At 70.5% G+C, this 57,671-nt stretch carries 43 protein-coding genes (2 of these 43 running past the window's edge); 21 read left to right on the top strand and 22 right to left on the bottom strand.

Annotated features, from left to right (window positions below):
• Both AC3A5K_RS12585 and AC3A5K_RS12580 read right to left on the bottom strand, forming a co-directional pair.
• On the bottom strand, positions 1 to 754 hold the 5' portion of the coding sequence (locus AC3A5K_RS12585) for a hypothetical protein (RefSeq protein WP_487617888.1). 944 nt of this gene lie to the left of the window's left edge; the window shows 754 of its 1,698 coding nt (coding positions 1-754); its start codon is at positions 752 to 754; its stop codon lies off the left edge, out of view.
• A gap of 132 nt (positions 755 to 886) precedes the next feature.
• A complete protein-coding gene (locus AC3A5K_RS12580; protein WP_487617887.1) occupies positions 887 to 2,854 on the bottom strand; it encodes a lytic transglycosylase domain-containing protein in 1,968 nt (655 codons plus the stop codon).
• A gap of 190 nt (positions 2,855 to 3,044) precedes the next feature.
• Between AC3A5K_RS12580 and AC3A5K_RS12575 the strand changes: the two genes are divergently transcribed.
• From AC3A5K_RS12575 to AC3A5K_RS12560, 4 genes are all read left to right on the top strand, one after another.
• Positions 3,045 to 3,842: a sulfite exporter TauE/SafE family protein gene (locus AC3A5K_RS12575; protein WP_487617886.1), complete on the top strand. Its 798-nt coding sequence runs from the start codon at positions 3,045 to 3,047 to the stop codon at positions 3,840 to 3,842.
• A 59-nt stretch (positions 3,843 to 3,901) separates the two neighbouring features.
• Positions 3,902 to 5,068 carry an amidohydrolase gene (locus AC3A5K_RS12570; protein WP_487617885.1) on the top strand — a complete coding sequence of 389 codons (1,167 nt, stop codon included), beginning with the start codon at positions 3,902 to 3,904 and terminating at the stop codon, positions 5,066 to 5,068.
• 254 nt (positions 5,069 to 5,322) lie between these two features.
• On the top strand, positions 5,323 to 6,441 hold the full coding sequence (locus AC3A5K_RS12565) for a PLP-dependent cysteine synthase family protein (RefSeq protein ID WP_487617884.1): 1,119 nt from the start codon (positions 5,323 to 5,325) through the stop codon (positions 6,439 to 6,441).
• Between the two features lie 112 nt (positions 6,442 to 6,553).
• The gene (locus AC3A5K_RS12560; protein ID WP_487617883.1) at positions 6,554 to 9,478 is read left to right on the top strand and encodes a TonB-dependent receptor; all 2,925 of its coding nucleotides are present in this window, start codon (positions 6,554 to 6,556) and stop codon (positions 9,476 to 9,478) included.
• A 48-nt stretch (positions 9,479 to 9,526) separates the two neighbouring features.
• On the opposite strand, the gene AC3A5K_RS12555 is transcribed toward AC3A5K_RS12560, so the two are convergent.
• The 4 genes from AC3A5K_RS12555 to AC3A5K_RS12540 all read right to left on the bottom strand — a co-directional run bounded on the left by AC3A5K_RS12555 (position 9,527) and on the right by AC3A5K_RS12540 (position 12,807).
• Positions 9,527 to 10,309 (bottom strand): endonuclease/exonuclease/phosphatase family protein, encoded by a 783-nt coding sequence (locus AC3A5K_RS12555; protein WP_487617882.1) that lies wholly within the window; start codon positions 10,307 to 10,309, stop codon positions 9,527 to 9,529.
• Positions 10,310 to 10,326: 17 nt separating this feature from the next.
• The gene (locus tag AC3A5K_RS12550; RefSeq protein WP_487617881.1) at positions 10,327 to 11,142 is read right to left on the bottom strand and encodes a thiol:disulfide interchange protein DsbA/DsbL; all 816 of its coding nucleotides are present in this window, start codon (positions 11,140 to 11,142) and stop codon (positions 10,327 to 10,329) included.
• Between the two features lie 41 nt (positions 11,143 to 11,183).
• Positions 11,184 to 11,834: a thiol:disulfide interchange protein DsbA/DsbL gene (locus tag AC3A5K_RS12545; protein ID WP_487617880.1), complete on the bottom strand. Its 651-nt coding sequence runs from the start codon at positions 11,832 to 11,834 to the stop codon at positions 11,184 to 11,186.
• Between the two features lie 70 nt (positions 11,835 to 11,904).
• Complete coding sequence (locus tag AC3A5K_RS12540; RefSeq protein WP_487617879.1) at positions 11,905 to 12,807, bottom strand: c-type cytochrome; 903 nt, start codon at positions 12,805 to 12,807, stop codon at positions 11,905 to 11,907.
• A gap of 132 nt (positions 12,808 to 12,939) precedes the next feature.
• Here AC3A5K_RS12540 and yihA point away from each other — a divergent pair, with 132 nt between their 5' ends.
• Together yihA and AC3A5K_RS12530 are read left to right on the top strand one after the other, a co-directional pair.
• Complete coding sequence (gene yihA, locus AC3A5K_RS12535) at positions 12,940 to 13,620, top strand: ribosome biogenesis GTP-binding protein YihA/YsxC (protein ID WP_487617878.1); 681 nt, start codon at positions 12,940 to 12,942, stop codon at positions 13,618 to 13,620.
• A 178-nt stretch (positions 13,621 to 13,798) separates the two neighbouring features.
• Entirely contained in the window at positions 13,799 to 15,163 is a 1,365-nt protein-coding gene (locus tag AC3A5K_RS12530) for a glutamate--cysteine ligase (RefSeq protein ID WP_487617877.1), read from the top strand.
• Between the two features lie 63 nt (positions 15,164 to 15,226).
• On the opposite strand, the gene AC3A5K_RS12525 is transcribed toward AC3A5K_RS12530, so the two are convergent.
• On the bottom strand, positions 15,227 to 15,688 hold the full coding sequence (locus AC3A5K_RS12525; protein ID WP_487617876.1) for a hypothetical protein: 462 nt from the start codon (positions 15,686 to 15,688) through the stop codon (positions 15,227 to 15,229).
• 173 nt (positions 15,689 to 15,861) lie between these two features.
• On the opposite strand from AC3A5K_RS12525, the gene ppc reads away from it, so the two are divergent.
• From ppc to AC3A5K_RS12485, 8 genes are all read left to right on the top strand, one after another.
• Entirely contained in the window at positions 15,862 to 18,582 is a 2,721-nt protein-coding gene (gene ppc / locus AC3A5K_RS12520) for a phosphoenolpyruvate carboxylase (RefSeq protein WP_487617875.1), read from the top strand.
• Positions 18,583 to 18,649: 67 nt separating this feature from the next.
• Positions 18,650 to 19,285 (top strand): glutathione S-transferase family protein, encoded by a 636-nt coding sequence (locus tag AC3A5K_RS12515; protein ID WP_487617874.1) that lies wholly within the window; start codon positions 18,650 to 18,652, stop codon positions 19,283 to 19,285.
• Positions 19,286 to 19,414: 129 nt separating this feature from the next.
• Positions 19,415 to 19,690, top strand: coding sequence for a formaldehyde-responsive transcriptional repressor FrmR (gene frmR, locus AC3A5K_RS12510; protein ID WP_487617873.1), 276 nt, complete (start codon positions 19,415 to 19,417; stop codon positions 19,688 to 19,690).
• A 25-nt stretch (positions 19,691 to 19,715) separates the two neighbouring features.
• A complete protein-coding gene (locus AC3A5K_RS12505) occupies positions 19,716 to 20,825 on the top strand; it encodes an S-(hydroxymethyl)glutathione dehydrogenase/class III alcohol dehydrogenase (protein WP_487617872.1) in 1,110 nt (369 codons plus the stop codon).
• Between the two features lies 1 nt (position 20,826).
• Positions 20,827 to 21,159: a DUF3658 domain-containing protein gene (locus tag AC3A5K_RS12500; RefSeq protein ID WP_487617871.1), complete on the top strand. Its 333-nt coding sequence runs from the start codon at positions 20,827 to 20,829 to the stop codon at positions 21,157 to 21,159.
• Between the two features lie 7 nt (positions 21,160 to 21,166).
• Positions 21,167 to 21,997, top strand: a complete 831-nt coding sequence (fghA, locus tag AC3A5K_RS12495) for an S-formylglutathione hydrolase (protein ID WP_487618204.1) — start codon at positions 21,167 to 21,169, stop codon at positions 21,995 to 21,997.
• A gap of 2 nt (positions 21,998 to 21,999) precedes the next feature.
• The gene (locus tag AC3A5K_RS12490) at positions 22,000 to 22,545 is read left to right on the top strand and encodes a GNAT family N-acetyltransferase (RefSeq protein WP_487617870.1); all 546 of its coding nucleotides are present in this window, start codon (positions 22,000 to 22,002) and stop codon (positions 22,543 to 22,545) included.
• A 68-nt stretch (positions 22,546 to 22,613) separates the two neighbouring features.
• The gene (locus AC3A5K_RS12485; RefSeq protein WP_487617869.1) at positions 22,614 to 23,672 is read left to right on the top strand and encodes a L,D-transpeptidase; all 1,059 of its coding nucleotides are present in this window, start codon (positions 22,614 to 22,616) and stop codon (positions 23,670 to 23,672) included.
• A 10-nt stretch (positions 23,673 to 23,682) separates the two neighbouring features.
• On the opposite strand, the gene AC3A5K_RS12480 is transcribed toward AC3A5K_RS12485, so the two are convergent.
• The 7 genes from AC3A5K_RS12480 to grxD form a co-directional block, all read right to left on the bottom strand.
• Entirely contained in the window at positions 23,683 to 24,366 is a 684-nt protein-coding gene (locus AC3A5K_RS12480) for a Dph6-related ATP pyrophosphatase (protein ID WP_487617868.1), read from the bottom strand.
• A 10-nt stretch (positions 24,367 to 24,376) separates the two neighbouring features.
• Complete coding sequence (locus tag AC3A5K_RS12475; protein WP_487617867.1) at positions 24,377 to 24,718, bottom strand: hypothetical protein; 342 nt, start codon at positions 24,716 to 24,718, stop codon at positions 24,377 to 24,379.
• A gap of 184 nt (positions 24,719 to 24,902) precedes the next feature.
• A complete protein-coding gene (locus AC3A5K_RS12470; protein WP_487617866.1) occupies positions 24,903 to 25,844 on the bottom strand; it encodes a DegV family protein in 942 nt (313 codons plus the stop codon).
• A 149-nt stretch (positions 25,845 to 25,993) separates the two neighbouring features.
• Positions 25,994 to 29,452: a hybrid sensor histidine kinase/response regulator gene (locus tag AC3A5K_RS12465; RefSeq protein WP_487617865.1), complete on the bottom strand. Its 3,459-nt coding sequence runs from the start codon at positions 29,450 to 29,452 to the stop codon at positions 25,994 to 25,996.
• A 112-nt stretch (positions 29,453 to 29,564) separates the two neighbouring features.
• Positions 29,565 to 31,073 (bottom strand): GGDEF domain-containing protein, encoded by a 1,509-nt coding sequence (locus tag AC3A5K_RS12460; RefSeq protein WP_487617864.1) that lies wholly within the window; start codon positions 31,071 to 31,073, stop codon positions 29,565 to 29,567.
• A 432-nt stretch (positions 31,074 to 31,505) separates the two neighbouring features.
• On the bottom strand, positions 31,506 to 32,534 hold the full coding sequence (locus AC3A5K_RS12455) for an isopenicillin N synthase family dioxygenase (RefSeq protein WP_487617863.1): 1,029 nt from the start codon (positions 32,532 to 32,534) through the stop codon (positions 31,506 to 31,508).
• A gap of 133 nt (positions 32,535 to 32,667) precedes the next feature.
• On the bottom strand, positions 32,668 to 33,597 hold the full coding sequence (gene grxD, locus AC3A5K_RS12450) for a Grx4 family monothiol glutaredoxin (RefSeq protein ID WP_487617862.1): 930 nt from the start codon (positions 33,595 to 33,597) through the stop codon (positions 32,668 to 32,670).
• Between the two features lie 1,544 nt (positions 33,598 to 35,141).
• Here grxD and AC3A5K_RS12445 point away from each other — a divergent pair.
• Entirely contained in the window at positions 35,142 to 35,921 is a 780-nt protein-coding gene (locus AC3A5K_RS12445) for a polysaccharide deacetylase family protein (RefSeq protein WP_487617861.1), read from the top strand.
• A 151-nt stretch (positions 35,922 to 36,072) separates the two neighbouring features.
• Here AC3A5K_RS12445 and AC3A5K_RS12440 read toward each other — a convergent pair whose 3' ends face one another.
• From AC3A5K_RS12440 to AC3A5K_RS12425, 4 genes are read right to left on the bottom strand one after another with little or no spacing between them, the layout of a single operon-like run.
• Positions 36,073 to 36,609: a hypothetical protein gene (locus tag AC3A5K_RS12440; RefSeq protein ID WP_487617860.1), complete on the bottom strand. Its 537-nt coding sequence runs from the start codon at positions 36,607 to 36,609 to the stop codon at positions 36,073 to 36,075.
• A complete protein-coding gene (locus tag AC3A5K_RS12435) occupies positions 36,606 to 37,322 on the bottom strand; it encodes a methyltransferase domain-containing protein (RefSeq protein ID WP_487617859.1) in 717 nt (238 codons plus the stop codon). Before AC3A5K_RS12435 ends, AC3A5K_RS12440 begins: the two co-directional genes overlap by 4 nt.
• Positions 37,319 to 37,933: an SGNH/GDSL hydrolase family protein gene (locus tag AC3A5K_RS12430; protein ID WP_487617858.1), complete on the bottom strand. Its 615-nt coding sequence runs from the start codon at positions 37,931 to 37,933 to the stop codon at positions 37,319 to 37,321. The genes AC3A5K_RS12435 and AC3A5K_RS12430 overlap by 4 nt, the downstream gene beginning before the upstream one ends.
• Positions 37,930 to 39,210 (bottom strand): aminotransferase class I/II-fold pyridoxal phosphate-dependent enzyme, encoded by a 1,281-nt coding sequence (locus AC3A5K_RS12425; protein WP_487617857.1) that lies wholly within the window; start codon positions 39,208 to 39,210, stop codon positions 37,930 to 37,932. Before AC3A5K_RS12425 ends, AC3A5K_RS12430 begins: the two co-directional genes overlap by 4 nt.
• A gap of 147 nt (positions 39,211 to 39,357) precedes the next feature.
• On the opposite strand from AC3A5K_RS12425, the gene rsgA reads away from it, so the two are divergent.
• Both rsgA and AC3A5K_RS12415 read left to right on the top strand, forming a co-directional pair.
• On the top strand, positions 39,358 to 40,512 hold the full coding sequence (rsgA, locus tag AC3A5K_RS12420) for a ribosome small subunit-dependent GTPase A (RefSeq protein ID WP_487617856.1): 1,155 nt from the start codon (positions 39,358 to 39,360) through the stop codon (positions 40,510 to 40,512).
• A 652-nt stretch (positions 40,513 to 41,164) separates the two neighbouring features.
• Positions 41,165 to 42,388 (top strand): peptidase MATCAP family protein, encoded by a 1,224-nt coding sequence (locus tag AC3A5K_RS12415; RefSeq protein ID WP_487617855.1) that lies wholly within the window; start codon positions 41,165 to 41,167, stop codon positions 42,386 to 42,388.
• A gap of 7 nt (positions 42,389 to 42,395) precedes the next feature.
• On the opposite strand, the gene AC3A5K_RS12410 is transcribed toward AC3A5K_RS12415, so the two are convergent.
• Positions 42,396 to 45,506, bottom strand: a complete 3,111-nt coding sequence (locus AC3A5K_RS12410) for a diguanylate cyclase domain-containing protein (RefSeq protein ID WP_487617854.1) — start codon at positions 45,504 to 45,506, stop codon at positions 42,396 to 42,398.
• A 156-nt stretch (positions 45,507 to 45,662) separates the two neighbouring features.
• On the opposite strand from AC3A5K_RS12410, the gene AC3A5K_RS12405 reads away from it, so the two are divergent.
• On the top strand, positions 45,663 to 46,301 hold the full coding sequence (locus AC3A5K_RS12405) for a response regulator (RefSeq protein WP_487617853.1): 639 nt from the start codon (positions 45,663 to 45,665) through the stop codon (positions 46,299 to 46,301).
• A gap of 251 nt (positions 46,302 to 46,552) precedes the next feature.
• On the opposite strand, the gene AC3A5K_RS12400 is transcribed toward AC3A5K_RS12405, so the two are convergent.
• The 3 genes from AC3A5K_RS12400 to AC3A5K_RS12390 form a co-directional block, all read right to left on the bottom strand.
• On the bottom strand, positions 46,553 to 49,198 hold the full coding sequence (locus AC3A5K_RS12400; protein ID WP_487617852.1) for a hybrid sensor histidine kinase/response regulator: 2,646 nt from the start codon (positions 49,196 to 49,198) through the stop codon (positions 46,553 to 46,555).
• 163 nt (positions 49,199 to 49,361) lie between these two features.
• On the bottom strand, positions 49,362 to 51,500 hold the full coding sequence (locus tag AC3A5K_RS12395; protein ID WP_487617851.1) for a methyl-accepting chemotaxis protein: 2,139 nt from the start codon (positions 51,498 to 51,500) through the stop codon (positions 49,362 to 49,364).
• Positions 51,501 to 51,847: 347 nt separating this feature from the next.
• Complete coding sequence (locus AC3A5K_RS12390) at positions 51,848 to 53,017, bottom strand: OprO/OprP family phosphate-selective porin (protein WP_487617850.1); 1,170 nt, start codon at positions 53,015 to 53,017, stop codon at positions 51,848 to 51,850.
• Positions 53,018 to 53,445: 428 nt separating this feature from the next.
• Here AC3A5K_RS12390 and AC3A5K_RS12385 point away from each other — a divergent pair, with 428 nt between their 5' ends.
• The 3 genes from AC3A5K_RS12385 to AC3A5K_RS12375 form a co-directional block, all read left to right on the top strand.
• A complete protein-coding gene (locus AC3A5K_RS12385; protein ID WP_487617849.1) occupies positions 53,446 to 54,477 on the top strand; it encodes an alpha/beta hydrolase in 1,032 nt (343 codons plus the stop codon).
• A 37-nt stretch (positions 54,478 to 54,514) separates the two neighbouring features.
• Positions 54,515 to 55,999 (top strand): OprO/OprP family phosphate-selective porin, encoded by a 1,485-nt coding sequence (locus AC3A5K_RS12380; RefSeq protein ID WP_487617848.1) that lies wholly within the window; start codon positions 54,515 to 54,517, stop codon positions 55,997 to 55,999.
• 143 nt (positions 56,000 to 56,142) lie between these two features.
• On the top strand, positions 56,143 to 57,671 hold the 5' portion of the coding sequence (locus AC3A5K_RS12375) for an NADP-dependent malic enzyme (RefSeq protein WP_487617847.1). The gene runs 754 nt beyond the window's last position; the window shows 1,529 of its 2,283 coding nt (coding positions 1-1,529); the start codon lies at positions 56,143 to 56,145; the stop codon falls past the right edge of the window.

The raw sequence follows: 57,671 nt of genomic DNA, 5'->3' as shown, positions 1-57,671 counted from the left end.
CCGGCTCGATCGACATGTCCACCAGGTGCAGCCGGTGCGTGGTGGCGGGCTGCGCGGGGTCGCTGCCGCGCAGGAGATACAGACGCGTCTCGAGGGGCTGCCCGTCGTGCCGGCGCACTGCCTGTCGGCCGTGGCCCTGCAGGCGGTCGCCGTCGAAGGTCAGATCGAGCAGGACGACCGCGTCGTCGATCGCGCGCACCTGCAGGCGCGTCTCGATCGGCGCGAAGTCGCCCGTGCGGTCGCGGCGTACGAGCTGTTGGCCCAGGGCCAGCATGGCGGGCAAGTCCACCGGGCGCCAGCCGAGCGCTTCGAGCTGCGCCGCCGCCAGCGTGTCGTAGCGGGCGCCGCGCGCGGACAGGGCCTGCGCTGCGGCGGGGTCTGCGGCCTGCAGGGTCGCGCCCTGTCCGTCGGCCGGCAGCACCAGGTCGAAGCCGCCGACGAGAACGTCGCGCAATGCGCGGTCGTCCGCGTACCCCGGATCGAGCGCATGCGAACCGCGGCCGCCGCGCCAGCGCGGCTGCGTCCACAGCGGGCGGATCTGCAGGCGCGTGCCGCCGTCGGCAGTGGCCTGCGATGTGATGCGGTTGTAGGCCCAGTGGCGCAGCCGCGGCGCGCCGTCCTCTCCGATGGTGACGTCGTGCGCGACGAAGACCACGGCCGTGTCGGCAGGCGCAGAGGCCCCGACGGACAGTGCGGGCCATGCCGCCATCAAGGCCAGGCACACGCCCGGCCACACCTCACGCCACCTCGTCATCCAACGCCGTCCTTCTGCACCACGGGATCCACGCCGTCCGGCACCTGGCGTGCGCGATCCGTCGCGAAGAGCCGGGCATTATCGCCGCCCGACGCTGCGCGCGCAGGCGCGGTGCACCGTCGACGTGCGGACTCAGCCCGCCGGGCAGGCAAAGCGCCTGGTGCGCTGCGCCTCGGCCCCGCGCATGCGCGGTTCCAGCGGCGCGGCCTGACCGTACATGCGCCAGTCGTAGATCACGCTGAAGGCCAGCACGCGCGCGACGTACTCGCGCGTCTCGCGATAGCTGATCGTCTCGATCCACATGTCGGGATCCATGTCCGGCCGCTGCGCCAGCCAGCGGCCGGTCGGCGTGGGCCCAGCGTTATAGGCGGCGATGGCCACGTAGGGCAGGCCGTACATGTCCTTCTTCTCGCGCAGGTAGGCGGTGCCGATGGCGACGTTGGTCGACGGGTCGTAGAGGCTGTCCGGTCCGCTCCAGCTCAGGCCCAGGCGACGGGCGACGGCAGCGCCGGTGGCCGGCATCACCTGCATCAGGCCACGGGCGTCCGCGGGCGAACGCGCGTTCGGATTGAACGTGCTTTCGGCGCGGATCTCGGCCGCGACCCAGGCCGGATCCAGGTTCTGGCGGCGCGACTCGCGTTCGATCAGCGCCTGCTGCGTCAGCGGGAACCGCAGCGTGTACAGACGCGTTTCCTCCGGCTGGCGGCCGAGGCCGAACACGCCGCGGTCGTACCAGCCGCTCTCCTGCGCGACCTGCACCGCGATCCGGCGCTGGGTGTCGTCGAATCCCTGCAGCGCCGCCGTCCATTCGCGCGTCGCCCAGCCCGGGCGGTCGATGCGGTACAGCGCCAGTGCACGCGTCAGTCCAGGATCGGCGGCGACCTTCGCACGCGCCTCGCTCGACGGCGAGAAATCCAGCGGGCACAGCGCGTAGGGCTGATCGACGCGGTCGGCGGCGAGGAAACCGTGGAAGTCGGGCTGCGTCGCCGCCGCGCGGTACAGCGGCTGCGCGCCGGCGCGGTCGCCGGTGAGTTCGGTCGTGCGCGCCTGGAACCAGGTCCAGCGCGACTGGCTGCGCTGGCTGTCGCCCATCTTCCGGATCGCGGTCAGCGCGGCGGCCCAGTCCTTGCGTGCGAGGGCCTCGCGCACGCGCCATTCGTGCAGGCGCTCGTCGTAGGCGCTCTCGGGCACGCGGCCCAGCAGGCGCGCTGAATCCGGCAGATAGGACGCGACGGTCCACAGCGCGGCCTGGTACAGCACACGGCCGGTGTCGGCTTCGGTGAAGCCGAGCGCCGTGGCGATCGCCGGCAGTTGCGCCTCGGCGGCCAGCGGGTCGTCCTTGGCGAAGCGCGCCAGCCCGTGCGAGGCGACGAGGCGACTGCGCGCGGTCTTCGGCCACTGCGCGGCGCGCGCGTGCGGCGCCTGCATGAAGGCGGCGTAATCCTCGGCCAGCGCCTGTTCGGAGGCCGAGAGGTTGCGGCCGATGGCGCGCATCATCGCCGCGTCCTGCTCGGCGGTCGCCAGTTCGAACCGTTCCCAGCGCAGCGCGTCGCCGAGTTCGCCGCGCTGGGCCAGCGTCTGCAGCGGCGCGTTGCAGGCGTCGGGCAGCGATGCACCGCTGCTGCGCCAGATCGCCTGCGTGTCACGGGTCCACTGCGCGTCGAGGGCGCCGGTCTTCGCGCGCGCGTCCAGCTCGATGCAGCGCAGCGTGGTGTTGGTGATCGACGGCGACCACGCCGCGCGGACGCCCTGCCACTCCTGCCGGGTGGCCAGTGCACGCAGCCAGCCTTCGCGGAACACCTCGGCCACCGGCTGCCCGGCGTAGCGGGTCATGAAGGTCTGGCCGTCGGCCAGCGGCAGGGTGTCGAAGTTGCGGCGCAGCGCGGCCAGTTCGAGCCAGGCCGCGGCCGGATGGTCGCGCATCGCCGGCGGCGACGGTTGGCCGCGCTCGGCAGCCTGCATCGCCGTCCGGAACGCGGCATCGTCGCTGCCCGATTGCGCCATCACCGGCAGTGCGCAGGCGAACGTGGCCGCGATGGCGACGGCGCAGACGCGGCGGCGATGGACGGCGCGGGCGGTGGCGGCGGTTCGGCTCGGCATCGGCGACGGGTCCTGCATTCCGGGGCTGGCGACTATAGCGAAGCCTGTCTGAAGCCCCTGTGGCAGCGGTTCGCCGCGCGGCGGGCGTGCTTCGACAAGCACCGTTGCATGTGGCCGGCCGGGCCTCGCGAGGCGCGCGCCTTAGAATTGTCGGGCTGCGCATTCCGTTCCGCGCAGGAAAGGTGTCTGGATGTTGACGTGGTGGATGTTGCTGTTCCCGGCGCTGGGCGCGGTGGCCGGACTGCTGGCCGGCCTGCTCGGCATCGGCGGTGGGCTGGTGCTGGTCACCGGCCTGGTCTGGGTGCTGCCGCTGTTCGGCATCTCGAAAGAGGCGGCGATGCACGCGTCGCTCGCGACCGCGCTGGCGAGCATCATCCTGACCGGCGCGTCCTCGGCCCGCGCGCATCACCTGCGCGGCAGCGTGGTCTGGCGCACGGTGGCGTGGATGGTGCCGGGCGTGCTGGTCGGCGCCTGGCTGGGCAGCAAGTTCGCGATCCTGCTCGACGGCGACGTGCTGCGCTATTGCGTGGTCGCGTACTGCGCGGTCGCCGGCACCCAGCTGCTGCTGTCGCGCACGCCGGCGACCGGCGGCAACACGATCGTGCCCAAGGGCCCGGGCATGACCGGCGCCGGCGCGGGTATCGGCGCGCTGTCGTCGGTGGTGGGCATCGGCGGCGGCAGCATGACCGTGCCGCTGCTGGTGTGGCTGGGCGTCTCGCCAGTGCGCGCGGTGGGCACGTCGTCGGCGCTGGGCATCTTCATCGCGCTGTCGGCGGCCGCGGGTTACGCGTTGCAGGCGCCTGCCGGCGTGCTGCCGCCGCCGTCGTGGGGCTACGTCTATCTGCCCGGTGCGATCGGCATCGCGCTGGCGTCGGTGCTGGCCGCGCCCTACGGCACGCGGCTGGCGCATGCGATCAGCGGACGCGCGCTGACCCGCGTGTTCGCGGTGTTCCTGTACTGCATCGGCGCCAGCCTGCTGCTGTGGTGAGGTTTGACCCGGCGGGCGCTGGACACAATCATGCCGACCCCGATGTCGCAGGACCTGCCATGACCACCGCCCTTCCGAACGTGCCCGATGCGCTGCAGGCGCTCGCCCCGACGATGACCGGCTGGCGACGCACGATCCACGCCTGGCCGGAACTCGGCTTCGAGGAACAGCGCACCTCGGCGCTGGTCGCCGACACGCTGCGCGCGCTGGGGCTGGAGGTTCACACCGGCCTCGGCGGTACCGGCGTGGTGGCGATCATCGACAGCGGCGCGCCCGGCCTGTCGATCGGTCTGCGCGCGGACATGGACGCGCTGCCGATGCAGGAACAGAACGACGTCGCCTACCGCTCGCAGCGCGACGGCACCGCGCATACCTGCGGCCACGACGGCCACACCTCCGCGCTGCTGGGCACGGCCCAGCACCTGGTCGCGCATCCGCCGGCCACGGGCCGCGTGGTGCTGATCTTCCAGCCGGCCGAAGAGGGCGGGCGCGGCGCGATCCGCATGGCCGAGGACGGCCTGTTCGCGCGCTTCCCCTGCGACGAGGTCTACGCCTTCCACAACATGCCGCTGCTCGGCACCGGTCGCGCCAGCGTGCGCAGCGGCGCGACGCTGCAGTCGCTGGCGGTGTTCGAGATCACCGTCGACGGCGTCGGCGGTCACGCCGCGGCGCCGCACAAGGCCACCGATCCGCTGCAGGTCGCCGCGCGCCTGGCGGTGGAGATTCCCGCGATCGTCGGCCGCCACATCGATCCGATGGAAGCGGCGCTGATCAACGTCGGCTCGCTGCAGGCCGGCAGCACGCACAACATCATCCCGTCGCAGGCCACGCTGTCGGGCACCGTGCGCGCGCTGTCGAAGGACGTGCACGAGGCGCTGCTGGCGCGCCTGCGCGCGCTGTGCGACGGCTACGCCGCGATGTCGGGCTGCACGGTCGCGCTGACCGTGCCGCATTCCTGCCCGCCCTGCGTCAATGCGGAGGCCCAGGCCGCGCTCGCCGCGCAGGCCTGCGCCGATGTGCTGGGCGCGGACAACGTCGCCACCGACCTGCGCGCGTATCCGTTCTCGGACGACTTCTCCTACATGCTCGAACAGTGGCCGGGCGCCTACCTGTTCCTCGGCCAGGAGAGCGCGATGTGCCACCACCCGACCTTCGATTTCGACGACCGCCTGCTGCCGGTCGCGGCGGCCGTGTTCGACCGCATCGTGCGTCGCCGGCTGGGCTGAGCGGGCGCAGACCGGGCCCGTCCCTGCCCCGATGCGGGCGGGTTTCTGATTCGATGCGCGCACACCTCGGGTCCGATGTGGGAACGCGCTTGCGTGCGACGGGGGCTGCTCCTGAATCACCCGATCGCGCGCAAGCGCGCTCCCACAGCGTTTGCGTTGCGCTGCCGGGGTGCCGGAGGCGTGTCCGCGCGGCGTAAGCTGTGCGCCGCGCCGCAGGCACACGTCGGCGCGCCGTCGTCTTTCGTGAGTGCCCCATGTCCCAGCGCGACTGGGTGGCCCAGGCCATCCGCAAGATCGAAGCCGATTTCAACCGGTCGGCCGACACCCATCTGATCCCACTGTCGCTGCCGGGCTTCCCCGACATCGACGTGTATTTCAAGGACGAATCCAGCCATCCGACCGGCAGCCTCAAGCACCGGCTGGCGCGCTCGCTGTTCCTCTATGCGCTGGCCAACGGCTGGCTGCACGCGGGCAGCACGGTGGTCGAGGCGTCGAGCGGTTCGACCGCGGTGTCGGAGGCCTACTTCGCGCGCCTGCTCGGCCTGCCGTTCGTTGCGGTGATGCCGGCGTCGACGTCGCCGGAGAAGATCGCCGCGATCGAATTCCAGGGCGGCCGCTGCCATCTGGTGCCCAGCGCCTGCGGCATCGGCGACGCCTCCGTGCAGCTGGCGCGCGAGACCGGCGGCCACTTCATGGACCAGTTCACCTACGCCGAGCGCGCCACCGACTGGCGCGCGAACAACAACATCGCCGAGTCGATCTTCAAGCAGATGTCGCAGGAAGCGCATCCGATCCCGGCGTGGATCGTGTGCAGCGCCGGGACCGGCGGCACCAGCGCGACGATCGGCCGCTACGCGCGCTATCGCGGCTTCGAGACCCGGGTGCTGTGCGCCGATCCCGAGCACTCGGCGTTCTTCGACCATTACGTGCGCAGCCTCGACGGCGCGACCGCCGACGCCGCGATCGCGCCTGCGCCGCCGTCGCGCATCGAGGGCATCGGCCGGCCGCGCGCCGAACCCAGCTTCATCCCGGGCTGCGTCGAGGCGATGGTCAAGGTGCCCGATGCGCTGAGTCTGGCCGCCATGCGCTACGTCAACGCGCGGCTCGGGCGCCGGGTCGGCGGTTCCACCGGCACCAATGTCGTCGGCGTGCTGCAGGTCGCCGAAGCGATGCGCGAGGCCCGGCAGGCGGGGTCGATCGTGACCATCCTCTGCGACGGCGGCGAGCGCTATGCGCACAGCTACTACAACCCGGACTGGCTGCAGGCGCAGGGCTTCGACATGGCCGATGCAGACGCCCGCGTGTGGGCCACGGCCGAGACCGGGGCGCCGCTGCCGGCGCTGCCGGTGGCGCGGCGGACGCCGACGGCCTGACGCGTCAAGCTGGGGTTGACCCCAGGTGCGGACAGGTTAAGGATTCGTTACAACGCAAGGGTCGGCGATACGGGGACGCCGACGGCCCACATCCCCAGGACGGAGCGCCCGCATGACCCTGATTCCCCATCGCCACCGGCTGACCGCCGCGGTCCAGCTGTCCCTGCTGCTGCTCGTCGCACCTGCCGCTGCGGCTCAGGATGCCGCGCCCACGGCGCAGGAAGCGCGCACGCTCGACACCGTCCAGGTCACGGGCACGCGCATCCGCAAGGCCGAGATGGAAACCGCGGTGCCGGTCCAGGTGCTCACGCGCGAGGACATCCAGCGCAGCGGCTTCAGTTCGGTCGCCGACATCGTGCAGAACCTCACGGCCTCGGGCGCGGCGCTCAATACCAAGTTCAATTCCAGCGGCAACTTCGGCTTTCCGCCCGATGGCGGCGGTGTCGGCGCCGGCGCGGCCACGGTCGACCTGCGGCATCTGGGCGCCAAACGCGTGCTGGTGCTGGTCGACGGCATCCGCTGGGTCAACGAATCCTCGGCGTCCGGCGTGGGCTCGGCGGTCGACCTCAATACGATTCCGCTCGCGCTGATCGAACGCATCGAAGTGCTGGAGGACGGCGCCTCGTCGATCTACGGCTCCGACGCGATCGCCGGCGTGGTCAACATCATCACCCGGCGCGACGCGCAGGGCGGCAGCCTCGACCTGCACTACGGCGAGTACGACGACCTCGGCGGCGCGACCTCGGGCGCGGATCTCGGCTGGGGCGGCAGTACCGACCGCGCGCAGTGGTTCGTCGGTGCGTCGTACTTCAAGCAGCGCGAGATCGCGTCGTCGCGCTTCGCCAATGCCAGCGTGCCGGTCCCGGGCACGGGCCTGGCGAACGGCAGTTCGGCGACGCCGGGTGGGCGGTTCGTGTTCGCATCGCCCGATGGCGACAATGCCTTCGGCGGTCGATGTCCGCTCGACCGCACCGAGGCCGGCGTGCCGATTCCGGGCAGCGCGACCTGCAACATCACGATTCCCAACGGCGAGACGCGGACGCCGGATGCGACGCTCGAGGACTTCATTCCGTTCACCGGCGCCAACCGCTACAACTTCGCGCCCAACAACCTGCTGCTGACACCGTCGGAGCGCAAGTCGGTGTTCGGCCAGGTGCGTTTCGAGTTCACGCCGCAGGCCTCGGCCTATGCCCGTGTGCTCTACAACACCCGCACCTCGTCCAACCAGGCCGCGCCCGAGCCGATCTTCCTCGGCACCGATGCCGGTGTGTACAACCCCTACGCCGAAAGCACACTGGTGATCTCGGCGCGCAATCCGTTCAATCCCTTCGGCTTCGACCTGACCACGGTCGGCGACGACGCCAACCTGTTCCTGCTGGCGCGGCGTCCGGTCGAAGGCGGTCCGCGTCGCTACACCCAGGACGTCAAGACCTGGTACGCCGCCGGTGGACTGGAAGGCACGTTCGGCGTGGGCATGCGCACCTGGAACTGGGACGTCAACCTGATGCGCAGCGAGAGCCGCGCCGAGCAGGTCAACACCGGCAGTTACAACATCCGCCGCATCAACGAGGCGCTGGGCGATCCCGACGCCTGTGCGGCGATCGCCGGCTGCACGCCGCTGAACCTGTTCGGCGGGCCGGGCACGATCACGTCGCAGATGCTGGCCTTCATCCAGCCGGTGGTGCGCGACGAAAGCCGCAATACGCTGAGCCTGGTGTCGGCCAACGTTACCGGCGACCTGTTCCAGCTGCCGGCCGGCGCGTTTTCGTTCGCCGCCGGCTACGAGTACCGCAAGTACGAGGGCAGCTACACGCCGGACGCGATCACCATCGCCGGCGAGTACAACGGCGTGCCCTCGGGCGCGACCCGCGGCGAGTACGACGTCAACGAGGTCTACGCCGAATTCAACCTGCCGCTGCTGCGCGATTCCGCGCTCGGCGACAGCCTCGATTTCAGCTTCGCCGGCCGCTATTCGGATTACTCGACCTTCGGCGGCGAGACCACCGGCAAGGTCGGCCTGCGCTGGCAGCCGGCGGACGAACTGCTGCTGCGCATGAGCTATGCGGAGGGCTTCCGCGCGCCGTCGATCGGCGAGCTCTACGGCACGCTGAGCCGCTTCGACGCGACCCTGGTCGATCCGTGCTCGGGCGCTGCCGTGGTCTCGCCTGCCTGCGCCGCGGACGGCGTGCCGGCCGGGTACGAGCAGACCAATTCGCAGATCTCGGTGGTGACGTCGGGCAACGCCGCGCTCGAGCCCGAGCACAGCCGCAGCCTGATGGTCGGTGCGGTGTGGAGCCCGTCGTTCGCCGACGAGGTCTCGTGGTCGGATCGTCTGGATCTCGGCGTGACCTTCTACCGGCACCACATCACCGATGCGATCCAGGCGCCGGATGCGCAGGCGATCCTCGAGCGCTGCATCGCCACCCGTGACGCCGACGCCTGCGCCTCGTACGACCGCAGCGCCCGCGGCCAGATCATCCGCTTCGACGACATCCTGGCCAATCTGGGCACCATCAAGACTGACGGCTGGGATTTCACCGCCGGCTGGACGCTGCCCACCCGTGACTGGGGCCGCCTGCGCTTCGATGCCAAGACCACCTGGGTCACACGCTACGAGCTGGTCAACGAATCGGGCAATCCCGAGCCGCGCCGGCCGGGCGTGGAGGTCAACAACAGCGCGATTCCGGAGTGGACCGGCACCGTGGTCACCGACTGGACGCGGGGCCCGTGGTCGCTGGCGTGGACGCTGCGCTACATCGACCGGTTGACCGAATCCTGCGGCAGCGCGCGCGACTTCGCGATCTGCGAAGACCCCGCCAACGACATCAACGGCATCGGGTCGACCACGTACCACGACCTGCAGGTGGCCTGGCACAACACGGCGTGGTTCAAGGGCACCCGGCTGAGCCTGGGCGTCAACAATCTCTCCGGCAAGGAACCGCCGGTGTGCCTGAGCTGCAGCCTCAACGGCTATGACGCCTCGACCTACGACCTGCCGGGCCGCTACTGGTACGCGCGCGTGGGCTTCGACTTCTGATCCGGCTGCGCAGCGCGCCGGTGGCCGTCCAGGGCTGCCGGCGTGGCGTCAGCGCTGCAGGGCGTGTTCGGGAACGACGAGTTCCGTCGACAGCGCCAGGTGATCCGAGAACGCGGCAGGCAGCGCCTGCATGTTGGCGCACTGCAGGCCGCTGGTGACCAGGATGTGGTCGATGGCGCGCTGCGGACGCCAGCTGGGGAAGGTGTGCACCGCGCAGCTCGGCGGCTGCAGGCCCGTGCCGCGGTAGAGCACGTCCATCTCCGCGCAGTCGGAGGTGCAGTTGAAGTCGCCCATCAGCACCGCGTTCGGGTGGTCCGACAGCACTTCGGCAATGAACGACAGCTGCGAGCGCCGCGACTGCGCGCCCAGCGACAGGTGCGCGACGGCGACGGTGAGACCCGCATCGCCCTCGCCGAAGCGGCTGATCAGCACGCCACGACCGCCGATGCGGCCGGGCAGAGCGTGGTTGATGACCTCGATCGGCTCCAGCCGGCTCAGCAGGCCGTTGGCGCTCGACGCGACCGCGCCGACACGCCGGTTGGGCTGGTGGCTCCAGTATTCGAAGCCGCCGCGTTCGGCCAGATAGTGGGTCTGGTTGGTGAAGCCCGACCGCAGGCTGCCGGGGTCGGCTTCCTGCAGGCCCACGATGTCGTGGCGTCCGGCCAGCGTGGCGATCGCGTCGAGCGCGGTGCGCTTGCCGGTGGGCAGCACGTGCGACCAGCTGCGCGTGGCGTAATCGCTGTAGCGCCGGGTGCTGGAACCCGCCTGGATGTTCGCGCTGAGCAGCTTCAGCCGGCGCGACGCGTCGGGCGCCGGCGTGGGGGTGGGCATGTCCAAGACCGGGGCGCTTACTGCGCGCCGCGCTCCATCGCGACCAGGTGCTCGGTGATGCGCAGGACGTTCTCCAGCGAGCCGCTGTTGATCACGCGGTACTTGCCGTTGACGATGATCGTCGGCGTCGAATCGACACCGCTGCGCGTCGCGAACTGGCGGGCACGGCCGAGGTTCGCGTTGACCGCGAAGCTCTGCATCGTGCTGCGGAAGCGCGCGGCATCGATGCCCAGACCGCTGTAGAACGCGACGATGCTGTCGGCGTCGGCGTTCTGGCGCAGCTTGCGCTCCAGGTGGATGGCGTTGAACGTGGCCGAGTGGGTCTTGGCCAGCGTGCCCATCGCCTCGGACGCGTAGAACGCGCGCGGGAACTGGTCGCGGTCGTCGAACACGGCCGGCACGGCGACGAAGTTCACGTCGGACGGCAGGCGCGCCTTCCAGGCACCGACCAGCGGCTCGAACGCCGCGCAGTGGCCGCACCAGTAGGCGAAGACTTCGGCGACTTCGATGTCGGCCGACTGCGCGAACGGCTGGCCGTTCTCGATGACCACGTAATCGGTGCCGGCGACCGGCGCCGGGCCTTCGGGCGCACGCGCCGGCGACGACGCGGCCGCCGGCGGCGCGGCGTCGTCCGCAGTCGCATCGGCGCCGGGCGCGGTTTCGGCGGCGGCAGCGCTGTCCGCAGCGGGGCCGGCGGCGGCCGGTGCGACCTGCTCGGTCCCGGCGGCAGCGTCCGGCGATGCGGCCGGCGCGGCCGCGGTATCGGGCTGCTGGCCACAGGCCGCGATCAGGAGGGGAGCAAGCAGCAGGAGCAGGGTGCGACGGACATTCATGGGCGTTCTCTCGGGATCAATGCGTATCGACAAAGACGGGGTCAGCGCCCGGCGCGTTCGCGGGCGATCAGCTGGCTGGCGACGGTGAGCGTGTCGTCCAGCGACCGCGCGGTCACCCGATAGCGGCCGTTGATGATGAGCGTGGGCGTGCCTTCGACGCCACTGCGCACCGCGAACGCGCGCGCAGCGTTCAGTTTTTCGTCGGTGGCGGCGCTGGTCATCGCAGTGCGGATCGTGGCCTGCGAGGCCCCGCCCTGTTCGGCGTAGACCGCCGCCACCGCGTCGATGCCGGCGCCGCTGCGTGGCAGGCGCGAGCCCTCGTTGACGGCCGAGAACATCGCGCGATGGGCCTTGGCCTCGATCCCGAGCGCCTGGCCGGCGAAGAAGCCGCGCGCGAAGGTATCGGCGGCCGAAAACGCCGCAGGCAGGTAGGTCACGCGGACATCGTCCGCCTGCTTCGGCGCCCAGGCATCCATCAGACGCTGGAAATGGAAGCAGTGGATGCAGCCGTAGGAGAACACCTCGACGACCTCGATCCGGCCGTCCAGCGGCGCCCAGGGCTGACCATCGGGAATGACGACATAGTCCACGCCCTCGACCGGCGTCCGGTCCTGGGCCGCGGCGGGCAGCAGGATCGACAGCGCCAGCAGCGCGGCGGCGAACGCGCGACGCGCGGAACAGAAACGGCTCATCGGGGGCAACACTCCAGTGCGGACGGCAGGCGGCGGGGCGGACAGGCCCCGGTCGGCGTGCCGGTCGGGTTCAACGTGCGTCGGGCGCGACCGGCGCGGCGTCCAGCGCCTCGTCGGCGGTCTCGTCGGTGGCCGGCACCGGCTGGTCCTGCGGCGGCGTGGCCGGCGTCGGCATGGCCGCCGCCTGGGCCTCGATCGCGGCCAGCATCGTCGGATCCGGCCGCGCATGCAGGCCCTGCATGTAACTGGCCAGGGCCTCGATTTCCTCGTCGGTCAGCGATTTGGCGACGCTCGCCATCACGTTGAACAGGTGGGTGTCGGCCTCGATGGTCTGGCCTTCGCGGTAGGCGTACAGGCGCGCCGAGCTGTACCAGGCCTGCTGGCCGCCGACATGCGGATAGGCCGGACCCGGATTGCCGGCGCCCGCCGGGCCGTGACAGGCCATGCACGCCGGAATGCCGCGGTCGGCCGCGCCGCTGCGGAACAGCGTCTGGCCGATCTCGTAGAACTTCTGCCCCTCGTGGGGGCCGGTTTCGACGACCGCGTCGTCGGCGATGCCGGCGCCGCTGGTCTGCTGGGCGAAGTGCGCGCCGAGGTCGCGCATGTCCTGGGCGCTGAGCGGCAGCGCGAACGGCTGCATCAGCGGGCTCAGGCGCTCGCCGCTCTTGAACAGCGCCAGCTGGCGGGCGACGTAGCGCTCGCTCTGGCCGGCGATGCGCGGATAGATGGTCGGGTCGATCTCGGCATTGCCGTCCAGCCCGTGGCAGGCCGCACAGGCACCGGCCAGCTGCGCACCCTTCTGCGGGTCGCCGGCATGGGCCTTGGCCAGCTCGGCCACCGCATTGGTGTCGAGCTCCGCGGTTTCCACCGCCGGCGCATCCGGCAGGGGCAGGACCGTGGACTGGGCGAAAGCGACTGCACCGACCACAAGGGCGGCAAGACCGGCGATACCAAAGGCGCGAGCGTGGCGCATTGCTGGGCTCCGAGATCTTTGACGCAGCAACCGCCAGACGGCAGGCCACGAGTTCCGAAAGTATGTGTGGCGGGGTCGGGCCGGTCAAACGGTGTCCAGACGCGGCGGCGCCGACCATGCCAAGCTATCGCGATGTCGAATCCTTTTGCCCGCGCCAAATACCTGTTGGCCGCCCATACCCCGCAACAGCTGCCGGCCGACGGTGGCTTCGAAGTCGCGTTCGCCGGCCGCTCCAACGCCGGCAAATCCAGCGCGCTCAATGCGCTGTGCCAGCAGAACGCGCTGGCCCGTGTGTCGAAGACGCCGGGCCGCACCCAGCAGCTGGTGTTCTTCGATTTCCCGCCGTACGACAACCGCTTCCTCGTCGATCTGCCCGGTTACGGCTACGCCAAGGTGCCGCGCGACCTGAAGGCGCACTGGCAGGCGTTCCTGGCCCAGTACTTCCGCGAGCGCGAAGCGCTCAAGGGCCTGGTCGTGGTGATGGACATCCGCCATCCGCTCAAGGAATACGACCGCCAGATGATCGCGTTCGCGGTCGAACACGGCATGCCGGCGCACGCGCTGCTGACCAAGGCCGACAAGCTGGGCCGCGGCGCGGCGGGCAATACGTTGCAGGCGGTGCGCAAGGAACTGCTGGCGCTGCACGGCGACAAGGTCAGCGTGCAGGTGTTCTCCGGCGAGACCAACATCGGCATCGACGAAGCGCGTGGCGTCATCGCGGGCTGGATGGAGATCGGCCGCCCGGCATCGGGCCGCGCACCGCGCGCGGCGCGCGCAACGGCCGCGCCGGGCACTCCCGACACCACGTCCTGATCCATCGCCGGCGGGGCGTCGCGGATTCCGCGGGCCCACCGGGCATGACGCAAGCTGCGGCCTGCCGCCGCTCGCGTCGGGATCGGGAACACTGCGACACCGTCGGCGGGGCCGACAGCGATGGGCGGGACGCTTATAGTGCCGGCCTGCGGGCAGTGCCCGATCGCGAGTCCGAGCCTTGTCCAGCCCCAGCCACGTCGCCGACACCCCGATCACCGACCGCGCGACGCTCGTCGAGGTGCTCGCCTCGGGCGAGAAGCCGATTGGCGACTGGCGCATCGGCACCGAGCACGAGAAGTTCGGCTTCCGTCTCGATGACCTGCAGGCGCCCACCTTCGATGGCGACCGCGGCATCGAAGTCCTGCTGCGCGGCCTGACCCGCTTCGGCTGGGAACCCGTCGACGAGGGCGGCCGCACGATCGCGCTGCTCAAGGACGGCGCCTCGGTGACGCTCGAGCCGGCCGGTCAGCTGGAACTGTCCGGCGCCCCGCTGGAGACGATCCACGACACCTGCAGCGAGGTCGGTTCGCACCTGTTCGAGGTCAAGAGCGTCGCCGACGAGCTGCGCCTGGGCTTTCTCGGCATGGGCTTCCAGCCCAAGTGGCGCCGCGACGAGATGCCGTGGATGCCCAAGGGCCGCTACAAGATCATGCGCGACTACATGCCGAAGGTCGGCGACCTCGGCCTCGACATGATGACCCGCACCTGCACGGTGCAGGTCAACCTCGACTACGCGACCGAAGCCGACATGGTGAAGAAGTTCCGCGTGTCGCTGGCGCTGCAGCCGATCGCGACCGCGCTGTTCGCCGATTCGCCATTCACCGAGGGTCGGCCGAACGGGTATCTCAGCTACCGCTCGCACATCTGGACCGATACCGACGCCGACCGCACCGGCATGCTCGATTTCGTGTTCGAGGATGGCTTCGGCTACGAGCGTTACGTCGACTACCTGCTCGACGTGCCGATGTATTTCTCGTACCGCGATGGCACCTATCACGACGCCAGCGGCCAGAGCTTCCGCGATTTCATGCGCGGCGAACTGCCGGCGCTGCTGGGCCAGCTGCCCACGCTGCGCGACTGGTCGGACCACATGACCACTGCGTTTCCCGAGGTGCGGCTGAAGAAGTACCTGGAGATGCGCGGCGCCGACGGCGGTCCGTGGAACCGTCTGTGCGCGCTGCCGGCGTTCTGGGTAGGCCTGCTGTACGACGATGCCGCGCTGGATGCGGCCTGGGATCTGGTCCGCGACTTCACGATGGTCGAGCGCAACGCGCTGCGCGACGACGTGCCGAAGCACGGGCTGAAGACACCGTTCCGCAGCGGCACCCTGCGCGATCTCGCGGTCGAGGCCCTGAAGATTTCCGCCGGCGGCCTGCAGCGCCGCGCGCGCCTCAACAGCCGCGGTCAGGACGAACGTGTGTTCCTCGACGCACTGATCGAGATCGTCGAGGCGAACGAGACGCCGGCCGAGCGCAAGCTCGCGCTGTTCCATGGCGCCTGGAATGGCGACATCGACCGCGTGTTCCGCGAGTTCGCGTACTGACACCCGCCCGGGCCGCGCGGCCCGGGTCAGGCAAGAGGCGCCGGCGCCTGCGCGCCGGGCCGGTTACATCCGTCGCGCTTCGAGGATCCGGCCTTCGGCCACCAGCGCGGGCAGCTCCCGGCGATAGACCTCGATCTTCTCCTCTTCGTCCCAGTTGATCTCGGCCTGGTCGCCGCGCAGCTCGTTGATCGCGCCGCGCGCCTTCGGCCATGCGCCGGTTTCGGTGTTGAGCGTGATGCGGTCGTCTGCCACAGCGATCACGCGCATCAGGCCGAACGCGGCTTCGTCGTTCGCCGGGCCGGCGAAGTCGACACCGGAGAAATGGGTCAGCTCGGCCGCGTAGACGTCGCCGACCTGCGGCTCCGCGAGCACCGGGTCGAGTCCGGCCTGCGCCGAGTCCGCGGGAGCGTCGGCTGCTGCGCCCGTCGCACCCGCCGTGTTCGTCGTGTCCGGGCTCTGGCCCGCGCCCGAGCAGCTGGCCAGGGCCGCTGCAATCGCCAGGCCCGCGAGGGGGCGTGCCACCATCGAAATTCGATTCCGCATGTCGTGTTCCTGCATCCGTCTTGGAGGAGTGGCGTCGCGCGAGGACGCCGGCGCCGGGAGCATGGCGCAGGCCGCATTCACCGACAAGCCATGGCACGCGTAAGACGTCGCGGGCCGAGTGCCGGCCGCCATCCGCGCTGCGCTACTCTGGCCCGATGAGACCGACTGCCGACACGCCGCTGCGCGACCACCTCGAATTCGCCGACACCGACACCCTGCTGCGCGACGACGTCCGTCGCCTCGGCGCGATGGTCGGCCAGATGCTGGCCGAGCAGGGCTCCCAGCAGTTGCTGGACGAAGTGGAAACCGTACGCCGCGCGTCGATCGAACGCCGCGAGGCCGGTCGTCCGGTCGATGCGCTGGCGGCCACCCTCGCGGCCATTCCGACCGACGATGCCGAAGCGCTGGTGCGTGCGTTCGCCGCCTACTTCGGCGCGATCAATCTGGCCGAGCGGGTGCACCGCATCCGTCGCCGGCGCGACTACCAGCGCGCCAGCGACGCGCCGCAGCCCGGCGGACTGGAAGCCGTGTTCCGCGCGCTCAAGGACGACGGCGTGCCGCTGGCGGAACTGCAGGACTGCCTGGCCCGGCTGCACATCGAGCCGGTGTTTACCGCGCACCCCACCGAGGCCGTGCGTCGCGTGCTGCTGGAGAAGGAGCGCACCATCGTCGAGCGGTTGATGGCCGACATCGACCGCGAGCGCACGCCGACCGAACGCCGCGCCGACGATGCACGCATCGTGCTGGCGCTGACCTCGTCGTGGCAGACCTCCGAATCGCCGGCGCGCAAGCCCACCGTCGGCGACGAGGTCGAGCATGTCGGCTACTACCTGTCGAACGTGCTCTACCGCGTGCTGCCGGTGTTCTACGAGGCGCTGGGCGATGCGATCGAGCGCGTCTACGGCACGCGGCCCGAACTGCCGCAGGTGCTGCGCTTCGGCACCTGGGTCGGCGGCGACATGGACGGCAATCCTAACGTCAACGCCGACACCATGCGCGCCGCGCTCGGCGTGCAACGCGGCCAGGCGCTGGCCGAATACCGCAGCGATCTGCGCGCGCTGGGCAACGTGCTGACCCAGACGCTGGGCCGGGCCGAGATCGACGAGGCGGTACTGTCGCGCGTCGACGGTTACCGCCGCAGCGTGCCGGGCGCCGAATCGGTGCTCAATCCGCGCCACGCCGACATGCCCTATCGCCGGTTGCTCGACCTGATGCAGGCCCGCCTGGCGGCGACCGATGCCGACCACCGCGCCGGCTATGCCGATGCGACCGAATTCGTCGACGACCTGCGCCTGATCGACGCCAGCCTACGCGCGCACCGCGGTGCCAACGCAGGCCTGTTCGCGCTCGAACGCCTGCTGTGGCGTGCGCGCACGTTCGGCTTCCATCTGGCGGCGCTGGATCTGCGCCAGGATTCGGCGGTGCACGACGAGGTGCTCGGTCGCATCGACGGCAGCGACTGGACCGCGCGCGATGTCGACGCCCGCGTCGAGCGCCTGCACGCGATGCTCGATGCGCCGCCCCGGGTGGCGGACGCCGGATCGAACGACACCGTCGCCTCGACGCTGGGCGTGTTCCGCGCCGTCGTCGACCTGCGCCGCAGCCACGGCGCCGCCGCGACCGGGCTCTACATCATCTCCATGGCGCGCAGCGCGGCCGATGCGCTGGCGGTGCTGGCGCTGGCGCGCATCGCCGACTGCACCGTCGACGGCGAGGTGCCGCTCGACGTCGCGCCGCTGTTCGAAACCGTCGACGACCTGCAGGCCGCGCCGGCGGTGATGCGCCAGCTGTTCGACGATCCGCGCTACCGACGCCACCTGGCCGCGCGTGGCGACCGGCAGACGGTGATGCTCGGCTATTCCGACAGTGCGAAGGACGGCGGCCTGCTGGCCTCGCGCTGGGCGCTGCAGCGCACCCAGGTCGAACTGACCGCGCTGGCCCAGGCGGCCGGCGTGCGCATCATGTTCTTCCACGGCCGCGGCGGTTCGGTCAGCCGCGGTGGCGGCAAGACCGAGCGCGCGGTGATCGCCGCGCCGCGCGGTTCGGTCGACGGCAGCCTGCGCGTCACCGAGCAGGGCGAGGTCATCCATCGCAAGTACGGCATCCGGGCGCTAGCGCTGCGCAATCTCGAACAGTCGACCGCGGCCGTGGTGCGCGCGACGCTGCGCCCGCGTCCGGCCGATCCGCGCGAGGACACCTGGCGCGACATGGCAACCGATCTGGCCGAGGTGTCGCGTACGCACTATCGCGCGCTGGTCCACGAGCGCGACGACTTTCCCGACTACTTCCGCGCGGCCACGCCGATCGACGTCATCGAGCGCCTGCAGATCGGCTCGCGCCCCTCGCGTCGCCGCGATGGCGGCATCGGCAACCTGCGCGCGATTCCGTGGGTGTTCGCCTGGGCGCAGAACCGCTCCGGCCTGACCGGCTGGTACGGCATCGGCACCGCGCTGCAGCACGGCATCCGCACCTACGGCCAGCAGGCAATGACCGAAATGGCGCGCGACTGGCCATTCTTCCGCGCCGCGCTCGACGACGTCGAGATGCTGCTGGCCAAGACCGACATCGCGATCTTCGAGCGTTATTCGCAGCTCGCCGGCGACGCGCACGCGGATTTCTTCCCCGGCATCCTCGAAGAATGCCTGCGTACCCGCGACGCGATCCTGCTGCTCAAGCAACAGGAGGTGCTGCTGGCCGATGATTACCGGCTGCAGCTGTCGATCCGGCTGCGCAATCCCTATGTTGATCCGATCAGCCTGCTGCAGGTCGAACTGCTGCAGCGCTGGCGTGCCGGCGACCGCGAGGACGACGGCCTGCTGCGCGCGCTGGTGTCGACGGTCAACGGCATTGCCGCGGGCATCCAGAACACGGGTTGACGCGGGGCGTCTCGCCGGCTGCGACGTCGCTGCCTAGACTGGCGGCTCTGCCCCGGGAATCACGCCCATGTCCGACGCCGAGCTCGTCCTCTACACCAACCCGATGTCGCGCGGCCGCATCGCGCGCTGGATGCTCGAAGAGGTCGGACGCCCCTACCGCACCGAGGTGCTGGGCTACGGGGAGCGCATGAAATCGCCGGACTTCCTGGCGATCAATCCGATGGGCAAGGTGCCGACGCTGGTGCACGGCACCGCGGTGGTGACCGAGACCGCCGCGATCTGCGCCTATCTCGCCGATGCGTTCCCCGACGCCGGCCTGCTGCCCGCGGCCGATCCGGTGGCGCGCGCGGCCTATTACCGCTGGCTGTTCTTCGCCGCGGGCCCGGTCGAAGCCGCCGTCACCGCCAAATCGCTGGGGCTGCTGGCGCCGGCGGAACGTGCGCAGATGGTCGGTTACGGCAATTTCGAGCAGACGGTCGATGTTCTCGAACACGCCGCGGCAGGCGCCGCGCCCTGGCTCACCGGTGAGCGCTTCACTGCGGCCGATGTCTACGTCGGCAGCCAGATCGCCTGGGGCCTGATGTTCAAGTCGATGCCGGCGCGGCCGGCCTTCGTGGCCTACGTCGAACGCCTGCAGGCGCGCACGGCCTGGCAGCGCGCCACACAGCTCGACGACGCGGCGCTGCCGCCCGCCGCGACCTGATCGCGCCGACGCACACCGCATCCCGCAGCGGCGCGTCGGCGTCTCGCTGCTGAACCCACGCCGTCGGCCACACGTCGCGCATCGGGCGATGGTCTATACTCCCCCCGAGTATCCAGAGCCGTCGCCGAGATGCCGCATTCGCCCGAAGAGAAGAAGCGTGTCCTGGCCCGCGTGCGTCGCATGCGCGGCCAGCTCGACGCGCTCGAGCGTGCACTCGAGGCCGGCGCCGACTGCGGTCCGGTGCTGCAGCAGCTCGCCGCGCTGCGCGGTGCGGTGAACGGACTGATGTCCGGCGTGCTGGAAAGCCATCTGCGCGAGACGCTGGGACCGGCCGACGTCGGGCCCGACGCGCGCGGGGCCGGTATCGACGACGCCGTCGCGCTGGTCCGCTCCTACCTTCGATAAACCCTGCTATCCCCGGGAGACCCCAATGAAATCACGTGCCGCTGTCGCCTTCGCCGCAGGCGAACCCCTGAAGATCGTCGAGATCGACGTCGCGCCGCCGCAGAAGGGCGAAGTGCTGGTCAAGATCACCCACACCGGCGTCTGCCACACCGATGCGTTCACGCTGTCGGGTGACGATCCGGAAGGCATCTTCCCCAGCGTGCTCGGCCATGAAGGCGCGGGCGTCGTGGTCGAGGTAGGCGAGGGCGTGACCTCGCTCGCACCCGGCGACCACGTCATTCCGCTGTACACGGCCGAATGCCGCGAGTGCAAGTTCTGCCTGTCGGGCAAGACCAACCTGTGCCAGAAGGTGCGCGCCACCCAGGGCAAGGGCCTGATGCCCGACGGCACCACGCGCTTCTCCTACAACGGCGAGCCGATCTACCACTACATGGGCTGCAGCACCTTCAGCGAGTACACGGTGGTGAACGAGATCTCGCTGGCCAAGATCAATCCGGAATCCAATCCGGAGCAGGTCTGCCTTCTCGGTTGCGGGGTGACCACCGGCATCGGCGCGGTGCACAACACCGCCAAGGTCAAGGCCGGCGACACCGTCGCGGTGTTCGGACTCGGCGGCATCGGCCTGGCGGTGATCCAGGGCGCGGTGCAGGCCGGCGCCAGCCGTATCCTCGCCATCGACACCAACGCCGGCAAGTTCGAACTCGCGACCTCTATGGGCGCGACCGACTGCATCAATCCGAAGGACTACGACAAGCCGATCCAGGACGTGATCGTCGAGCTGACCGACGGCGGCGTCGATTTCTCGTTCGAGTGCATCGGCAACGTCAACGTGATGCGCGCCGCGCTCGAGTGCTGTCACAAGGGTTGGGGCGAAAGCGTCATCATCGGCGTCGCCGGCGCCGGTCAGGAAATCGCCACGCGGCCGTTCCAGCTGGTGACCGGACGCGTCTGGCGCGGCTCGGCCTTCGGCGGCGTCAAGGGTCGTACGCAGCTGCCTGGCATGGTGGAAGACGCGATGGCAGGTCGCATCGATCTGGAGCCCTTCGTCACCCACACGATGGGGCTGGAGCAGATCAACGACGCTTTCGACCTGATGCATGCCGGCAAGTCCATCCGCACCGTGATCCACTACTGATATGACGAACGCTCTCGACAAGACCGCACTCGACCGTGCGATGGACGACCTGACGCTCGAGCAGGCGGAGCGCGATGCGATCGCGCGCCTGGACGACGCTGATCTCGAACAGATCGACCGGGCGATCCTCTCGGCGCTCGGCAACACCTGGCAGAAGGCGGGCTTCATCGCCTCCGGCGTGATGATCGCCGCGCCCGACGAACACGAGGAACTGCCCGAGGTGTTCTACGCCGTGCGCATCCGTGCGCTGGTGCAGGCCGCGTGCATCGAAGGCAAGGGCGATCCGCAGGTGCTCAAGACCTTCGAGATCCGCCTGCCGCAGAAGGGCCACTGACATGGCGATCGAACGCGTCGAACACCGCGCCTGCTTCGGCGGCTGGCAGGACGTCTACGAGCACGCCTCGAAGACGCTCGGCTGCACGATGCGCTTCGCGGTCTACCTGCCGCCGCAGGCGGCGCACGCGAAACTGCCGGTGCTGTACTGGCTGTCGGGCCTGACCTGCAACGAGCAGAACTTCATCACCAAGGCCGGCGCGCAGCGCTACGCGGCCGAGCATGGCGTGATCCTTGTCGCGCCGGACACCAGCCCGCGTGGCGACGATGTGGCCGATGCCGAGGGCTACGACCTCGGCAAGGGCGCCGGTTTCTATGTCGATGCGACGCAGGCGCCGTGGGCGACGCACTACCGGATGTACGACTACGTGGTGCACGAGCTGCCGGCGCTGGTCGAAGCCGAACTGCCGGCCAACGGCGCGCGTGCGATCAGTGGTCACTCGATGGGCGGCCACGGCGCATTGGTGATCGCGCTGAAGAATCCGGGCCGCTACCGCAGCGTGTCGGCGTTCTCGCCGATCGTCGCGCCGAGCCAGGTGCCGTGGGGCGAGAAGGCCTTCGGTGCGTACCTCGGCGACGACCGCGCCGCGTGGCGCGCCTACGACGCGACCGCGCTGGTCGAAGGCGCAACCGGGCGCCTGCCGCTCCTGGTCGATCAGGGCGACGCCGACGAGTTCCTCGACGGCCAGCTCAGGCCGCAGCTGCTGCAGGCCGCGTGCGAGGCTGCCGGGCATCCGCTGACGCTGCGCCTGCAGCCCGGCTACGACCACAGCTACTACTTCATCCAGAGCTTCATCGGCGACCACATCGCGCACCACGCGCAGGCGCTGCACGCCTGACGATGTCCACGCTGCAGCTGCGCGAGGCGACGATCGACGATCTCGCGCTGCTGCGGCGCTGGGACGACGCGCCGCAGGTCGTGGATGCCGATCCCCACGACGACTGGGCCTGGGAGACGGAACTGCTGCGCCGGCCCGACTGGCGCACGCAGCTGATCGCCGAAGTCGACGGGCGTCCGATCGGCTTCATGGAAATCGCCGATCCCGCGCGCGCCGACGACGGCTACTGGGCCGACTGGCTCGCGGCGCATCCCGACCATCCCGCGCAAGTCTCGCGCGCGATCGACATCTGGATCGGCGAGGCCGATGCCCTGGGCCAGGGCCACGGCACCCGCATGCTCGAAGCGGCGTTGACGCGTGTGTTCGCGGTGCCCGATGTCGCCGGCGTGCTGCTCGATCCACTCGCATCGAACGCCCGGGCGCGTGCGCTGTACGCGCGTCTGGGCTTCGTCGATCTGGGGCCGTGGCGGTTCGGCGACGACGATTGCCGCGTGCTGTGGTTGTCGAGGGTCGACTGGTTGCAGCGATGCGCAGCCGGGCGCCCGTGATCCGGACAGCCCGCCGGGCACCGCGCTGCGTGCTAGCGTCGCCTTGAATGCGTTCCGGGGCGAAGACGATGTCGATACGACGGGTGTGGCTGCTGTGCTGGCTCTGTCTGCTGTGCGCGCCGTTCGCGGTGGGCGCCGCCTCCCCGGTGCCGTCCTGGGGCGCGCCGCAGTCGAGCGCGGTGGATACGCCGTCGGACCAGCTGCGTCCCGGCGACTGGATCTGGGGAGGCGACGATCCCGCGCTAGGTCCCATGGTGATGGTCGTCAGCCTCGACGAGCAGCGCGGCGTCGTCTATCGCAACGGCCTGCGGATCGCGATGACCACCGTCAGTACCGGCAAGCCCGGGCATGCGACCCCGACGGGCGTGTTCACGATCCTGCAAAAGGACCGCGACCACCACTCGAACAAGTACAACAACGCGCCGATGCCCTACCAGGAGCGGCTGACCTGGGACGGCATCGCGCTGCACGCGGGCGGCCTGCCGGGCTATCCCGAATCGCACGGCTGCGTGCATCTGCCGACCGAGTTCGCACGCCGGCTGTTCGGGGCAACGACGCTGGGCATGACCGTGGTCATCGCCGAGACCGGACACACCTCCGAAGGCGCCGTGCATCCCGGCCTGCTCGCGCCGGTGGACGCAGCCAGCGGTGCGGACGTGGTGTCGCTGCCGCTCGACGACGGCCAGCCCTGGCGCTGGTCCGAAGACGACACGGCGACCGGCGGTCCGCTGTCGCTGGTGCTCAGCCGCAGCGACCAGCGCCTGATCGCGCTTTCCGAGGGGCGTGAGGTCGGCCGCGCACGGGTCGTCGTGCCGCCGACGGACACGCCGCGCGGCACCCACGTCTACGTCATGGGCACCGGCACGATGGCGGCGCATGTGGACGGCGTGCCGGACGGGCAGCTGCCGCAGTGGCAAGCGATCGCGGTGCCGGGCCGCGAAACCGACGCGGGCCAGGGGCTGGATCCGGCGCTGCTGGCCGGCGTGCGGGTGCCGCCCGGATTCGTCGAACGCGTGCTGCCGCGCCTGCATCCCGGCACTGTGCTGGTGGCGACCGATGCGCACGTGCTGCCGGAGACGACCGGCCGCGGACAGCGCGTGCTCGACGCGCTGCCGCCCACGCCCTGACCGCCGCGGCTCAGTCGCGCACGCGGAAATCGGTATAGGCGAAGCGGTCGTCGCGCAGCACGGTCTCGCCGGCGACGAGGTCGAGCGGCGCGTCGAACATCGGACCGTCGAACACGCAGGTGTGGAACTCGCCGTACTCGCCGCAGGGATCGATTTGCGGCGGCAAGGTCTCCAGCAGCGCGGCGTCGAAGTGCCGCCCGGCGAAGCGCGCATCGAGCTGGGTGGTGTCCACGCAGCACAGCGCCGCGCGCAGACCGCCGGCCTGCATGTCACCGGCCAGCGCCAGCGTCTCGCGTCCGAACAGTGGAAACAGCGCGTCCCAGCCCAGACGCGCGCACTGCGCCTGGCGCCAGGCACGGATGTCGTCGAGGAACAGATCGCCGAACGCGACCGTGCGCAGCCCGGGCCAGCGCGCCTGCGCCACGCGCAGCGCATCGGCGAACACGGCCTCGTAGATCGCGTTGTCGGCGGCCTGCGGCATGCGCGCCTCGATCACCGGCAAGCCGATGGCACGCGCCTGCGCGTGCAGCACGTCGACACGGATGCCCTGCATCGAGATGCGTTCGTAACCGGCGGTGATCGTGGTGACCAAACCGACCACCTCGACATCGTAGCGGCTGCGCAGCGTGTGCAGGGCCCACGCCGCATCCTTTCCGCCGCTCCACGACAGCAGCAGCGGTGTCCGCTGCGTCACCGCAGCGGACTCAGGCCGCGCGGACGTCGCGCAGTTCCCAGGCGCCACCGGCCAGCAGTTTCAGCCGGTGCTTGAGCACGGTGCTGGAGATCGTGGTGTCGACGGTCAGGTCGATGCCGAGATCACGCTGCGCGCCGGTGACCTGGGCCGCGGGATCGGTGATGCCGAGCGCGGGATCCACCTGGTCCGGATCGGGCTGCGCATCGCGCCAGCGGCCGAAGAGGGCCTCGCCGCGCAGCGCTTCCTGCAGCTCGGTGGCGATGCCTTCCGGGCCCTGCGAGCGCAGTGCGTACTCGCCGGACGCGCGGGCCTTGTCGGTATCGGGAATGCGGATCAGGTAACGGGTGCTCATACGCGGTCGTCGGTGCAGGAAAGGCGCAGCCTAGCAATCCGGCCCGTTAGAAATCCGTCATGCGGGCGACAGCGCCGATTCTGGCAACGGTCCCGTGCGCCGCGAACGGATCGGGAGACACGGGCGAAGCGTCCCGGCAGGCAGCACACGTCCACATGCGCGCGCAGCCGCGCGCGAAGCTGCGTCAGGCGAAGGCGTGCGGCGGCGCGGCGAAGCCCAGGGTCAGCGAACCGACGCCGACATTGACCATGCCGGTCAGGCTCATCACCGTCTCGAAGCGTTCGACGTTGTGCGCCTCGCAGGCCTCGACCAGCGCGGCGTAGCCCGGCAGGGCGCGCATCTGCTCGAGTTCGCCGCCGTAGCTCAGGCACAGCGTCGGCGTCAGCAGCCCGGCGCGCACGCGCTCGGCGGCGAAGGCAAACAGCTTCTCGGCGGCCGGCTCGAACCCGCGGACCTTGCCGACCGGGCCGGTGTCGCCGCGATGGCAGTGCAGGATCGGCTTGATGTCGAGCGCGCTGCCGATCAGCGCCGCCAGCAGGCTCACGCTCTTGTCGCCGCGATGCTTGATGCGCGCGCGCAGGTAGCCCAGGTCGCGCGGCACCATGTAGGCGTAGCTGCGCTCGGCGAGGAATTCCAGCCGACTGCGGATCTCCGGCGCGGTCGCACCCGCATCGCGCAGACGCACCGCTTCGACCGGCAGGATGCCCTGGCCGGCGAACACCTGCTGCGAATCCACGATGCGCAGTGCGAACGGCGTGGTGTGCCCGGCGTTCGCGCGGATCGGCTTGTATTCGTTGAGGATCGCGAAGCTGGCGTGGGTGGCGTTGTCATGGATCTGGCTGCGGTGGCGCGTGACCGTCAGGCAAAACACGTAGTCGTAATCGATCACCAGCTGTTCGAGGAACAGCGTCTTGATCTTGTCCGACGGGTAGGCCCCGGTCTCGGCGGTGTGGCCGCGCTCGGCGACATGCGCCTCAACGAAATCCAGGGTGGCACGTTCGTCGCGCAGGTCGACGAAGCTCGACTCGCCGATCCGCACGGTGACCGGCAGCAGTTTGACGTCGTGCGCGTCCAGCCACGCCGGTGGCAGATCGCAGGCCGAGTCGACGACGATTCCGATACGCATGAAGCCCTCCCGTCAGGCGCGTGTGGTGTCCGCCGTCGCGTGCCTGTCCCGGCGCGTCGATGGGCGGATGGCGCGCATCCATCCGTCGGCGCACTGTACGCGATCCGTGACGCAGGTCTCCATCGTGCCGCGACCGTGGCCGCTGGCGATCAAGACGTCGCGGCCGGGCGGCGCTTGCCGCCTGCGCGCTGCGCGCCGAGGAAGGCGCGCATCGACGCCGGCTTGACCGGCTTGGTCAGCACCCGGTAGCCACGGATGCGGGCGGCCTGTTTCAGGGTGTCGCTGCCGTCGGCGGTGAGCAGCGCGCCGGGCACGTCGGGCGCCATGCCGCGCAGCATGTCGAGCGTGTCCAGGCCGTCGTGGCGGTCGTGCAGGTGGTAGTCGACCAGCAGCACGTCGGGCGCCTCGTCCATGCGTTCGATCGCCTCGTCGATGGTCTTGGCGCACAGCGGCTCCACGCCCCAGCGGCGCAGCAGGGCGCGCATGCCGGCGAGGATGTCGTCGTCGTTGTCGACGCACAGTACGCGCAGGCCGCGCAGCGATTCGTCCTGCAGCGGCGCGGGTGGCGCGATCGTCGGCAGGATCGCCTGCGTGCTGCGCGGCACGGTGATCGAGAACATGCTGCCCTGGCCCACGTGCGAGCGCGCATCCAGCGTGTGGCCGAGCAGGCGCGAGATGCGCTGGCAGATCGACAGGCCCAGACCCAGGCCGCGGCCGTCCCAGTCGAAGGTCTGTTCGTAGCGGTGGAACTCGTCGTAGATCTGGCTCATGTGGTGCTCGGGAATGCCCGGGCCCGTGTCCCACACCTGCACCGCGATCGCGTCTCCGCGTCGCCGCGCGGCCAGCACGATGCGCCCGCTGCGGGTGTAGCGCAGCGCATTGGCGAGGAAGTTCTGCAGCACCCGGCGCAGCAGGCGGCGGTCGCTGCGCACCGGCATGGGCGGTGCGTGCAGGCGGATGTCGAGCTTGCGCGCCGCGGCCATCGGCGCGTACTGGCCGGCGAGCTGGCGCAGCAGTTCCGACACGTCGAAATCGGTGATCTGCGGTTTCAGCGCGCCGGCATCGAGGCGCGAGACGTCGAGCAGGCCGTCGAGCAGTTCCTCGGCGGCGCGCAGCGAGGTGTCGATGCGTTCGGCCAGATGCTTCTGGTCGGACGCGTCGTGGCTTTCGCGCAGCGCCGAGGTGAACAGCCGCGCGGCGTTGAGCGGCTGCAGCACGTCATGGCTGACCGCGGTGAGGAAGCGCGAGCGCGATTCCTGCGCGACTTCCGCCTCGCGCGTGCGGTCGGCGACGCGCTGCTCCAGCGTCTCGTTGATCTCGCGCAGCTGCTGCTCGACGCGCTTGTAGTCGGTGACGTCGCTGTAGCTGGTGGCATAGCCGCCGCCGGGCAGCGGCTGTCCGCGCAGCTCGATGACCTGGCCGTTGCCGAGCACGCGCTCGGAGACGTGCGGCGAGCCGGCACGCATGTAGGCGATGCGCTTGTCGATCTCGATCTCGATGTCGATCGAACCGCGCGGGCCGAGTTCGCCGCGTTCGGCGTTGTAGCGGATCAGGTCGGCGACCGGGCGGCCGACGTAGAGCATGTTGTCGGGATAGCCGAACAGCCGCTGGTAGCTGCGATTCCACGCCACCAGCCGCATCGTGCGGTCGACCACGCTGACGCCGTGGTCGATGTTCTCCAGCGTCGACGACAGCACCTCGCGGTTGAAGCGCAGCTCCTGGCCGGCCTCGTCGAGCATCGCGACGACTTCGTCGACCTCCATGCCCGAGCCCTTGAGCGCGCTGGTCATCAGCAGGCGCGCCGACGAGGCGCCGACGGCCGCCGCCAGCTGGCGCTCGGTGTACTGCAGCCAGGTCCGGTCGGCGGCGGCGTTGAGCACCAGCGGGCGCTCGAGCGACAGCGCGTAGTCGTCGAACACGCGGCGCGCGGTGCGGTCGCCGACGATGCGCCCGGTCAGGGTCAGCAGGTCGCCCACGCTGACGCTGCCGCTCCAGTCGTCGGAGGTGTAGGTGCGGCGCTCGGCATACGGATCCAGGAACGGCGCCGCGCGCAGGCGTTCGTCCAGCGACGGCCGCCAGCGCGCCGACACCAGCAGCAGCGCGCCGACATTGAGCAGCAGCGACCAGAACGTGCCGTGGGTCAGCGGATCCCAGCCGGCGAGGCCGAACAGTTCGCGCGGGCGCAGCCAGGCGATGCCCAGCGGTCCGGTTTCCAGCCACCGGGGATCGAGCCAGCCGGCGTCGGTCAGCGTCGGCAGCAGCAGGGTGTAGATCCACACGCCGAAGCCGATCAGCAGGCCGACCTCGACGCCGCGGCGGCTCGCGCCGCGCCAGTACAGGCCACCGATCAGCGCCGGCGCGAACTGCGCCACCGCAGCGAAGGCCAGCAGGCCGAACGCGGCCAGCGTGGTTTCGGTGCCATTAGCGCGGTAGTAGCCGTAGGCCAGCCCGGCCAGGCCGACGATCGCCGCGCGGCGGATCCACAGCACGGTCGAACCGACGTTGCCGCCATGGCGCTCGGCATAGCCCCGGCGCAGCAGCACCGGCATCACCAGATCGTTGCTGACCATCGTCGCCAGCGCGACCGACGACACGATGACCATGCCGGTCGCCGCCGAGAAGCCGCCGATATAGGCAAACAGCGCCAGCAGGTCGGCGCTCTCGGCCATCGGCAGCGCCAGCACGAAGCTGTCCGGCGCGACCGGTCCGCTGCGCCCGAACAGAGCCACGCCGGCGCTCGCGATGGGCAGCACCATCAGACAGATCACCACGAGATAACCGCCGAACATCCAGCGCGCACGGCGGATGTCGCGCACGTCGCCGCATTCGACGATCGCCACATGGAACTGCCGCGGCAGGCAGATCAGCGCCGCGAATGCCAGCAGGCACTGGGCGACGAAGCTCGACGGCGGCGCGTGGGTGACGAGTTCGCGCGTGCTTTCGGCAAGCCCGAGATCGCGCCCGCCCAGCCACACCACCGCGAACACGCCGACCGCGACCAGGGCCACCAGCTTGACCAGCGATTCCAGTGCGACCGCCAGCATCATGCCCGGGCGATGCTCGGTGGCATCGACCTTGCGCGTGCCGAAGAGGATCGCGAACAGCGCCATCAGCGCGGCGACATAGAACGCCGGATCGCCGAATGGCGTGACCGGATCGTCCGGCCCGCCGAGCACGCTCAGGCTGATCGCCACCGCCTTGTACTGCAGCGCGAGGTAGGGCACTGCGGCGACCAGCGCGATCAGCGCGACCATCGCCGCCAGACGCTGCGAGCGGCCGTAGCGCGAGGCGATGAAATCGGCGATCGAGACCGTGTTCTGCGACTGCGCGATCAGCGCCAGGCGTTCGAGGATGCGCCAGCCGAACAGCAGCAACAGCAGCGGACCGAGATAGATCGGCAGGTAGCCGATGCCCTGGCGGGCGGCGGTGCCCACCGCGCCGTAGAACGTCCACGACGAGCAGTACACCGCCAGCGCCAGGCTGTAGACCGCCGAGCGCAGCCACGGGCGGTCGATGTGCAGCATCCGGCGGTCGCCGAACCAGGCCACGCCGAACAGCAGCGCGGCATAGCCCAGCGACACCAGAAGCAGAACCCAGCCCGGCAGCATGTCGTTTCCCGCGATGCGATCCGCGCAGTGTACGTGGCGCTCCGGGTGCGTCGTCCGATCGACGCGGCAGGCGCAGGCGTGCCGGCGGCGCAGGCCGCGTGCGGCGGCGGGATCAGCCCGGCGCGGCCATGCTCCGGTCCTTGCCCTCGCGCTTGGCGCCGTACATCGCCAGGTCCGCGCGCTTGAGCAGGGATTCGAAGGTCTCGCGCGGCCGCTGCATCGCAATGCCGGCGCTGAAGGTCATCGAGATGCGCGCATCCTCGTGCAGCACCGGGCGGTGGGTCAGCACCGTGCGCAGGCGGGCAAATGCGGCCAGCGCATGCGGCAGCGTCGTCGCCGGCATCAGGATCACGAACTCCTCGCCGCCGAAACGGCCGACGACGTCGCTGTCGCGCAGGGTCAGGCGGGCCACGTCGGCGAAATGGCGCAGCGCCGCGTCGCCGCCCAGATGGCCGTGCACCGCATTGAGGCGGCGGAAATCGTCGAGGTCAGCCAGCGCCATGCACAGCGGCCGGTCTTCGCGCGCGCGTGCCGCCTCGCGCTCGAAGGCCTCGTCGAAACCGCGGCGGTTGAGGCAGCCGGTCAGCTCGTCCTCGCGCGCCAGGCCCGAGGCATCGCTGAGTTTCTGTTCCAGCTGGTGGATGCGCCGCTCGCTTTCCTCCAGCTCGCGGCGCGCGGCCACCAGATCGTCGCGGGCGCGGATCGCGCGCGCCTGGATGCGGCCGGTGTCGTCCAGCACCGCATCCAGCACGCCGTTGAACTCGGCGATGCTGCGCGACTCGCGGATCCGGCTCGCGTGGCCGGCCAGACGGTCCTGGAATTCGCCGGTGTGCGCGGCCATGCCGTCGAGGCGTTCGACGAAGGTGCCCATCATCGAGCGCATCGCGGTGCGCGATTCGTCGATGCCCTGCTTGAGCAGGGTCTGCCGGTACAGCACCTGGCGCAGGCTGGCGCGCGCCTCCTCGACCGTCGTCTTGTCCATCGGACCGGCCAGCAGGGCGCGGATCTGGGTGACCTGGCCGTGCAGCCAGCTCTTGTCTTCCAGCAGCTCGCCCACGTTCTCCAGCAGCAGGTCGAACAGGCCGATCAGCAGCGAGATCTGTTCTTCGGTGTCCTGGGTGTGCACGCCGACCCGATGGCACAGGTCGGTCAGCCGCCGCCCCAGCCCCGACAGGTCCTGGCCCGGCGTCCAGTTGCGGAAACCGGTCGCGAGCGCGAAGGCCTCGTCCGACAAGGCCGGCTCGTTGCGCAGCAGCGCCGCCAGCGCCGCGCCCAGGGTGTGGCGCAACAGATCGCGCAGGCGCTCGGTGTCCGCGCCGGCCGGGGACGGAGTGTCCAGCTCGACGTGGCGCACGTACTTGTCGATCAGCTGGCGCATCGCGCGGCCATAGGCCAGCCAGTCGCCGGAGGTGGCGGCCGCCTGCAGATACCGGCCCAGATCGCCCAGTTCGTCGTGCAGGCCGGCCATGCCGTCGGCGAACGCGACCAGCAGGCGCTGCGGCTCGTCGACACCCGCGAACAGCGTCAGCAGCGCCTCGGCGCCGATCGCACTGCCGGCACCACGCGCACGGCCACGCGGGGCGTGGTCGGCGGTGACGTCGGCGTCGGTCGGCTTGGGCATGGCGCTCACGGCGTGAAGGCGATGGCGCGCAGGGATGCGCGTATCTCCCGGATTCGGTCACCGGCTATCGGCCGATCCGCGCGCCACTTGAGTGCGCTGGCGTATGGCGGCCGACACGGAACGGGCAATCCGACGCCTCATCCGGGACAGGTGACCGCATTGTGGCGCCGCACTCGGCACTTCGACACCCTGTGGTTCCTGCCATCGAAGCCGTTGGCGATGCTGTGGGCGTGCGTGGACCCTGGCTGCGGCAATGCCCGGTCGACAGCTGGAGCGACACAGAGCCGCCGGTCCGGCCCCTGCGGCACCGCTGCAGACGGGTGAGCGCGTCCCTGTCGGCGCACTTGAAGGTCGTGCTCGCGATGGCGAGCGGACGTCGGCGGAACGCGCAGGTGCGTCCAGGGTCGCTGGCCGCGCCTGCTCGTCGTTGGATCAGGGTTCGGATGGTGACTGCAGATCCGCGTAATGCCGCGCGGCCACGTCGGGATGCGAGCGCAGGCGCCCTTTCAGCGTGTTCTGGCCGACCTGGTGGAACAGCGGATTGTGCGGGTCGCGGGTGTAGCCGCTGGCTTCGCGGGCGAGCTCGGGCGGCAGCGTCAGCGCGGGCACCGTCGCATCGAGGCGCGCGCCGAGGAAGAACGCAGCGGAGAGACGCTCGATACCCGGGGGCGGACTGCTGACGCGATGCACGGCCGCCTTGAGGTAGCCGTCCGATGCCAGTTCCAGCAGCTCGCCGATGTTGACGATGTAGGTGCCGGGTCGCGGGGTGGCGTCGATGACCTGGCCATCGTCGAGTTCGATCTGCAGGCCGCCGACGCCGTCCTGCAGGATCAGCGTCAGCAGCTCGCTGTCCTTGTGCGCGCCCACGCCCTGGTCGTTCTCCACCCGCTCGCGGCCGGGGTAGCGGATCAGTTTCATCAGCTGGTACGGGTGGTCGCGATAGAGCGGAGCGAACACGTCGCGCGGCTGGCCGAGGGCTTCGGCACAGGCCTGCAGCAGGCGGAGCAGCACACCGGTGACCGCGTCCTGCCAGGCCAGCACGACCGTGCGGAATTCCGGCAATGCCGCGGGCCACTGGTTGGGGCCCTGCAGGCGGGTCCACGCCGGCACGCCGGGCGCCTGCAACACCGCCTCGCGTTCGGCGCCGATGTCGATCTGTTCGCGCCAGTCGGCCTTGCCGCGGGTCAGTTCGGCGCCGACCTGGTTGTAGCCGCGGAAATGTGGGGAATGGACCATCGCGATGGCCTGCTTGTCCGCGTCGGGCAGCGCGAACAGCGCCCGCGCCTGCTGCAGCAGTGCGGCGTCGAGCTCGGGCGGCACGCCGTGGTGACCGACGTAGAAGAAGCCGACCTCGCGTGCGCCCTGGCGCAGCGTCTGCAGCGCGGCGGCGCGATCGCCAGGGCTGCCGGCTTCGAGTTGCGACAGGTCGATCAGCGGCAGGTGCCGTTGGGTGGTGGACATGGTCCGATCCTCGGGGACAGACACATTGAAAATCAGGGTGGCGCGGACACCGCAGGATGGCGCTGGCGCGCGTGGCGACGATGAAAAAAGGAGACCCGGTGGTCTCCTTTCTTCGTCCGTCCGGCGCGCGCCGTCAGTACTTCGGGACGCCGCCATCCACGCTGTCGCTCCAGGCGTCGATGCCGCCAGCGACGTTGTAGACGTGGGTGAAGCCCTGGTTGCGGAAATGCTCGGCCGCCTGCTGGCTGCGGCCGCCGTGGTGGCACAGGAACGCCAGCGGCGTGTCCTTGGGCAGCTGCTGCAGGCGGGTGATGGCATCGCCGTCGAGCACCTCGAACGGCCGCGCGACGCTGGCGGTGGCGCGTTCGTCCGGCGGGCGTACATCGACGAGGGTCAGCGTGCCGGCGGCGAGTCGATCGTTGGCGTCGGCCGGGCTGATGTCCTGCACGGGCTTCGGCGCGTTCGGATTGTCGATAACCAGACCACGGCCGCGGATGTCGTCGGCGAAATCGATCGTCATGCCCTCGGCGCGGCGCGCGGCGCCCAGATCGAACTGCACGTCGATGCCGTCGGCCTGGGCGACGATCGCGCCCGGATTGCGCGGCGCCAACTGCAGGCGGGTGCGGAAACTCTTGTCGATGTCGACCTGCAGCACGTAGTCGCCGCCGGCGTCGGCGACGGCCTTGGCGATCGTCTCGCGTGCGACGGGCGTGATCGTGATCGACGGCGGGGTGCGGTCGGGCGGGGCGACGCCGAACACGCCGTGCAGCTCGCCGCTGCCGACCATCTGCTCGATGATGTCGCTGCCGCCGACGAGTTCACCGTCGACGTAGAGCTGCGGGATCGTCGGCCAGTCGCCGTAGGCCTTGATGCCTTCACGGATCTCGCCGTCTTCGAGCACGTTGACGTGCAGGTAATCGACGCCGACGGCTTCCATGGCCGCGACGGCCTTGGCCGAGAAGCCGCACTGCGGGGCCAGCGGCGAGCCCTTCATGAACAGCACGGCGCGGTTGCCCTGGAGCAGGGTGTCGATGCGGGTGCGCAGGGCGGGATCGAGGGACATGGCAGGGTTCCGGTGGGCGGGAAGACGGACATGGTAACGCGGGGGGTCTGTTGCAAGGTTCGGGGGTTGGCGGAGGTTCGGGAGGGATTGGGCCTAGAGCAGTGCGCGATTTCTCGTTTGCTGGCGGAATCGCTTCATTGACCGTGTTTTTGGCTGGTGGATGGGGTCTGTGCGTCGAGGGCGAACGCTGTGTTGCACGGCCGCGCGGGGCCGTCGCCCTTGAAGGACGGCGATGGCCTTGGAGTTTTTTCTTCAGGGGCAGGGCTTTCGCCCGCTGCGCGTGCGAGTTCCTTTTTGATGGACCAAAAAGGAACCCAAAAGTCCCCTCGCCGGGCGCGAGCCGGCGCGATACAGCCGCGCCGGTTCCCTGCGCGCCTCGCCTGACGCGGCACGGCGCCCAAACTCGCTGCGCTCAGACATGGGCGCCTCTTCGGCCGCGCCAGACTGCGGTGCTCGGCTCGCTGAACGGCTCGCAAGATCAAAGGCGAAACGCCAAAGCAAAGGCAGTGCCGAAGCCGAAGCCGGAGCCGGAGCCGGCACAAGAGCCGGAGCCGGTGCCAAAAGCCAGGGCCTAGGCCGGAGCAATGGCGAGTGCAGTGGAAAGAGCAAGCGTGGTTGCAGCAGCCGAAGCAAAGCCGAACCTGAGCATGTCGGCGTTCGGGTCGTCGTGGACGCGTGTCCGATCCAGGGCGGCCACATCGCGCTGTCGCGCACGCTCGCGGCTGCCGCCATCCCATGATCGAGGTGATCAACAGCTTCGGGCTGGCGATGCTGCAGCTCTGACTAGCGCGACATCAACGACGGCGATGGCATGCCAGTGCGAAATCAAGCGGCCCTTAATTTCGTCTTAAAGCCTGTAAAAAATTATGGCGCTGCGGAGACTGCATGGCGTTGCCGCGTTGCCGCGTTGCCGCCAACGGGTTCGCAAAAAATCGCGAAAGCGCGGTCCTGGATTCTTCACTGTTTCTCTTCGTCACTTCTTTTCGTAGCTGTCATCGATGCAGCGATCACCGCTGTGCATTCGCCGACTTTGCAGTTGCTGTCGCTGTCGCTGTCGCTGTCGCTTTTGTTCCGAGCTCCAGCTCTGCCTTTGCCTCTGCTTCAGCCTTCCGCTTCTGCCTTTGGCTTGAAGCTCGCTGTGTCTGCGGTTTTCCGTCCCTTTGCTTTTGCCTTTGCCTTGCCCTTGCGTCCGCTTTCGGCTTGGCTTCCAGCCTTTGACGTGTCGAGCCGTAAAGCGAGCCGAGCATCGCAGGGCGGCGGGGTCGAAGAGCAGCCCATGTCTGAGCGCAGCGAGTTTGGGCTGCGTGCCCCGGTGCCCGAGAAGCGCAGGGGCCCGATGCGGCTCCATCGCATCGGATCGCGTCCGGCGACGGCGTTTTTGCTTACTTTTGGCAAGACAAAAGTAAGCCGCGCGACAGCGCGGAAGCCCTGTTTTAGATTTGCCTCCGGCAGTCGCCTAAAAAAAGCACCCCCGCAGCCAACACAAAACCGGACCCGGCCCCAGACGCCGCAAGCAACATCCAAGCGAGTGGCATCATTGCCCCATGCCATCGCATCGCCCCCCCCGCCACCCCCACCTGTGGCTTCCTCTGCTGCTGCTCTCGCAAGCCCTGATCGCACTCGCGTGGTGGCGCCTGGGCTGGCCCATCGGCCTGCCACTGCTGCTCGCCAGCCATGCGCTGTGCCTGTGGGGCGTACTCGCACCCGCCTCGCGACTCTATGGGCCGGTGCTGACCATGCTGCCGGGTGACGACGTCTGGCTGACGATCGACGACGGTCCTTCCGATGACACCCGCCCGTTGCTCGATCTGCTCGACGCCCACGACGCGCAGGCGACCTTCTTCCTCGTCGGCGAACGCGCCGCCGCGCGGCCTGAGCTGGTGCGCGAGATCGTGGCGCGCGGGCATGGCATCGGCAACCACAGCCAGACCCATCCGCAGGCGATGTTCTGGGCGCTGGGGCCGGCGCGGATGCGCCGCGAGATCGCCGCGTGCCAGGCCACGTTGACCGGGATCGCCGGGCAGGCGCCGGTCTGGTTCCGGTCGGTTGTCGGCCACACCAATCCTTTCGTGCACGCGCCGCTGCGCGATGCGCGGCTTGCGCGAGTGGGCTGGAGCGCGCGCGGCTTCGATGCGGTGAAGACCGACGTGGCCGAAGTCGTCGCGCGCATCGATACCGATCTCGCGCCCGGCGCCATCGTGCTGCTGCACGAGGGCGCAGCGCATGGGTGCAATGTCGCGATGCTCGGCTGCGTGCTCGCCAAGATGCGCGACAAGGGTTTGCGCGCGCGCGTGCCTGTCGTCGAGCACCGCAGCGCGTCCTGAGCGCCGCGGTCCGCATCATCCGCCTGTGGGAGCGCGCTTTCGCGCGATGCGCGACGTGCTGAAGACGTTGGCCTCGCTCTGCAGCGACATGCAACCGCTGCCTGCAAAACTGTGTGCACGTCTGCTCGATCGCAGATCCGCGATCCCGCGTTCAATCGGACCGCAGATGCTCCAGCAGCGCCTGCACGTCGTCGGCCTCGAGCAGCAGTTCGGCCAGCGCGTGCTGTCCCGTCGCCGCCGCGGTCGCGGCCAGGGCGGCGGCGCACAGGGTCTCGCTCCAGTCGGGCGCGGCGACCAGGCCGGTCAGCAGCGGCAGACGCGACAGCGCGGCGACGTAACCGTCGATCAGATGCTCTGGGATTTCCGCGTCATGCAGTGCGCGGCCCAGTTCGATGCTGGCCGGCAGCACGAAGTGGCTGGGCGTCGCGCGCTCCGGCGCTTCCGCCAGCGCGGCGACGATGTGCGGCACGGCCGCGAACGAGGCGCTGTAGACCGCGCCCTGATGACACAACGCCGACCACAGCGAGGCCCAGGGTTCGCTCTGCCAGGTCACTTCGGTGGCGCCGTCGAGCTGGGCGAGCAGGGCGGGGATGCCGCGCGCATCGCCCGAGGCGCAGGTCAGGCGGGTCCACGACGGATCGTCCAGCGCCAGCATCGGCGCATCGCACAAGCCGTCGCGTGCGGTCACGTGCGCTCGCCCACGATCAGCCAGTTGTTGAACGGCGTGTCGCCGTACAGCGGGCGGATCGAGGTGCGCAGGCCGGCGCCTTCGAGCTGCGTGCGCAGGCCTTCGGCGGTCGGGTAGCACTTCGCGCGTTCCTGCATCCAGCCGGCGAGGTTGGCGATGCGGTCGGTGATGCGCGTCGTGCGGCTGCGCGTCGATTCATCGGCCAGGCCGCTGCGGATCACCAGTCGCGCGCCGGGCGTCAGCATGCGCAGCACGCCGGCCAGCAGGGCGTGCTGGCGGTCGTGCGACAGGTACTGCAGCACGTCGAGGATCGCCACGCTGCCGTGGTGGTCGGGCATGCCGGCGCCGAGGTCGAGCACGTCGAAGCGCACATCGGCCAAGCCCGTGCGCGCGGCGACCTCGCGGCCGCGGCGGATCTTCGCCGCGTCGATGTCGACGCCGTAGAACGGCAGCGCCTGGCCATCGGCGCGCAGCGCATGCGCCAGCAGGCCCAGGCCGCAGCCCAGATCCAGTACCGGCGCGGTGGTCGGACGCAGCGCCTGCAGCACGCCCGGATACAGCGGATCGGTGCGCAGCTTGGTCAGCGTGTAGTAGTAGTCGTAGCGGTTGCCGAGCATGTGCTTCGGCAGGAACGCGCGCGCGATGCTGCGGGCGTCCTCACGCGGAAACGGGGCGGTCGAGAGCGGGGCGGCGTCGTGGGCGGTCGTATTCATGCCCGAGACAATACGGCGCGGGCGACCGGCAACGCCAGCCGCGTCCACTCGGCATGCAGCGCTGCCGAAGGATGCAGGCCGTCGTCGGCGAGCATCTCCGCCTCGCCGCCATGCGTGCGGCTGACCGGCGCGATGTCGACGAAGGCAGCGCCGTGCGCGGCGCAGCTTGCGGCGGCTGCGGCGTTGTAGGCGTCGAGTTCGCGCGCGATCGCGGCGGTGTCGCGGCCGGAGTGCGCGCCGAACGGGGTCACGCCCCAGTCGGGAATCGCCAGCACGACGACGCGCGCGGCATCGCCGCCGGCGAAGCCGATCGCGCGCTGCAGCAGGGCCTCGAACGCGGGCGCGTAATCCGCCACGTCGCGGCCGCGGTACTGGTCGTTGACGCCGATCAGCAGGCTCACCAGATCGAACGGCGCGCGCGGCGCGGCGGCATCGATCGCCGCGTCGAGTTCGTCGGTGGTCCAGCCAGTGGTCGCGATGATCTCGGGCGCATCCACCGCGATGCCGTCGGCGCGCAAGGCATCCGCCAGCTGCACCGGCCAGCGGTCTTCGGCAGCGATGCCTTCGCCGATGGTGTAGCTGTCGCCGAGCGCGAGGTACCGCGCCGTCATCGTCCGGAACGCGCCTGGCGCGGGGCCAGCGGCACGACCTTGCGGGCATCCCCGATGTGCCGGTCGAGCACGCGCTCGATGCGCGCGAACACCTCGCGCAGCTGCGCGGGTTCGGGCAGCAGCGTGACGCGGAAATGGTTGCGGTAGGGCACGTTGAAGCTGTTGCCCGGCACCACCAGCACGCCTTCGCTTTCCATCAGGTCCAGCGCGAACGCATGGTCGTCGAAGCCCTGGGACAGCGCCGGGTCGATGCCGGGGAACGCATACAGCGCACCCGCCGGTTCCACCAGTTGCAGGTAGCGGCTGGCGGCGCAGGCCTCGACCACCGCACGCCTGGCCTCGTACAGACGCCCGCCGGGCGCGCACAGGGCGCCGATGGTGTCGATGCCGGTCAGGGCGGCCTCGATCGCGAACTGGCCGGGCACGTTCGCACACAGGCGCAACGCGCCCAGCAGGTCCATCGCGTTGCGGAAGTCGCGGCTGCGCGACTCGTCGCCCGACAGCACCGCCCAGCCCACGCGCCAGCCGCAGGCACGGTGCACCTTCGACAGGCCGCCGAACGATACGCAGGGCACATCGCCCGCGATCGGTGCGATCGGTTCGAACGCCGCGCCGTCGTAGGTGATGCCGTCGTAGATCTCGTCGCACAGCAGCAGCAGATCGTGCCTGGCGGCGATCGCGACGAGGCGCTCGAGCAGCGCGCGCGGATACACCGCGCCGGTCGGGTTGTTCGGATTGATCAGCACGATCGCACGCGTGCGCGATGACACCAGCGCTTCGAGTTCGTCGGGGTCGGGCAGGAAGCCGTTGGCCGCCTTGCACTGGTAGAACACCGGACGCCCGTCGTTGAGGATCGTCGCCGCCGACCACAGCGGGTAGTCGGGCGAGGGCACCAGCACTTCGTCGCCGGGATTGAGCAGCGCCCGCAGCGCGATGTCGATCAGTTCGCTGACGCCGTTGCCGATGAACACGCGTTCGGGCGACACCGCGGCAGCGCCGCGCGCGGTCTGGTGCGCGGCGATGACCTCGCGCGCGACCGGCAGGCCCTGCTGGTGGGTGTAGGGATCGGTGTCGTGGATGCGCTCGGCGATCGCGCGCTGCAGATGTTCCGGCGCGCGGAATCCGAACGCGCCGGGATTGCCGATGTTGAGCTTGATCAGCGTGCGGCCCTGCGACTCCAGCTCCCGCGCTCGCCGCGCCAGTTCGCCGCGGATCTCGTAGCGGACTTCGGACAGGCGTTCGCGCGTCTTCAAGGGGGCATGCTGGGGGGCGGACATCGGACATCGCTCGGGGCGGAATGTCGCCGGATGCTAGCGGAAATGCCGTCCGGATGCGGCCCCTGCCGACGAGCGGCCGCCGGTGTCGGCACGTCTGCGGGGCGCGCGCCGTAGAATCCGCGGCATGCCGAATCCCCGACTGCCCGTTTGAATTCCCCGGATCCCGCCCTGCGTGCCATCGGCTGGCCGTTCGACGGGCCGCCGTCGGGCCCCTGGGCCGAGACGATGGCCGCGCATCCGGCCGCCGCACCGATGCGCGTGGTCGAACAGCACCGCTCCGGCTACCTGGTGGCCGCCGCGCCCGGCGAGGCGATCGCGGTCGAATCGCTGCCCGAGTGGCTGCGCCGCAGCGGCTACCGCAAGGGCACGATCGCGCCGGAAGACCGCGCCGCCGTCGGCGACTGGGTGCTGGTCGAGGACGGCAAGCGCATCGCCGCGATGCTGCCCCGGCGCAGCGCGATCAAGCGCGCCGCCGCCGGCGAGCATTACAAGCAGCAGCTGATCGCCGCCAACATCGACACCGTGCTGGTGGTCTGCGGCCTGGACGCGGACTTCAATCCGCGCCGCATCGAGCGCTACCTGCTGCTGGTGCAGGGCGGCGGCACGCCGGTGATCGTGTTGACCAAGGCCGACAAGCCCGAAGCCGACATCGACGCCGCGGTGGCGGCGCTGACCGAGATCGCCGGCCAGGGCGTGGCCGTGGTGCCGGTCAACGCTCTCGACCGCGACAGCGTCGATGGCCTGCACCGCTGGCTGGGCCCGGGTATGACCGCGGTGCTGGTCGGCAGCTCCGGCGCGGGCAAGTCCACGCTGACCAACAGCCTGCTCGGCATCCAGCGCATGAAGACCGCCGCGGTGCGCGAGACCGACGACCGCGGCCGGCACACGACCACGTACCGCGCGCTGATCCCGCTGCCGTCCGGCGCCTGCCTGATCGACACGCCCGGCATGCGCGAGCTCAAGCCCACCGGCGAGGAGGACCTGTCGGAGGGTGGCTTCGCCGACGTCGAGGCCATCGCCGCCGACTGCCGGTTCCGCGACTGCACCCACGGCGGCGAACCCGGCTGCGCGGTGCGCGCCGCGGTCGAGGGCGGCACGCTGTCGGCCAAGCGGCTGGGCAGCTATCTGAAGCTGCGCGACGAACTGGCGGGCGCCGCCGGCCAGCTGGCCCATCGTCTGGCGCACAAGGCCGAGACCACCCCGGCTCCGGGCAAGCCGGGCGGGCGTCCGGCACCGAAGACCGGCGGCCGGCCCGGCATCAAGCCGGCGCGTCGCGGATCGGACTGGACGCGCGACAGCTGAAGCGGATGCCGCGGCGCGATCGCCGCGGGCTTGCGGTTTCCGGGCATGCGTGTGGCGCCGGCGGAGATAACGGGTCGGGCTCGCGGCCAGGGCTGCGCCTCGGGATGGCACTGTCGAGTGGCGCCGTTGGCAACCCGCAGGCGCGAGCGCGCGATTCCCGGGAGACGGACAGAGGCACCCGATCGCGGCCAAGTCCGCTCCTGCAAAGGCTGCTCCTACAGATGCAGCCCGTCGGGATCGAGGCCGCATGGGGATGCAGGCGCGCGCTTGCGCGCGATGCTGGAAATGTCAGCTGCACCGAGTCGCTTCGCGATCACGGCCAAGGCCGCTCCCACCGCAGGCCGATCCAGCGGGGCGCAGCGAGCCGCCTGTAGGCGCGCGCTTGCGCGCGATGCTGGGGATGTCAGCTGCACCGAGTCGCTTCGCGATCGTGGCCAAGGCCGCTCCCACCGGAGGTCGATCCAGAGGGGCGTAGCGAGCCGCCTGCAGGCGCGCGCTTGCACGCGATTCACGGGCGCGCGTGCAGCCGGCGATGCGGAATTCCCGGCGAAGCCCGCATCCGCACACCGCTTCGCCCGGACCAGCCCGCGCCCCGGAATTGAAGCCCTCGTCCACGATCGGCTAGCGTGACCGTCTCGCCTGCGGAGTCCCGATGCCCGACGCTGCCGACATCGCCCACCACGCCGCGCTCGATGCGCGCATGGTCGCGGCCGCGCGCGGAATCCGGCTGCTGAGTCTCGCCAGCTGGTCGCCGCAGGTGCAGCAACGGTTCCTCACCGCGTTCGCCGGCGGCCGGCGCGTCCTGCCCGAGGTGGTCTATCCCGCGCTCGATTTCGCCGAGGCCCGGCGCGAACTCGATGCCATCGCCGCGGCCGCCGATCCGGATCATCCGCTGGGCGCGTACCTGCGCGATTCCACCCGCGCCTGGCACACCGCCGCGCAGCTGCTCGAAGCCCTCGGTACGCCGGCCGTGACCGCGCATTCGATCGCGCTCTACGGCCGTCCCGACACCCCGGTGCCCGGCGGCCTGGCGACCACCTGCGACGCCGCGCAGCACTTCATCCGCATCGCCGACGAACTCGATCCCGGTCTGCTGGCCGATGCCGGTCTCGATGCGCCGGCGTTGCAGGCGCAACTGCAGGCGGATCTGGATGCGTTCTTCGGCACACGCGTGATCGCGGTCGAACTCGATCCCGACATGATCGCCAAGGCCGCCGCGGGCGCGTACCGGCTGCGCCTGCGCGCCGACGCACGGTACTCGATCCACGATCGCGGCCAGCTGTTGCAGCACGAGGCCTTCGTGCATTCGCTGACCGCGCTCAACGGCCGCGAGCAGACCGTGCTGCCCAGCCTGGCGATGGCCTCGCCGCGCACCACCTGCACCCAGGAAGGGCTGGCGGTACTGGCCGAGCAGATCACCGGGCACATCGACATCAACCGCATGAAGCGCATCAGCCTGCGTACCGAGGCGATCACGCAGGCACTCGACGGCGCGGATTTCCTCGAGGTGTTCGACGTCTTCCACCGCGCCGGCCAGGACGCGGCGGAAAGTTTCGCCTCCGCCCAGCGCGTGTTCCGCGGCGTGCCGCTGACCGGCGGCCATGCCTTCACCAAGGACGCGGTCTACCTGCGCGGGCTGATCGACGTGCACACCTTCTTCCGCCAGTCGCTGGCGCAGCGCGCGTTGCCGCGGTGCCGGCAGCTGTTCGCCGGCAAGATGACGCTGGAGGACGTGCAGCGCTTCGCGCCGATGTTCGAGGCCGGTGCGATCGCGCCGCCGCGCTGGTTGCCGCCGTGGCTGGCGGATGCCGGCGGACTGGCCGGCATGCTCGCGTTCTCGCTGTTCGCCAACCGCATCCGGCTCGACCGGCTGTGACGCCGCGCTACAGGCCGAAGGTCGGCGCGGTGGCGGTCGAATGCAGCAGGCGCACGCTGTCGCCGAGCTGGTGTGGGCTGGCGCCGGCCAGCAGCGCCTGCAGGCCCTGACGGTCCGGGGCCAGCCCCGGCGCTAGACCGACCCAGGCATTGCGGCCTGCGGCCTTGGCCGCGTACAGGCAGCGGTCGGCCAGCGCGCTGGTCTGCTGCCAGTCGCCCAGTGCCGGCCATGTGGTCGAGAACGGCCAGGGCGCGAAGCCGATCGAACAGGTGATCGACAGCACCGCGCCGTGGCTCAGGTACATCGCCTCGCCGGCCACCGCGGCGCGGATGCGTTCGGCCAGGCGCGCTGCGCTGTCGGGATCGCCCAGACGCGTGACCAGCACGAATTCCTCGCCGCCCCAGCGCACCAGCAGATCGTCCTCGCGGCACAGCGTGCGCAGGCGCTGCGCGAACTGCACCAGCACCTCGTCGCCGGCCTGGTGGCCGTGGCCGTCGTTGATGCGCTTGAACGCATCGATGTCGATCATGAAGAAGTACAGCGTGTCGGCGCCGCCGCCGGCATCGAGCCGGTGCAGCACGCGGCCCGATTCGCGCGCCAGCCAGTCCTGCAGTTCGCGCCGGTTGGCGACGTGGGTCAGTGGATCGAGACGGTTGGCCGCGTCGAGTTGCGCGTTGCTCTGCTGCAGCTGCTGGTTGGCCTGCTCCAGCTGCGCGGTGCGCTCGGCGACGGTGCGGTTGAGCAGGTCCACCCGGTCGCGCTCACGGCGCACCGTGCGCCGCGTGCGCCGCGCCATCAGCGCCAGGCACAGCAGCAGCAACAGCGCATAGCCGAGATAGGCCAGCGGATGCCGCCACCACGGCGGCGGCATGTGGATGGTCAGCGTGCGCGATGCTCCGAACTGGCCGTCGCGGCCCGCGGCCTGCACGTCCAGCCGGTATCGGCCGGCCGGCAGGTGGTTGAGCGAGATCTCGGTGCGCGCCTGGTGCGGATAGATCCAGCCCGTGTGCAGGCCGTCGACCCGGTAGCGCAGCTGCGCCGCGGCAGGCGCGAGGAAGTCGATCGCGGTCATGCCGATGGTGAACACGCTGTCCTCGCTGCCCAGGGTGATCTCGGGCGCATAGACGATGTCGATCTCTCCGCCGAGACGGGCCTCGGCATCGGTCTGCCGGCTCAGCAGCTGCAGTCCGGTCAGCACCGGCCGCGCCGGCGCACTGCGCGGCGGCAACTGCAGCGGGGCGATCGCATCCAGGCCCAGGGTGCCGCCGAAGAACAGCAGCCCGCCCGGGCCGGCGAAGGCCGCGCCGCTGTTGTATTCCTGGTTGCGCAGACCGTCGCGGCGGCCGATGTTCTGGAAGATCCCGCTGGCCGGGTCGTACACGCTGAGGCCGAGGTTGGTGCTGACCCACAGGCGCCCGCCGGGGTCGGGCAGGATCCGGTAGACCACGTTGTTGGTCAGGCCGTCGCGTTCGTCGAGCACGGTCGAGGCGCCGGTGGCGCGGTCGATGCGGTACAGCCCGGCGCCGAAGGACCCGGCCCAGATCGCATCGCGGTCCACGTGCAGGCCCCAGATCGAACGGTGCAGGCCCGCGCCGCCGGGTTCCACCGGCACCAGCGCGCCGCCGCGCAGGCGCCACAGGCCGCGCGTGTTGGTGGCGACGAGCAGGCTGCCGTCGAAATCGCGCATCAGCGCGGTGATCATGTCGCCATCGAGGACGTCGAGCGCCGGATCCGCTTCGAGGTGCCCGTCGCGGAGGCGGCGCAGGCCGCTGCGGCTGCCGACCCACAGCAGGTCGTCCTCGCGCAGCAGGACATCGATGCGTGGATCGTCCAGCGCCGCGCCCGGTTCGAGCGTGCCGTCGGCGTGCAGCCGCCACAGTCCGGACATCGTGCCGATCCACCAGCCGTCATCGGCCGCCGGCACCACCGCGCGTACCGACACGCCGTCCAGCGCCGCGGCCGCCTGCCAGCTGCCTCCGATCCGGTTGCGCCGGTGCAGGCCGCTGTCGGTGCCCACCAGCACGTCGGTGCCGCCGCGCCAGATCGCACGCACGCTCTGGCTGGGCCAGTCGGCGGTCGCGCCCGTGCCGGCCGCATCCGGACGGATCACCGCCGCCAGTGGCCGCACCCGGTACAGGCCCGAGGTGTAGGTGCCGATCCACCACGCACCCGTCGCGGTCTGGTGGAAGCGGGTGATCGCGCTGCGCGGTGGCCGGTCGAAGCGCAGGCGCTGCGGGCGGGTCTGCCCCGGCGCCAGCTGGGCGACATCGCCATTGACGAAGCCGACCAGGATGCGGCCGTCGTCGAGCCGGATCAGCGCGCTGGGCACCACGCTGGCGCGGGTGTCCATTGCCCAGGCACGCAGCGGACGGCCGTCGGCATCCAGCCGGTGCAGGCCGTTGTCGGCGATCGCCCACAGGCCCTCGGCGCCGCTCTGCAGCCCCATGCAGCGGCGCGCGCCCGGGAGGGTCGACAGCGGCGCCAGGGCATCGCCGTCGACGGTCCAGAGCCGGCACGTCGCATCCAGTGCCACCGGGGCCGCGCGCGCGGCCGACCACTCCAGGCCGACCACTTCCGACGTCGTGCCCAGTCTGCGCACGCCGCTGACCTCGGCGTCGACGTGATCCACGCCGGCCTCGGTGCCCAGCCATGCGCCGCCGGCAGGATCGAGCAGGATCCGGGTCACGCGCACATGCGAGAGGCCGTCCTCGACGCCGAGCCGGCGGTGTTGCCAGGTCGGCAGATGCAGCACTTCGAGGCCGGCATCGTTGGTGCCCAGCCACATCCGCGTGCGCGCCGGCTCGAACGTCAGGCTTTCGATGCTGCTGCTGGCCAGCCCCGGCCCGCGCGCGCCCGGCTCCGGGTGGGCGCGGTAGGTGCGGAAGCGATGACCGTCGAACCGGTTCAGGCCGTCCTGCGTGCCGACCCACAGAAAGCCCTGGTCGTCGGCGGCCATGGCCGAGACCGTCATCTGCGACAGGCCTTCGTCGAGGCCGTAGACCTCCAGACTCAGCGGCGGCAGGGCGTCGTCGGTGGCCTGCGCGAAGGCCACGGGCGCCAGTGCGATCGATACCAGCGCGCCCGCCAGTGCCAGCCGCCACGACGCCCGGCCGGACACGCGCGACGCGGTCCGGCCGTCGGCGACGGCAGCAGTGGCAGGCTGGCGGCAAGGCACGTCGATCGGTTCTGGACTCGGACTCCCCGGTTGCGATTGTGCATGCCAGAAACGTGCCAGAGGGTCGGTCGCCGCGCGCGACCATGCCAGACTGTCGCCATGACGATTCCGACGATCCTGGTCGCCGACGATCACCCGCTGCTGCGTGCAGCGGTCCTGCATGCGCTGCGCGACGGTCTGGGCGAGCTGCGCGTGGTCGAGGCCGCCAGCGCCTCGGCGCTCGCGCCCGCGCTCGAGGCCCAGCCCGACATCGATCTGGTCCTGCTCGACCTCGCCATGCCCGGTGCGCGCGGTCTGTCGTCGCTGGTCTGGTTGCGCGGCGAGCGGCCGGAACTGCCGGTGGTGGTCATCTCCTCCAACGACCATCCGCGCATCGTGCGCCGGGTGCAGCAGTTCGGCGCCGCCGGTTTCATCTCCAAATCCGCGCCGGCCGAATCGATCGGCCAGGCGGTGTCCACGGTGCTCGACGGCGGCAGCTGGTTCCCGCCGCTGACCGCCGAGCGTTCGGAAGAAGACGCCCGGCTCGCCACGCGCCTGGCCCAGCTCACGCCGCAGCAGTTCCGGGTGCTGATGGCCGTGGCCGATGGCCTGCTCAACAAGCAGATCGCGCACCAGCTGGGGCTCGCGGAAAACACGGTCAAGGTGCACGTCACCGCGATCCTGCGAAAGCTCGAATGCAACAGCCGCACCCAGGCGGCGGTGCTGGTCAAGGCGCTGGAGCGCGAGGACGAGGCGTAGTCCGAACGCAACGCCCGGCATTGGCTGGGCCTCGCCGGATCGTCGCGTCGCGCTTCGAACAATTCCTGGGGATGGCCCTGATCCGGCGTTCGGGAACACAGGCCGCCGCCGCGCGCCGGGACGCCCGCACACGCGGACATCGGCATTCCCGCGCAGGCAGGGACCCGGGGACTTCGAGCGCGAGCACCGGGTCCGGGAAGCGCGAATTCCACTGACGCTCAGCGCGTGTCGGTGCACGCGCCGCCGCTGCCTCAATGCCCCCGCAAGCGCATCTGCATCATCAGCGCGCGCAGCGCCGGCGGGCGCAACGGCTTGGGCAGGAAGCCGTGTCCCGCCTCACGCGCCTGCGCGCGCAATGCGGGATCGGTGTCGCCGGTGACCAGGATCGCCAGCGGCGTCGTCCCCCAGCGCCTGCACAGCGCACTGAAGAGCACGGGGCCTGCGTGCCCGTCGGTGGAGGCGTCGAGCAGCACCAGATCCGGCGCGTTGCCGCGCACCGCCGCCGCCAGCGCGGCCTGCGGGCCGTCGGCGCGCTGGACGTCGCAGTCCCAGCGCTCGAGCAGTTGCCGGGTCGCGGCGCAGGCCAGGGCATCGTCGTCGACCACCCACACGCGGCAGCCGCGCAGCGGCGCGTCGTCCTCGGGCGGCACCGTCGTTGCGGGCGCCTCGACGACCGGCTGCACCGGTGCGTCGGCGCGCGGCACCGACACCCGGAACACGCTGCCGGTGCCGGGACGCGAGCGCAGATCGATACGATGGCCCAGCAGCTTGGCGATGCGGTCGACGATCGCCAGGCCCAGGCCGGCGCCGCGGTCGCCGGCGTTGCCGTCGTCGAGCCGCCGGAACTCTTCGAAGATCTCGTGCTGCCGGTTCGGCGGAATGCCCGGGCCGGTGTCGTGCACTTCGATCCACAGCCGGTCGCCGTGGCGGCGTACGCCCAGCACGATGCCGCCGCGCGCGGTGTAGCGCACGGCGTTGGACAGGAAGTTCTGCACCAGCCGGCGCAGCAGCATCGGATCGCTGCGCACCCAGGCCTGCGTCGCCACGTGGTCGAAGCGCAGGCCGCGCGCCTGCGCCAGCACGCCGGTCTCGCGGGCCAGGCCGTCCAGCAGCGGACCCAGCGCGAGGTCGCGCACGTCGGTGCGCAGCGTGCCGGTTTCCATCCGCGACAGGTCGAGCAGGCTCGCGAGGATGCCGTCCTGTGCCGACAGCGCGCCGTCGATGTTGTCGACGATCGCGCGCGTGTCGTCGTCACGCAGCCGCGCACGCAGGCCGGCGGCGAACATGCGCGCGGCGTTGAGCGGCTGCAGCAGGTCGTGCACCGCGGCCGCGGCGAAGCGGCCCTTGTAGCGGTTCGCGGCCTCGGCCTCGGCGCGCGCCTGTTCCAGATCGGCGGTGCGCTCGGCGATGCGCTGCTCCAGCGCGTCGGCCAGCGAGCGCAGGTCGCGCGCGGTGTTCTTGTACGAAGTGATGTCGGCGTAGCTGGTCACGAAGCCGCCCTCGGGCAGCGGATTGCCGCGGATCTCCAGCACCGTGCCGTCGGTCTTCTCGCTTTCGCGCATGTGCGGACTGCCGCTGCGCAAATGGTCCAGCCGGCGCTGGATCGCCTCTTCGACCGGTCCTGGGCCGAGCAGGCCGCGACGCGCGTTGTAACGGAACACGTCCTCGATCGAGGTACCCACCTGCACCAGCTCCGGCGGAAACCGGAACAGCTCGATGTAGCGCGCGTTCCAGGCCACGATGCGCAGGTCCGCGTCGATGATCACCACGCCCTGCGGCAGATGCGCCAGGCGCCGGCTGAGGCCGGTATCGGCTTCCTGCGCCGCGGCCACCAGGCCGTCCTGCGCGGTGCGCAGTTCCTCGGCGTGATGCCGCACCAGGGTTTCGAGTTCGGTGCGGCTGCGCCGCCGCAGCGAGCCCAGACGCAGCCGCTGCTGCGCGAACAGCAGCACGAACACCAGCGTCAGCCACGACGCGGCGCCGAACGCGGCGTACTGGCGCGCGGCCGCGGCCACGGGCGCGGCATCGTGCAGCAGGTGCAGGGTCCAGTCGGTGTCGTCGACCGGCGCGCGCTGCCACAGCCACAGGCCGGGCATCGCCGGGCGGTCGATGCGCACCAGCGCGCCGGCATCGCCGACTTCGCGCACCGTCTGCACGTCCAGCGGCAGCAGGCGCTGGGTGAGGTACTGGCGGGTCTGCGCCAGTTCGGCGCGCGCATCGGCATCCAGCGGGGCCAGCAACCGGTAGCGCCAGTCGACGCGACTGGCCAGGAACACCACGTCATGGCTGTCGCTGGCCAGCACGATGTCGCCGCTGCGCGGCCAGGTTTCCTCGATCGCCGACAGTTCGATCTTGATCGCGATGACGCCGATCGTGCGGCCGCTGTCGTCGCGCATCGCTTCCGACAGGAAGTAACCGGGCACGCCGGTGGTCAGGCCGATGCCGTAGAACCGGCCGCGACCGTCGCGCAGCGCCTGCTGCACATAGGGCCGGAACGCGTAGTCCTCGCCGACGTTGCTGCCGGTCTCGCGCCAGTTGCTGGCCGCGATCGCCACGCCGTCGGTGCCGATCAGGGTCAGCGTCGACGCCTGCGCGGTGTGGTTGGCTTCTTCCAGCCGCAGGTTCAGCCGGTGCCGGTTGGCGGCATCGACCGGCGCGATCACGCTCGCGCGCAGGTCCGGATCCAGCGCCAGCACCTGGGGCAGGGCGCGGTAGCGTTCGATGCGCTGGTTCACCGCCTGCGCGTGCAGCAGCAACTGCTGGGCCGACGTGGCCGACTCGTCGCGCAGCGCGCGGCGGCTGCCCTCGCGGTAGGCCAGCGCCGTGACCAGCACCAGCCCGCCACCGGCAAGCAGCAGCGTCAGTAGGAACGGGCGGAGTCTGGAACCGGGATGCATCGGCGACAGTGTAAAGGCGTGCCTGCGCGAGGCCGGGTGCGCGTGCCGCACGTGCAACACGCTGCGCCGGTCGCGCGCCGTGTCGGACGCGATTTCTCAAGGCCCCCGCAAGGCAGACCGCCATCCGCCGGATCGGCAGATGGCGGTGACACGCAGGCCCGGATCAGGCTTCGGCGAGCGCCGGCTGGCGTCGCGTCGCCGGCACCAGCCGGAACGTCGCGACCGCACGCGTGAGCTGCTGCGCCTGGTCGGCCAGGCTGCGCGCCGCGGCGGTGGCTTCTTCCACCAAGGCGGCGTTCTGCTGCGTGGTTTCGTCGAGCTGGATCACGGTCTGGTTGACCTGGTCGATGCCCGAGGACTGCTCCTGCGACGCGGCGCTGATCTCGGCCATGATCTCGGTCACGCGGTCGACCGAGGTCAGCACCTGCGCCATCGTGGCGCCGGCCACGGCGACCTGGCTGGAGCCTTCGCGCACGCGCGACACCGACTCGCCGATCAGCTGCTTGATCTCGCGCGCGGCCTCGGCCGAACGCTGCGCCAGCGTGCGCACTTCGCTGGCGACGACCGCGAAACCGCGGCCCTGCTCGCCGGCGCGTGCCGCTTCGACCGCCGCGTTGAGCGCCAGGATGTTGGTCTGGAACGCGATGCCGTCGATGACGCCGATGATCGCGCCGATGCGCGCGGAAGACGCGTCGATCGAGGCCATCGTCGCGACGACTTCCTCGACCGCGCGGCCGCCCTGGCCGGCGACGTCGGCAGCGCTGCGTGCCAGTTCATTGGCCTGGCGCGCGTGGTCGGCGTTCTGGCGCACGGTGGAGGTCAGTTCCTCCATCGAGGCCGCGGTCTCTTCGAGGTTCGCGGCCTGGCTTTCGGTGCGGCGCGACAGATCATCATTGCCGGCCGCGATCTCGCCGGCTGCGCCGTCGATCGACACCGCCGACTGCTGGATGCCGCGCACGACATCGGCCAGCTGCGACGCGGTGCGGTTGGCGTCGTCGGCCAGTCGGCCGAATGCGCCCTGGTAGCGCGCATCGACGCGCTGCGACAGATCCCCATCGGCGATCGCGGCCATGATCCGGCCGACGTCGGTCAGGCCGGCATCGGCCTGCTGCATCAGCCGGTTCAACGCTTCGATCATCTCGGCGAACGCGAAGCTGTAGCGGGATTCGTCGCCGCGTGCGCCGAAGTCGCCGCGCGCAGCCGCTTCGGCCAGCGTGGCGATTTCGCCATTGACCGCGCCCATGTTGGTTTTCACCGCATCCAGCGCTTCGTGCAGGCGCGCGCGCTGGCCGGGCAGGCGGCGCATGTCGCGGCTCAGGTCGCCTTGGCCGTACTCGTCCATGACCGCCATCGCATCGGCGATCGCGTCGAGATGTTCGAACACCACCGTGTTGACGCCGCGCGCCAGCGCGCCGTAATCGCCCGGGAAATCCTCCGGAATGCGGTGGCTGATGTCCTCGCCCTGCTGCAGGCGGATCATCGTGTTCATCTCGCCGTTGAAGCGCTGCAGCTGGTCCTGCATCTGGCGCATGCTGGCCATCAGCTGGCCGGTCTCGTCACGCGAGGTGATCGCGATCGGATTGTCGAAGCGACCCGACGCGATCGCTTCCGCCGTGCGCGTCGCGGCGCGCAGCGGCGACACGATGGCACTGCCGATCAGCCACGACAGGCCGATCGCCGCCAGGATCACCAGGCCGCCGAACAGCGCCAGCAGGCGGGTGAACACCATCGCCTGCTGCTGGATGTCGTCCGCGTAGACGCCCATCGCCACGATCCAGCCCCACTCGTCGAAGGACTGGGCGTAGCTGATCTTCTCGAACTGGCCCTCGTGGCCCGGCTTAGGGGCCCGGTAGCCGGAAAAGCCGTCGCCGGTCTTCACCGCGGCCAGGATGTCGCGATAGACGTAGTCGCCGTCTTCGGCCTGGTAGTCGCTCATGTCCGCGCCGACATCGCGGCTGGGATGCATGACGATCTTCAGCTCGGGATCGGCGATGAAGTAGTAGTCGGTGCCGTCGTTGGTGCGGATCGAGCCGAGCGCGCCGAGGGCCAGCGTCTGGGCCTGCTCGGTCGTGATCTGCCCGTCCCGCGCCTGGCTGGCGTAGTGCTCGACGATGCTCATCGCGGTTTCGATCTGGGTCTCGACGCTCTGCTTGCGCGCGTCGACCAGTTCCACGTACTGCAGCCGGGCCGCCGAGACGCTCAGCGCCAGGATGCCCAGTGCCAGCACCGCGCACAGCAGGATGAACTTGCGGGCGACCGGAAGATCGGCGAGGCGACGCTGGAGCGGAGCGAAGGGAGACATGGCGACAGGACCGGGGGAGACGAGTCCGGGGTATCGGCCGCAGGCGCGCGCGCTGAAGCACGCAGGGCATGAAGGCGCCGTGCATTCAGCGACAGGCCCTATGCAACGGGCCTGCATGTCGAAAAAAGTTGTCAGCCGCGCAGCAGCGTGTGCCCGGCGGCTTCGATGCGCGGGCGGCGCCGCACAGGGCGCAATCCGTGCACGCCCCGCATCAACAGCGTGAATCCCATGCGCGGCGCAGGGTCGTCACGACCCCGCGCGGTGTCAGCAGTCCGCGCCTGCGCACAGCGCACGGCGCGAACAGGACGACGCACGCCGGGGATGCCGGCGCACGTCATGACCCTCGATCAGAAGTGGACCTGCGCCCGCACTTCCATCGCATCCGGCGCCGAGCTGACGCCGTTGCGCGTCGCCCGTGCGCGGACGTAGTTGGCCTGCAGCTTCACGAACGGCGTCAGGTACCAGTTCGCACCGAAGGTCCAGTCGTGCTGGCGGCCGCCGGCGATGCCGCGGTCGTCGAGATCGAGCGTGCTGTAGCGCGCCGCCAGTTCCACCGCGCCGTAGCCGTTGGCCGGCTTCGGGTTGGCGACATTGCCGCTGGAATACGGACGGCTCTCGCCGGTCAGCAGCCAGCTGGCGGCGAGATAGCCGCCTTCGGCGGTGTAGTCGGGCAGGCCGGCGTCGCGGCCGATGTCGGCGCGCAGCAGTTCGCCCTGCATCGACACCGGACCGCGGATCCAGATGCCTTCCAGGCCCGTGCGGCGGATGTGGCCGACCGGCGCCAGATTGCCGGAATCGATCAGGCGCACATCGCTGAGGGCCGTGGCCGGACGGGCGCGCAGGCGCGCGTTCGGTTCGAATTCGACACCGCGGCCGTCGGTCCAGCCCTGCGGGTTCTCGCGCGAGGCCGCGATGCCGAGGTGCAGCACGTCGCCGGCGGACTTGCGCGGCGTCCACGCGGCGCGCGCGGCGTAGGTCTGGCCGGGGTTGTCGCCCTGCAGGTCCTGGCCGCCGTAGCCGCCGAGCTGGAGCAGCGCCTGATCGCGTTCGAGCGTCCATTCCACGCCGGTGCGGCGGCCCTGGTAGATCGCCTGGATCGGCGAGGCCAGTTCCATGAACGTGCCGGCGCGCGAGCTGGTCACGCCTTCCAGGCCGACCGGCACTTTCATGTAGCCGACGCGCAGCTTGCCGAGATCACGGCCGAAGAAGGCTTCGCTCTCGAAACGCACGAACACGTCCAGCCAGCTCTTCGATTCGAAATCGAAATACACCATCGCGTCCCACACGCCGTCCTGCTTCATCGTCGCGCCGAACTCGCGGCGGCGCATGCCGTTCTCGCTGCCAAGCTGCGGCGTGCCGCTGAAATCGGCGTGGTCCCAGGCGAAATTGCCGGTCGCGCTGAGGGTGATCTCGTTGCCGAAGGTCAGCTTCGGCGGCCAGGGCTGGGCCTCGACGGCCAGGGCGGACAGGGGGGCGCAGGCGCACAGCGCCAGCAGCGGAAGGACGGAATGGCGCATGGAATCCTCGGGGGAGGCGGCAGCGGCTCGCGGGGGCGATGGCGCTGCGGTGGACTGGGGGCGGTCTCGCGCGCGTGGGCGCGAAGCCGGAAGTCTAGGCGTCGGGGCGGGACGGCGCAGGCGGCCTAGTCCCAAAGTATTAGGCATGCGGCCGGTAACACCAATGCGCTATCGGCAGCCGCGGCCTGCCCGCGTAAAAAGCACTCCTGCATTCGATGCCGGCCTCGCCGCATCGGGGATTCCACCACGTGCCATCGGCATGTGCCGTACCTGCATCGCGTCATCGACCGGCCTGCCCGGTGCCGGCGCGCTGCCCCATCCGGACAGCGGGGGCTGTCCGCGCCGTGCATCGGCGACCCCCGGGCACTCCGCCCGATCCCGCCCCGGCGGACCGCTTCATCGAATCAACCGTGCGGGAGGGCACGACTATGACTTTCAACCGACGATACGCCGCCGCCTGGCTGGCGCTGCTGGCCGCCTGCGTGCTGGCGGCCCCGGCGATGGCCCAGCCGACCGGCAGCGTGCAGATGATGGACCTGTGGCCCGAAGGCCACCTGCCGCGCGTAGTGCAGGGCCCCGAGCTGGTGGGCAACGAGGGCAGCGCCATGGGCGCGGTCACCCGCGTCTCGCAGCCGCGCATGGAAATCCACCGCCCCGCGAATCCGAACGGCACGGCCGTGCTGATCCTCGGCGGCGGCGGTTATTTCCGCATCCAGATCGGCACCGCCGCGCGTCCGATGGCGCAATGGCTGACGTCGATCGGCGTGACCACCGCGGTGCTGTACTACCGCATGCCGGTCGACGGCTGGCCGGCGTCCGCGCCGTTCGCCGATGGCCAGCGGGCGATGCGCCTGCTGCGTGCGAACGCCGGCGAACTGGGCATCGACCCGGACAAGATCGGCGTCATGGGCTCGTCGGCCGGCGCCAATCTGGGCGGCATTCTGGCCACGCGCTTCGACCACGATTTCTACCCCGCGCTCGACGCCAGCGATCGCCTGCCGTCGCGCCCGGACTTCCTGGCGATGCTCTACCCGGTGGTCACGCTGAAGCCGCCGTACGACACCACGCGCAGCCGCCGCGAACTGGCCACGCAGTCCGACGCCGTCGAGGCCTATTCGGTGGAAAACCACGCGCGCAGCGACATGCCGCCGGTGTTCCTGGCGCACGCCGCCGATGACCGCATCGCCGACGTCAACCACAGCCTGCTGATGTTCCAGGCCGCACGCGCCAAGGACGTGCCGGTGGAACTGCACATCTTCGACCGCGGCGGCCACAGCTGGGGCCTGGGCCGGCCCGGCACGCAGGTCGCGCAGTGGCCACGCCTGTTCACCACCTGGGCGCGCGCGAACGGCTTCATGGCCGCGCCGCCGGTCAGCCTGCAGCCGCTGACCGGCGAGACCGCCGACCTGACGCCGCCCGCCCAGGACGACGACGCCGATTTCGAAGAAGACGGCGACTGAGCCGTCCACGCAACCGCACACCGGGAGAGACCACCGAATGAACCGCACAACCACTCGCGCGCTGGCCGCCGGCGCCCTGCTGGGCCTGGCCACGCTGCCCGCTCTGGCCGCCGACACCGCCACCGAAACCGAACTGCGTGAACTGATCCGCCTGCAGGCCGAGCAGATCCGTCAGCAATCCGCCCAGCTGCAGGCCCTCAACCAGCGCCTCGATGCGATGGGCGCGCCGGCCGTGGCCGCCGCCCCCGACGCGACCGGCGCCCCGATCGACGGCGTGCAGGCTCAAGTCGACGCCGCCGTCGCCGATACCCGCCAGGACGACATGGCGATCCTGCAGGCCCAGGTCGCGCAGATCGCGGCCGGCGGCGGTGGCGGCGGTGGCGGCAACGTCAGCTGGCGCCGCGGCGGACCGGAATTCCGCAACAGCGACCGCAGCTTCACCTTCAACCCGCGCGGCCGCGTGCTGGTCGATTTCTCGTCCACCCATGGCTCGAGCTTCGACACGCGCAACATCACCGGCACCAACCTGCGCCAGGCCCGACTCGGCGCGCAGGGCAACATGGGCCCGCTGGGCTACAAGATCGACGCCGAACTGTCCGGCAACACGGTCAGCCTGTCCGATGCCTACGTGCGCTGGAATACCCAGCTCGGCAGCATTCCGACCGAGTTCTACATCGGCAACAAGCTGAAGGATCGCGCGATCGATTCCAGCTCCACGCTGACCCGCACGCCCTTCATGGAACGCAACGCGGTCGCCAGCGTCGGCATGCCCGCCAGCGGCTACTTCGGCCTCGGCGTGCAGATGAAGATGATCGGCCAGAACTGGCACACCACCTTCGGCGTGACCGGCGACGACGTCGGCAACAGCGGCACCGAGAGCGATTCGCTGACCTACTCGTTCCGCGGCCACGTGAATCCGATCAAGCGTCCGGCCGGTTTCCTGCACCTCGGTGGCTGGTACGTGCACGAGGATTACGGCATCGACACCAACCGCATCAACCGCACGCCGCGCGTGGCGTCTCGCTTCAACGACAACGTCCGCGTGTCGGCCAGCGCGATCAACGACGTCACCGGCGAGCGCGTCTGGGGCGCGGAACTGGGCGGCACCTTCCGCAACTTCTGGGCCTTCGCCGAGACCAGCGAGACCACGCTGCAGTCGACCTCGGTCGGCAACGTCGACCAGAAGGCGCATTCGGCCTATGCCGGCTGGCTGATCACCGGCGAGCGTCCCGGCTTCAGCGCCCGCTCGGGCGTCTGGGGCACCACCCGCGTCGCGCGTCCGGTCACTGACGGCGGCATCGGCGCCTGGGAACTGGCCACCCGCTACGACAAGTACGACTTCACCGACGCCGCGCGCGGCGGCGAGGGCGATGCCTGGACGCTGGGCCTGAACTGGTACCTCAACAACTGGTCCCGCGTGATGTTCAACGTCGTGCGCTGGAATACCGACAACCAGGTCGGCGCCTACGCCGGCCAGGATTCGGGCCACACGTTCAACGTCCGCACCCAGGTGGTGTTCTGACCGGACGGCCCGGCCGGGCGCACCGGCCGGGCCGTTTCGTGTGCCGCGCCTGAAGCGGACCACACGCCCCAGTCCAGGGGCGAGCGCGGGGCGGGGTTAGAATCCTGTCCCGCGTCATTTTTTCCAGAGTAGATCCCCCGACGATGTCCAACGACGAATTCCGCCAGGCCGCCCTCGACTATCACCGCTCGTCGCCGCCGGGCAAGATCACCGTCAGCGCGACCAAGCCGATGCTGACCCAGCGCGACCTGGCCCTGGCGTATTCGCCTGGCGTCGCCTACGCCTGCGAAGAGATCGTCCGCGACCCCAACATGGCCAGCGAGCTCACCGCGCGCGGCAATCTGGTGGCCGTGATCTCCAACGGCACCGCGGTGCTGGGCCTGGGCGACATCGGCGCGCTGGCCGGCAAGCCGGTCATGGAGGGCAAGGGCGTGCTGTTCAAGAAGTTCGCCGGCATCGACGTGTTCGACATCGAGGTCGACGAGCGCGACCCCGACAAGCTGGTCGAGATCATCGCCAGCCTCGAGCCCACCTTCGGCGGCATCAACCTCGAAGACATCAAGGCGCCGGAATGCTTCATCGTCGAGCGCAAGCTGCGCGAGCGGATGAAGATTCCGGTGTTCCACGACGACCAGCACGGCACCGCGATCATCGTCGGCGCGGCGATCGTCAACGCGCTGGAGATCGCCGGCAAGACGCTCGACACCGTGAAGCTGGCGACCACCGGCGCCGGCGCGGCGGGCATCGCCTGCCTCGACATGCTGGTGGCCCTGGGCCTGAAGCCCGAGAACATCCTCGCCTTCGACCGCGACGGCGTGATCCACAGCGGCCGCACCGATCTCGACGACGCCAAGGCGCGCTACGCGCGCGACACCGACAAGCGCACGCTGGCCGAGATCCTCGACGGCGCCGACGTGTTCCTGGGCCTGTCGGCCGGCGGCATCCTGAAGCCGGAAATGGTCGCGGCGATGGCGCCGAATCCGGTGATCCTGGCGCTGGCCAATCCCTATCCGGAAATCATGCCGGAGGACGCCAAGCGCGTGCGCCCGGACGCGATCATCGCGACCGGCCGCAGCGACTACCCCAACCAGGTCAACAACGCGGTCTGTTTCCCGTACATCTTCCGCGGCGCGCTCGACGTCGGCGCGACCGGCATCAACGAGGCGATGAAGCTCGCCTGCGTGCACGCCATCGCGCAGATGGCGAAGGAAGAATCGAGCGACCTCGGCAGCGCCTATGGCGAGGAAATTCCGAGCTTCGGCCGCGACTACATCATTCCGCGCCCGTTCGACCCGCGCCTGCTGACCGTCGTCGCCCCGGCCGTGGCGCAGGCCGCGATGGACTCGGGCATCGCGCTGCGTCCGATGGAGGACATGCGCGCCTACCGCGAGAAGCTGGGCCAGTTCATCCACCGCACGGGCCTCGTCATGAAGCCGGTCTACGACCGCGCGCGCGGCGACCGCCAGCGCGTGGTCTACACCGAGGGCGAGGAAGAAGTGGTGCTGCGCGCGGTGCAGACCGTCGTCGACGAAGGCCTGGCCACGCCGATCCTGATCGGCCGCCCCGACGTCATCGAGATGCGTATCAAGCGCTTGGGCCTGCGCCTGCGCGCGGGTGAGGATTTCGAACTCACCAACATCAACGACGATCCACGCTTCAACGAATACTGGCA

Source organism: Luteimonas sp. Soil_C_5 (assembly GCF_057656615.1).
This window is presented reverse-complemented; position numbering and strand designations above follow the sequence as displayed.

Excerpts from the sequence above, each read along its gene's own strand:
- AC3A5K_RS12390 (WP_487617850.1), bottom strand. The coding sequence starts at position 53,017 with ATGCGCCATTCCGTCCTTCCGCTGCTGGCGCTGTGCGCCTGCGCCCCC.
- AC3A5K_RS12485 (WP_487617869.1), top strand. The coding sequence starts at position 22,614 with ATGTCGATACGACGGGTGTGGCTGCTGTGCTGGCTCTGTCTGCTGTGC.
- AC3A5K_RS12565 (WP_487617884.1), top strand. The coding sequence starts at position 5,323 with ATGTCCCAGCGCGACTGGGTGGCCCAGGCCATCCGCAAGATCGAAGCC.
- AC3A5K_RS12505 (WP_487617872.1), top strand. The coding sequence starts at position 19,716 with ATGAAATCACGTGCCGCTGTCGCCTTCGCCGCAGGCGAACCCCTGAAG.
- AC3A5K_RS12405 (WP_487617853.1), top strand. The coding sequence starts at position 45,663 with ATGACGATTCCGACGATCCTGGTCGCCGACGATCACCCGCTGCTGCGT.
- AC3A5K_RS12465 (WP_487617865.1), bottom strand. The coding sequence starts at position 29,452 with ATGCTGCCGGGCTGGGTTCTGCTTCTGGTGTCGCTGGGCTATGCCGCG.
- AC3A5K_RS12500 (WP_487617871.1), top strand. The coding sequence starts at position 20,827 with ATGACGAACGCTCTCGACAAGACCGCACTCGACCGTGCGATGGACGAC.
- AC3A5K_RS12570 (WP_487617885.1), top strand. The coding sequence starts at position 3,902 with ATGACCACCGCCCTTCCGAACGTGCCCGATGCGCTGCAGGCGCTCGCC.
- AC3A5K_RS12380 (WP_487617848.1), top strand. The coding sequence starts at position 54,515 with ATGAACCGCACAACCACTCGCGCGCTGGCCGCCGGCGCCCTGCTGGGC.
- AC3A5K_RS12545 (WP_487617880.1), bottom strand. The coding sequence starts at position 11,834 with ATGAGCCGTTTCTGTTCCGCGCGTCGCGCGTTCGCCGCCGCGCTGCTG.
- AC3A5K_RS12580 (WP_487617887.1), bottom strand. The coding sequence starts at position 2,854 with ATGCCGAGCCGAACCGCCGCCACCGCCCGCGCCGTCCATCGCCGCCGC.
- AC3A5K_RS12460 (WP_487617864.1), bottom strand. The coding sequence starts at position 31,073 with ATGCCCAAGCCGACCGACGCCGACGTCACCGCCGACCACGCCCCGCGT.
- AC3A5K_RS12490 (WP_487617870.1), top strand. The coding sequence starts at position 22,000 with ATGTCCACGCTGCAGCTGCGCGAGGCGACGATCGACGATCTCGCGCTG.
- AC3A5K_RS12540 (WP_487617879.1), bottom strand. The coding sequence starts at position 12,807 with ATGCGCCACGCTCGCGCCTTTGGTATCGCCGGTCTTGCCGCCCTTGTG.
- AC3A5K_RS12555 (WP_487617882.1), bottom strand. The coding sequence starts at position 10,309 with ATGCCCACCCCCACGCCGGCGCCCGACGCGTCGCGCCGGCTGAAGCTG.
- frmR (WP_487617873.1), top strand. The coding sequence starts at position 19,415 with ATGCCGCATTCGCCCGAAGAGAAGAAGCGTGTCCTGGCCCGCGTGCGT.
- AC3A5K_RS12550 (WP_487617881.1), bottom strand. The coding sequence starts at position 11,142 with ATGAATGTCCGTCGCACCCTGCTCCTGCTGCTTGCTCCCCTCCTGATC.
- AC3A5K_RS12425 (WP_487617857.1), bottom strand. The coding sequence starts at position 39,210 with ATGTCCGCCCCCCAGCATGCCCCCTTGAAGACGCGCGAACGCCTGTCC.
- AC3A5K_RS12455 (WP_487617863.1), bottom strand. The coding sequence starts at position 32,534 with ATGTCCACCACCCAACGGCACCTGCCGCTGATCGACCTGTCGCAACTC.
- AC3A5K_RS12430 (WP_487617858.1), bottom strand. The coding sequence starts at position 37,933 with ATGACGGCGCGGTACCTCGCGCTCGGCGACAGCTACACCATCGGCGAA.
- AC3A5K_RS12470 (WP_487617866.1), bottom strand. The coding sequence starts at position 25,844 with ATGCGTATCGGAATCGTCGTCGACTCGGCCTGCGATCTGCCACCGGCG.
- AC3A5K_RS12415 (WP_487617855.1), top strand. The coding sequence starts at position 41,165 with ATGCCCGACGCTGCCGACATCGCCCACCACGCCGCGCTCGATGCGCGC.
- AC3A5K_RS12385 (WP_487617849.1), top strand. The coding sequence starts at position 53,446 with ATGACTTTCAACCGACGATACGCCGCCGCCTGGCTGGCGCTGCTGGCC.
- AC3A5K_RS12445 (WP_487617861.1), top strand. The coding sequence starts at position 35,142 with ATGCCATCGCATCGCCCCCCCCGCCACCCCCACCTGTGGCTTCCTCTG.
- yihA (WP_487617878.1), top strand. The coding sequence starts at position 12,940 with ATGTCGAATCCTTTTGCCCGCGCCAAATACCTGTTGGCCGCCCATACC.
- AC3A5K_RS12575 (WP_487617886.1), top strand. The coding sequence starts at position 3,045 with ATGTTGACGTGGTGGATGTTGCTGTTCCCGGCGCTGGGCGCGGTGGCC.
- AC3A5K_RS12395 (WP_487617851.1), bottom strand. The coding sequence starts at position 51,500 with ATGTCTCCCTTCGCTCCGCTCCAGCGTCGCCTCGCCGATCTTCCGGTC.
- AC3A5K_RS12400 (WP_487617852.1), bottom strand. The coding sequence starts at position 49,198 with ATGCATCCCGGTTCCAGACTCCGCCCGTTCCTACTGACGCTGCTGCTT.
- AC3A5K_RS12515 (WP_487617874.1), top strand. The coding sequence starts at position 18,650 with ATGTCCGACGCCGAGCTCGTCCTCTACACCAACCCGATGTCGCGCGGC.
- grxD (WP_487617862.1), bottom strand. The coding sequence starts at position 33,597 with ATGTCCCTCGATCCCGCCCTGCGCACCCGCATCGACACCCTGCTCCAG.
- AC3A5K_RS12560 (WP_487617883.1), top strand. The coding sequence starts at position 6,554 with ATGACCCTGATTCCCCATCGCCACCGGCTGACCGCCGCGGTCCAGCTG.
- AC3A5K_RS12475 (WP_487617867.1), bottom strand. The coding sequence starts at position 24,718 with ATGAGCACCCGTTACCTGATCCGCATTCCCGATACCGACAAGGCCCGC.
- ppc (WP_487617875.1), top strand. The coding sequence starts at position 15,862 with ATGAGACCGACTGCCGACACGCCGCTGCGCGACCACCTCGAATTCGCC.
- AC3A5K_RS12435 (WP_487617859.1), bottom strand. The coding sequence starts at position 37,322 with ATGAATACGACCGCCCACGACGCCGCCCCGCTCTCGACCGCCCCGTTT.
- AC3A5K_RS12525 (WP_487617876.1), bottom strand. The coding sequence starts at position 15,688 with ATGGTGGCACGCCCCCTCGCGGGCCTGGCGATTGCAGCGGCCCTGGCC.